This window comes from Paenibacillus sp. cl130 (assembly GCF_900116035.1).
Taxonomy (GTDB): Bacteria; Bacillota; Bacilli; order Paenibacillales; family Paenibacillaceae; genus Paenibacillus; species Paenibacillus polymyxa_B.
Genome location: NZ_FOYG01000004.1, coordinates 288,358 through 346,028 on the forward strand (window position 1 = coordinate 288,358; position 57,671 = coordinate 346,028).

General features: G+C 46.1%; 50 protein-coding genes and 1 riboswitch (2 of these 51 only partly in view). Of the genes, 35 read left to right on the forward strand and 15 right to left on the reverse strand.

Translation table 11 applies throughout. The annotated features are described in order from the left end of the window. Positions 1–1,035, forward strand: partial view of a glycosyltransferase 87 family protein gene (locus BM358_RS13670; RefSeq protein WP_028540838.1) — the 3' portion only. Its footprint begins 726 nt before the window's first position; 1,035 of the gene's 1,761 nt are visible here — the last part of the coding sequence; its start codon lies beyond the left edge, outside the window; its stop codon occupies positions 1,033–1,035. A 131-nt stretch (positions 1,036–1,166) separates the two neighbouring features. On the opposite strand, the gene BM358_RS13675 is transcribed toward BM358_RS13670, so the two are convergent. The 4 genes from BM358_RS13675 to BM358_RS13690 all read right to left on the reverse strand — a co-directional run bounded on the left by BM358_RS13675 (position 1,167) and on the right by BM358_RS13690 (position 4,571). Further along, a complete protein-coding gene (locus BM358_RS13675) occupies positions 1,167–1,871 on the reverse strand; it encodes a Crp/Fnr family transcriptional regulator (protein ID WP_028540837.1) in 705 nt (234 codons plus the stop codon). A gap of 61 nt (positions 1,872–1,932) precedes the next feature. Continuing rightward, the gene (gene rd, locus BM358_RS13680) at positions 1,933–2,103 is read right to left on the reverse strand and encodes a rubredoxin (RefSeq protein ID WP_007432984.1); all 171 of its coding nucleotides are present in this window, start codon (positions 2,101–2,103) and stop codon (positions 1,933–1,935) included. 2 nt (positions 2,104–2,105) lie between these two features. Next, the gene (locus tag BM358_RS13685; RefSeq protein ID WP_028540836.1) at positions 2,106–3,299 is read right to left on the reverse strand and encodes an NAD(P)/FAD-dependent oxidoreductase; all 1,194 of its coding nucleotides are present in this window, start codon (positions 3,297–3,299) and stop codon (positions 2,106–2,108) included. A gap of 36 nt (positions 3,300–3,335) precedes the next feature. Next, positions 3,336–4,571 carry an FprA family A-type flavoprotein gene (locus BM358_RS13690; RefSeq protein ID WP_028540835.1) on the reverse strand — a complete coding sequence of 412 codons (1,236 nt, stop codon included), beginning with the start codon at positions 4,569–4,571 and terminating at the stop codon, positions 3,336–3,338. Positions 4,572–4,795: 224 nt separating this feature from the next. On the opposite strand from BM358_RS13690, the gene BM358_RS13695 reads away from it, so the two are divergent. The 13 genes from BM358_RS13695 to BM358_RS26495 all read left to right on the forward strand — a co-directional run bounded on the left by BM358_RS13695 (position 4,796) and on the right by BM358_RS26495 (position 21,591). Continuing rightward, positions 4,796–5,137, forward strand: a complete 342-nt coding sequence (locus BM358_RS13695; RefSeq protein WP_025721355.1) for a cupin domain-containing protein — start codon at positions 4,796–4,798, stop codon at positions 5,135–5,137. Positions 5,138–5,250: 113 nt separating this feature from the next. Next, a complete protein-coding gene (locus BM358_RS13700; protein WP_028540834.1) occupies positions 5,251–6,024 on the forward strand; it encodes a class I SAM-dependent methyltransferase in 774 nt (257 codons plus the stop codon). A 273-nt stretch (positions 6,025–6,297) separates the two neighbouring features. Then, on the forward strand, positions 6,298–7,929 hold the full coding sequence (locus tag BM358_RS13705) for a response regulator transcription factor (RefSeq protein WP_028540833.1): 1,632 nt from the start codon (positions 6,298–6,300) through the stop codon (positions 7,927–7,929). Continuing rightward, positions 7,926–9,719, forward strand: coding sequence for a sensor histidine kinase (locus BM358_RS13710; RefSeq protein WP_028540832.1), 1,794 nt, complete (start codon positions 7,926–7,928; stop codon positions 9,717–9,719). The genes BM358_RS13705 and BM358_RS13710 overlap by 4 nt, the downstream gene beginning before the upstream one ends. Positions 9,720–9,895: 176 nt before the next feature. Beyond that, positions 9,896–10,303, forward strand: a complete 408-nt coding sequence (locus BM358_RS13715; protein WP_028540831.1) for a hypothetical protein — start codon at positions 9,896–9,898, stop codon at positions 10,301–10,303. 71 nt (positions 10,304–10,374) lie between these two features. Then, positions 10,375–11,433, forward strand: coding sequence for an ABC transporter permease (locus BM358_RS13720; protein WP_028540830.1), 1,059 nt, complete (start codon positions 10,375–10,377; stop codon positions 11,431–11,433). Continuing rightward, complete coding sequence (locus BM358_RS13725) at positions 11,414–12,703, forward strand: ABC transporter permease (protein ID WP_028540829.1); 1,290 nt, start codon at positions 11,414–11,416, stop codon at positions 12,701–12,703. The genes BM358_RS13720 and BM358_RS13725 overlap by 20 nt, the downstream gene beginning before the upstream one ends. A 9-nt stretch (positions 12,704–12,712) precedes the next feature. Continuing rightward, a complete protein-coding gene (locus BM358_RS13730) occupies positions 12,713–13,378 on the forward strand; it encodes an ABC transporter ATP-binding protein (RefSeq protein ID WP_028540828.1) in 666 nt (221 codons plus the stop codon). 230 nt (positions 13,379–13,608) lie between these two features. Continuing rightward, a complete protein-coding gene (locus BM358_RS13735; protein WP_028540827.1) occupies positions 13,609–15,276 on the forward strand; it encodes an ABC transporter substrate-binding protein in 1,668 nt (555 codons plus the stop codon). 14 nt (positions 15,277–15,290) lie between these two features. Next, the gene (locus tag BM358_RS13740) at positions 15,291–16,271 is read left to right on the forward strand and encodes an ABC transporter permease (RefSeq protein ID WP_023990911.1); all 981 of its coding nucleotides are present in this window, start codon (positions 15,291–15,293) and stop codon (positions 16,269–16,271) included. A gap of 459 nt (positions 16,272–16,730) precedes the next feature. Beyond that, positions 16,731–17,654 carry a carbohydrate ABC transporter permease gene (locus tag BM358_RS13745; RefSeq protein WP_028540826.1) on the forward strand — a complete coding sequence of 308 codons (924 nt, stop codon included), beginning with the start codon at positions 16,731–16,733 and terminating at the stop codon, positions 17,652–17,654. Positions 17,655–17,715: 61 nt separating this feature from the next. Continuing rightward, complete coding sequence (locus BM358_RS13750) at positions 17,716–19,848, forward strand: endo-1,4-beta-xylanase (RefSeq protein ID WP_028540825.1); 2,133 nt, start codon at positions 17,716–17,718, stop codon at positions 19,846–19,848. A gap of 51 nt (positions 19,849–19,899) precedes the next feature. Then, positions 19,900–21,591, forward strand: a complete 1,692-nt coding sequence (locus BM358_RS26495; protein WP_028540824.1) for a glycoside hydrolase family 43 protein — start codon at positions 19,900–19,902, stop codon at positions 21,589–21,591. Between the two features lie 121 nt (positions 21,592–21,712). Here BM358_RS26495 and hxlB read toward each other — a convergent pair whose 3' ends face one another. Both hxlB and hxlA read right to left on the reverse strand, forming a co-directional pair. Beyond that, positions 21,713–22,270, reverse strand: a complete 558-nt coding sequence (gene hxlB / locus BM358_RS13760; protein ID WP_023990908.1) for a 6-phospho-3-hexuloisomerase — start codon at positions 22,268–22,270, stop codon at positions 21,713–21,715. Positions 22,271–22,275: 5 nt separating this feature from the next. Next, entirely contained in the window at positions 22,276–22,911 is a 636-nt protein-coding gene (gene hxlA / locus BM358_RS13765; RefSeq protein WP_013312540.1) for a 3-hexulose-6-phosphate synthase, read from the reverse strand. A gap of 561 nt (positions 22,912–23,472) precedes the next feature. Between hxlA and BM358_RS13770 the strand changes: the two genes are divergently transcribed. Continuing rightward, on the forward strand, positions 23,473–24,348 hold the full coding sequence (locus BM358_RS13770) for a hypothetical protein (protein WP_023990907.1): 876 nt from the start codon (positions 23,473–23,475) through the stop codon (positions 24,346–24,348). A 188-nt stretch (positions 24,349–24,536) separates the two neighbouring features. Here the strand turns inward: BM358_RS13770 and BM358_RS13775 are convergent, their stop codons facing one another. Continuing rightward, entirely contained in the window at positions 24,537–25,373 is an 837-nt protein-coding gene (locus BM358_RS13775; protein ID WP_023990905.1) for a methyl-accepting chemotaxis protein, read from the reverse strand. 200 nt (positions 25,374–25,573) lie between these two features. Next, complete coding sequence (pepT, locus tag BM358_RS13780) at positions 25,574–26,809, reverse strand: peptidase T (protein WP_023990904.1); 1,236 nt, start codon at positions 26,807–26,809, stop codon at positions 25,574–25,576. Positions 26,810–26,988: 179 nt separating this feature from the next. Between pepT and BM358_RS13785 the strand changes: the two genes are divergently transcribed. The 5 genes from BM358_RS13785 to gpmA all read left to right on the forward strand — a co-directional run bounded on the left by BM358_RS13785 (position 26,989) and on the right by gpmA (position 32,851). Next, entirely contained in the window at positions 26,989–28,053 is a 1,065-nt protein-coding gene (locus BM358_RS13785) for a LacI family DNA-binding transcriptional regulator (RefSeq protein WP_028540823.1), read from the forward strand. Positions 28,054–28,253: 200 nt separating this feature from the next. Beyond that, positions 28,254–30,548 (forward strand): glycoside hydrolase family 2 protein, encoded by a 2,295-nt coding sequence (locus BM358_RS13790; protein WP_028540822.1) that lies wholly within the window; start codon positions 28,254–28,256, stop codon positions 30,546–30,548. A gap of 243 nt (positions 30,549–30,791) precedes the next feature. Next, positions 30,792–31,079 (forward strand): hypothetical protein, encoded by a 288-nt coding sequence (locus tag BM358_RS13795; protein ID WP_023990901.1) that lies wholly within the window; start codon positions 30,792–30,794, stop codon positions 31,077–31,079. A gap of 147 nt (positions 31,080–31,226) precedes the next feature. Further along, positions 31,227–31,967, forward strand: coding sequence for a Bax inhibitor-1/YccA family protein (locus BM358_RS13800; protein WP_028540821.1), 741 nt, complete (start codon positions 31,227–31,229; stop codon positions 31,965–31,967). 134 nt (positions 31,968–32,101) lie between these two features. After that, entirely contained in the window at positions 32,102–32,851 is a 750-nt protein-coding gene (gene gpmA / locus BM358_RS13805) for a 2,3-diphosphoglycerate-dependent phosphoglycerate mutase (RefSeq protein ID WP_025721385.1), read from the forward strand. 64 nt (positions 32,852–32,915) lie between these two features. Here the strand turns inward: gpmA and BM358_RS13810 are convergent, their stop codons facing one another. Next, on the reverse strand, positions 32,916–34,409 hold the full coding sequence (locus tag BM358_RS13810) for an alpha-amylase (protein WP_023990898.1): 1,494 nt from the start codon (positions 34,407–34,409) through the stop codon (positions 32,916–32,918). A 264-nt stretch (positions 34,410–34,673) separates the two neighbouring features. On the opposite strand from BM358_RS13810, the gene BM358_RS13815 reads away from it, so the two are divergent. From BM358_RS13815 to BM358_RS13825, 3 genes are all read left to right on the forward strand, one after another. Next, positions 34,674–35,507: an HNH endonuclease gene (locus BM358_RS13815; protein WP_028540820.1), complete on the forward strand. Its 834-nt coding sequence runs from the start codon at positions 34,674–34,676 to the stop codon at positions 35,505–35,507. A 541-nt stretch (positions 35,508–36,048) separates the two neighbouring features. Beyond that, positions 36,049–36,480 carry a DUF1641 domain-containing protein gene (locus BM358_RS13820; RefSeq protein ID WP_013312528.1) on the forward strand — a complete coding sequence of 144 codons (432 nt, stop codon included), beginning with the start codon at positions 36,049–36,051 and terminating at the stop codon, positions 36,478–36,480. A 27-nt stretch (positions 36,481–36,507) separates the two neighbouring features. Continuing rightward, on the forward strand, positions 36,508–37,689 hold the full coding sequence (locus tag BM358_RS13825) for an NAD(P)/FAD-dependent oxidoreductase (protein ID WP_023990895.1): 1,182 nt from the start codon (positions 36,508–36,510) through the stop codon (positions 37,687–37,689). A gap of 104 nt (positions 37,690–37,793) precedes the next feature. Here BM358_RS13825 and BM358_RS13830 read toward each other — a convergent pair whose 3' ends face one another. Then, positions 37,794–40,349 carry a LamG-like jellyroll fold domain-containing protein gene (locus BM358_RS13830; protein WP_028540819.1) on the reverse strand — a complete coding sequence of 852 codons (2,556 nt, stop codon included), beginning with the start codon at positions 40,347–40,349 and terminating at the stop codon, positions 37,794–37,796. Positions 40,350–40,632: 283 nt separating this feature from the next. On the opposite strand from BM358_RS13830, the gene BM358_RS13835 reads away from it, so the two are divergent. Both BM358_RS13835 and BM358_RS13840 read left to right on the forward strand, forming a co-directional pair. Beyond that, positions 40,633–41,739 (forward strand): hypothetical protein, encoded by a 1,107-nt coding sequence (locus tag BM358_RS13835; RefSeq protein ID WP_028540818.1) that lies wholly within the window; start codon positions 40,633–40,635, stop codon positions 41,737–41,739. Between the two features lie 185 nt (positions 41,740–41,924). Next, positions 41,925–42,722, forward strand: coding sequence for a copper amine oxidase N-terminal domain-containing protein (locus BM358_RS13840; RefSeq protein ID WP_028540817.1), 798 nt, complete (start codon positions 41,925–41,927; stop codon positions 42,720–42,722). A gap of 78 nt (positions 42,723–42,800) precedes the next feature. Here BM358_RS13840 and BM358_RS13845 read toward each other — a convergent pair whose 3' ends face one another. Continuing rightward, positions 42,801–43,844: a stalk domain-containing protein gene (locus BM358_RS13845; RefSeq protein ID WP_028540816.1), complete on the reverse strand. Its 1,044-nt coding sequence runs from the start codon at positions 43,842–43,844 to the stop codon at positions 42,801–42,803. A gap of 255 nt (positions 43,845–44,099) precedes the next feature. Next, positions 44,100–44,276, reverse strand: coding sequence for a CsbD family protein (locus BM358_RS13850; protein ID WP_068939077.1), 177 nt, complete (start codon positions 44,274–44,276; stop codon positions 44,100–44,102). Between the two features lie 156 nt (positions 44,277–44,432). Between BM358_RS13850 and BM358_RS13855 the strand changes: the two genes are divergently transcribed. Then, positions 44,433–44,948, forward strand: a complete 516-nt coding sequence (locus tag BM358_RS13855) for a DUF2179 domain-containing protein (RefSeq protein WP_023990890.1) — start codon at positions 44,433–44,435, stop codon at positions 44,946–44,948. Positions 44,949–45,067: 119 nt separating this feature from the next. Further along, entirely contained in the window at positions 45,068–45,280 is a 213-nt protein-coding gene (locus BM358_RS13860; RefSeq protein ID WP_023990889.1) for a cold-shock protein, read from the forward strand. Positions 45,281–45,435: 155 nt separating this feature from the next. On the opposite strand, the gene BM358_RS13865 is transcribed toward BM358_RS13860, so the two are convergent. The 3 genes from BM358_RS13865 to BM358_RS13875 all read right to left on the reverse strand — a co-directional run bounded on the left by BM358_RS13865 (position 45,436) and on the right by BM358_RS13875 (position 49,068). Continuing rightward, on the reverse strand, positions 45,436–46,449 hold the full coding sequence (locus tag BM358_RS13865; RefSeq protein ID WP_023990888.1) for a substrate-binding domain-containing protein: 1,014 nt from the start codon (positions 46,447–46,449) through the stop codon (positions 45,436–45,438). 247 nt (positions 46,450–46,696) lie between these two features. After that, on the reverse strand, positions 46,697–47,896 hold the full coding sequence (locus BM358_RS13870) for a glycoside hydrolase family 130 protein (protein WP_028540814.1): 1,200 nt from the start codon (positions 47,894–47,896) through the stop codon (positions 46,697–46,699). Next, positions 47,893–49,068 (reverse strand): AGE family epimerase/isomerase, encoded by a 1,176-nt coding sequence (locus tag BM358_RS13875; RefSeq protein ID WP_028540813.1) that lies wholly within the window; start codon positions 49,066–49,068, stop codon positions 47,893–47,895. The genes BM358_RS13870 and BM358_RS13875 overlap by 4 nt, the downstream gene beginning before the upstream one ends. Positions 49,069–49,303: 235 nt before the next feature. On the opposite strand from BM358_RS13875, the gene BM358_RS13880 reads away from it, so the two are divergent. The 8 genes from BM358_RS13880 to abc-f form a co-directional block, all read left to right on the forward strand. Continuing rightward, the gene (locus BM358_RS13880) at positions 49,304–50,623 is read left to right on the forward strand and encodes an ABC transporter substrate-binding protein (protein ID WP_028540812.1); all 1,320 of its coding nucleotides are present in this window, start codon (positions 49,304–49,306) and stop codon (positions 50,621–50,623) included. 66 nt (positions 50,624–50,689) lie between these two features. Beyond that, complete coding sequence (locus tag BM358_RS13885) at positions 50,690–51,574, forward strand: carbohydrate ABC transporter permease (protein WP_028540811.1); 885 nt, start codon at positions 50,690–50,692, stop codon at positions 51,572–51,574. Between the two features lie 2 nt (positions 51,575–51,576). Continuing rightward, complete coding sequence (locus BM358_RS13890; protein WP_028540810.1) at positions 51,577–52,410, forward strand: carbohydrate ABC transporter permease; 834 nt, start codon at positions 51,577–51,579, stop codon at positions 52,408–52,410. 60 nt (positions 52,411–52,470) lie between these two features. Next, positions 52,471–53,520: a glycoside hydrolase family 130 protein gene (locus tag BM358_RS13895; RefSeq protein ID WP_028540809.1), complete on the forward strand. Its 1,050-nt coding sequence runs from the start codon at positions 52,471–52,473 to the stop codon at positions 53,518–53,520. An 11-nt stretch (positions 53,521–53,531) separates the two neighbouring features. Further along, the gene (locus BM358_RS13900) at positions 53,532–54,491 is read left to right on the forward strand and encodes an acetylxylan esterase (protein WP_023990881.1); all 960 of its coding nucleotides are present in this window, start codon (positions 53,532–53,534) and stop codon (positions 54,489–54,491) included. A 57-nt stretch (positions 54,492–54,548) separates the two neighbouring features. Further along, positions 54,549–54,648, forward strand: a riboswitch (purine riboswitch). A 69-nt stretch (positions 54,649–54,717) separates the two neighbouring features. Continuing rightward, positions 54,718–55,896, forward strand: coding sequence for an MFS transporter (locus BM358_RS13905; protein ID WP_023990880.1), 1,179 nt, complete (start codon positions 54,718–54,720; stop codon positions 55,894–55,896). An 80-nt stretch (positions 55,897–55,976) separates the two neighbouring features. After that, the gene (locus BM358_RS26500) at positions 55,977–56,120 is read left to right on the forward strand and encodes an RAxF-45 family protein (RefSeq protein ID WP_016822706.1); all 144 of its coding nucleotides are present in this window, start codon (positions 55,977–55,979) and stop codon (positions 56,118–56,120) included. A 103-nt stretch (positions 56,121–56,223) separates the two neighbouring features. Beyond that, a protein-coding gene (gene abc-f / locus BM358_RS13910) for a ribosomal protection-like ABC-F family protein (protein ID WP_028540808.1) crosses the window boundary here: on the forward strand, positions 56,224–57,671 show its 5' portion. The gene runs 631 nt beyond the window's last position; only the first 1,448 of its 2,079 coding nucleotides appear in the window; the start codon lies at positions 56,224–56,226; its stop codon lies off the right edge, out of view.

A 57,671-nucleotide genomic window follows, 5' to 3' on the forward strand; every position in this document is an offset into this window, starting at 1 on the left:
TACATGTCCGTACTGCTGCGGCTTCCCAATATATTAGCCGATATCGTGACAGCGTACATGCTGTACCGGTTGGCAAGCAAACGGGTCGGCTATGGAATAAGCCTTGGATTGGCTATATTCTACGTGTTTAACCCAGCTGTATTTATCAATTCGACCTTCTGGGGGCAGGTGGATTCTTTCTTTACTATGCTGATTGTGGGCATGATTGTGCTGCTTGTGGAAAACCGGGTCGGCTGGTCAGCCGTATTGTTTACGGTAGCCGTATTGATGAAGCCGCAGGGAATTATTTATGGGCCTGTTTTGTTCTTTGAGCTGCTGAGACAACGTAAAATACAGCCTTGGCTGTTGTCCATTGGCGGTGCCGTTGTGACGACCATTCTGGTCATATTACCATTTTCGTGGGGGCAGGAGTCGTTATGGCTGCTTGACCTATACAAGGGAACGGTCGGCGAGTATCCGTATGCTTCGGTGAACGCATATAATTTCTTTGCACTGATCGGTGGCAATTATACGCAGGACACTACAACGTTGTTCCTGTTCAGTTACCATACATGGGGTATGATCTGCATTGTGCTGGTGACTCTGTTTACGTGGTGGATGTATATCCGCAGTCGCAAACCACAATTTACAGCGGCAGCTGCACTGGTGCTCATTGCAGGTGTATTTACCTTCGCTTCCAGCATGCATGAACGGTACTTGTTCCCTGCGGCCGCGTTAGCTGTACTGGCGTATCTGTATTTACGAGACCGCAGATTTTTGTGGCTTGCGGGTGGATTTAGTCTTACGATTTTCCTAAACACCTTCGATATTTTCTATAGCTCCAACTCTCGGGATCAATACGGTATTATTTTGTGTGTGACATCATTGTTGAATGTGTTGTTGTTTGGGTATTTGGTCAAAGTAGTGTGGGATTGCTCCAAATCGACCACGATTGAGACTGCCCCTCCCAAGGACATGCTTCCATCGGAGTCACCTTCAGGGAAACTTATATGGGGTGCGTCTTCCCCAAGTGTGAACACAACAATTGATAGTTAGTGGAGTATAAAATATGCTAAAAAACCGCCCTTTAACGAAATGGAAGTGGTTGATAGATCAACTGCAATCCATAAGTTAAAGAAGCGGTTTTTTGTTGTCCTCATGTTAGAGTAACATTGTATCTATGTGTCTCAATCCATATATTCGTTCAGTTTCTGTACATCGCAGATGGTAATCTCTCTTGTACCCTTGCTATGAATAATCCCCAGCTGTTCAAATTTTCCGAATTTGCGACTGATGGTTTCGCGGGTAACACCCACATAATTAGCCATTTCCTCGCGTGAAAGGGGGAGGTTTATTTTAATGTAGGAACCATCCGGCTTGCCGTATTTATGTCCAAGCTCAAGAATCATATAGGCGATGCGGATTTCCGGGTCTTTGGTAGCTAGGCTTTGAGCCAGGTTTTCGGTATGTGCCAAGCGTTTAGTAATGGTTTTGAGCAGCTTCAAAGAGATATCGGGATTGTCGCGGATCAACTGCTCCATATCATCCTTGGTGAGCATACAAATATCAGTATCTTTTAAGGCATACGCACTAAAGTTACTCAGCTCATCGCTGTTAAAAATATTCAACTCGCCAAAAAAATCACCAGTTGTCAGAATGTGCAGAATTTGCTCCTTGCCCTGAGGCGTCATCTTCAGCAGCTTGACATGCCCGCTTTTAATAATGTACAGCGTATCGGAAGCCTGCTCCTCCACAATCAAGGCCTCGCCTTTCTGGTATTTTCGGTGTCGGATCATGGAGCTGACCTTACACAAATCTTCGCAGGACAAAGAGGAAAAGATAGGCACTTTGCGGGCACAGGGCTCCTTTTCGCACTGGCAGGGGCAGGACATCTCATTCACATTCATTCACTCCATTCATAAACCGGAAACTACAGGTTATAGCGCATGGTTGTTATTCTGTATCATCTATTGGGGCAAAATGACTTTGATCCTCACCACAGACTGGACAAACCCAGTCTTCTGGAAGATCCTCAAACGCTGTACCGGGCATAACGTCTTCATCGGGGTCACCGATAGCAGGATCATAAATGTATCCACAGGGCTGACATACATATTTTTTCATCTCTAGTTCTCCTTGTCATTCAAAATTTTTGTAAGCTCTGGTACGTCCGGTTTGAGTCCCTGCATGATGGCTGTTTTGTATGGTAGTGAAGCAAGGGCATCTCCAAAGCCAATCACGCCGCAGATAGAGCCGTTTTGTATGAACATACGTGTATAAGAAGCTTGATTTTTAGTAATCAGGCTGGTGTCGCAGACTTGTTCATCTACTAGCCCGATGGAAAAGAGAGGAGATTCATAGCAGTTCGAAAGGGTTACAGGGAGGGGAGGCTGATAGCTGACGGATGCGCCCGCCATATTAGCGCCTGCTATTTTTCCCTGCTCCATTGCGCTTTCCCATAACCCATCTACTCTACTCTGAAATTCGACTGCATCACCTGCTGCATAGATATTGGCGGAGCTGGTCTCCATCTGCGCATTCACCAGAATGCCTTGTCCAATATCAAGGCCGATTTGGCGAGCAAGCTCCGTATTCGGTACAATTCCGATAGAGTACACGACATGCTCGCAAGGGATAACAGAGCCGTCCTGTAGTTCCACACCTTCTACGTGATCTGTGCCTTTAATACGTTTTACGCCTTGCCCAAGGAGTACCTGAGTACCCCGTTCGGTCATCCGATCGGTCAAAATAGCGGAGGCCTTTTCATCTAGCTGACGGGGCATAAGCCGATGCGAAGCTTCCAGTATGGTTACAGCATACCCGGCTTGCTGGAAGGACCAGGCGGTTTCCACGCCTTGAATACCGCCGCCGATGATACATATCCGGTCTCCCTGTCGCAATTCCGCTTTAAGGCGATCCGCATCTTGTCGAAAACGGATATTGTGAACGTTCCTTAGAGAAGCCCCATCTAGCACAAGCTTACGGTTGTGAGCTCCTGTACACAGCAGTAGCTTGTCATAAGCAACGGTTTGTCCATCTATTGTTTTGATAGTACAATCCTCTGGATGTATCTCGGTTATCTTGATGCCGGAATACACATGAATTCGTTGATTGGCAAACCATTTTTCCTTTTTGATCAGGATTTTGTCGCTGTGCAAATCAGTGAATAGTCCCTTGGAAAGTTTGACTCTGTTATACGGAAAGGATGCTTCCTCCCCGTAAATAGAAATTTCGGCCAGATCATCATGATCTCTAATCGCTTTTGCCGCGTTGACGGCGGCGACACTGCCTCCGATAATAACGTAATGTTGGTTACCCATTCAGTATCTCTCCTATTCGCTATACGCTACTGTGTTTTAAATAACACTAAGCAGTAGATCTGAGACAAATTCAGCGGCATTTTTAATTTTTTTCACTTTTTCAACTTCTGTAGGAGAGAAACGAATACGTACCGGGAATTCCACATGGGTCATACCCGTTGATTTGATTACATCTGAAGTGCTTTGAACCTTCATATTAGTACCATTCAAGTAATCCTGTACAACTTCAATGGCTTCCCCGCTCCAGCCGTAGGAACCAAAGGCAGCAGCCAGCTTGCCTTCCAGATTCATCTTTTGCATTTGTTGCAATAGGTCTTCCAATTTGCCTGTCATGTCGGCATATTTGGTAGAGCTACCGACGAAAACAGCATCTGCTGAGGCAATACTCTTCAATATTTCCGTTCCATCCGCTTTATCCACGTCCCATAGCTCCACCTTGATTTGGTTCTCCAAAAAGCAGTCTTTCAGGATGTTTGCCATTTTTTTAGTGTTATTTTTGAGGGTGGCATAGACAATCGCTACTTTTTTATCCTCCTTGGTTTCGGTACTCATAGAGGCGTACAAATCAATAAACTTGGCAATATCATGCCGGATCGCGAAGCCGTGGGAAGGTGCAATCATCTCAATATCCAGATCGGCAACAGCTTCGATTAATGTGCGCACATATCTGCGATGTGGATGAATAATAGCCTGATAGTATCCGATAAAGTCCTCGGTGATATCAAAACCAGCCTCATCGGCAAATAGATGCTCTACAGCCACGTGTGTACTGAAAATATCGCAAGGGAACAAGATTTTATCTTCTATACAATACGTAATCATGGTTTCTTCCGTATGCAGATAAGGAGTTTCTTTGAACAGCAGCGTTTTGCCTCCAATGTCCAGTTGATCCCCATCCTTGATTACGAGGAAGTTGCGATGCTGAAGCTTGTACATTTGTTGAATTTCCGGAACGGCAATCTCAGTGCAGACAATCGTAGCGTTCGTTGCCTTGGAAGCAAGTGCCGCCAATCCGCCCGAGTGATCTGGTTCCGTGTGATTGACGATGATATATTGAATATCCAATGGATCGATCAATTCGGTTACAGCTTCGGCAAATTCTCTACCGAACGCCATATCTACGGTATCCACAATGGTTGGTTTTCCAGTTTTCAATAGATATGCATTATAGGTTGTACCCTTAGATAATGTAAGACGATGAAAGGGTACCTCACGGTCATCAATTTTTCCTACCCAATAAATATCCTTTGCCAGCTTGAATCCAGGCTTCATATGGAATAACCTCCTGCTTGTTTTGTTTATCTAACACAATTTGATTCTAGTTGGATGTGTCGATGAAAAAGATGATTGAAATCAAATTTTTAAATATTTTAAAAGTATTTTTACTTAAATTTAGTTTTGTGATTGCAATCACAAGGCGAGCGAAATAATCCAATACAATAAAGGTATTAATCCATCTTAAGCAAATTTAATTTCAAACAGGAGCGTGAACTAATATGAAAAAATCAAACCTCATTCAATTTCAGGAATATAAAGAAGCTGCGTTTACAAAACGAATTGTGCATAAGGAAGCCGACAATGTAATTTTTATTCTCAACTTTACTCCTAATGCCGAGCTACCAACACATAATCACCCAGGAGCGAATGTATATTTGCTTGTTCTTGAAGGCAGCGGGACTGTAACTGTGAACGGCGAAGCAACGGAAGTTGTCCAAGGGGATATCATTCATGTTACGGGAGATGAGCACTTTTCCTATCGTGGCGGTGCAGAGGCGAATTCCAGTCTGCATGTAGTGTTGACCCAAACGCCAAGTGAAAGCTATGCGCAGAACATATAAAAGAGGACACAGCAGCAACATGCTCATATAAAAAAAAGAAAATAGTTATTTTTTTTCACTCGTATTGATAATGAATATCATTATCAAATTTTAAGGAGAGGTGTTAATAGCCAATGCAGACAGTAGATTACAAACAGGTGCCAGGGCACTGGATATTAGCAAGTCTCGGTAAGCGCGTGCTTAGGCCCGGAGGGTTAAAAACAACACGTTGGATGATAGAGGGACTTGACGTAACCGGGCAGGATGAGGTTATTGAGTTTGCCCCCGGATTGGGTATAACTGCCCAAATCACACTGCGGCTTAATCCCCGTCGTTATATTGCGATTGAACAGAATGAGAAGGCGGCTTCTATCGTAAAAACGTATGCAAGCGGAGCAAACCGGGAAGTTATTATTGCCGATGCTGAACAGGTTCCGTTGCCGGATGCCTCTGCGACGGTGGTATATGGGGAAGCCATGCTGACGATGCACACAAGAGCCAAGAAAGCGCAGATTATTTCGGAAGCCAGGCGGCTTTTGAAAACGGGCGGAAAGTATGCTATTCATGAGATGTGCCTTGCTTCTAACCATATTGAGCCTGCGCTCAGAAAACAAATTTACAAGGATTTGGCTACAGCCATGAGAGTTAATGCGACACCGTTGACGGTGTCAGAGTGGGAACAGCTGCTGAAAGAGGAAGGCTTTAAGGTCGTTAAAATCTATACGGTTCCCATGCACTTATTGCATCTGCCACGTATCATTCAGGACGAGGGCTGGTTGAGATTTGGAAAAATCGCCTTTAACCTTATGCGTAACCATGCTGCCCGGACAAGGGTTATGGGTATGCGCAAGCAGTTTGTAAAGTACGCCGACCATCTGCAAGCGGTCAGTATCATCGCTGAGCGATAGCCTGAATTCACGAATAAGAGAATAATAAAAGCTTTTTACGCAATAGCAAAAAAGGAGACGAACCCACATTCAGGGATTCATCTCCTTTTTGTATATTTGCTGCTTTGGCTTGGCTGCTGGAGTGCACATGCTTTGCACCCCTCTATTCGTCATATAATAGGTGTAACGAAAATTTCCAATTTCTGATGTTTTACATTACCATATTGACTGAGATCATTGGAATAGTTAACTAAAATAATAAAATAGGCATACTTCAAAAGGAGGAAGCGTGTTATGAAGCTGCATCGAGCCATTGTGGTGGATGATGAAACCTTTACTCGCAAAGGGCTGCTTCAACTCATGGATTGGCAAGCCTGTGGTTTTGAAATCGTAGGAGAAGCTGATAACGGTGAGGATGCGCTGGAGCTAATCAGCCGTATCCACCCGGACCTGGTCATTACCGATATTCGTATGCCTGTGCTGGACGGATTAGAGCTGATCCGGTCTGTGCTCGAACAGAGTACAGAACATCCCGCGTTTATTATCTTAAGCGGTTATAGTGATTTTGCTTATGCGCAGCAGGCAATCCGCTATGGGGTTCATGATTTTATGCTTAAGCCGATTGATGAGGGTGACTTTTCGGCTACACTGCGCAAGCTGAGTGAAAGACTGCATCGTGAACAACAGAATGCACAACGATATCAGAATCACCATGCAGGTGGGCTGTTAGAGACTGTGATGATGAACCCAGTGGATGATGTAGTGGTGACACAGTGGGAGCAGCAGCTGCGGCTTGGGGAAGCCACGTATATGTACTATGTACTCGTCGAGCTGAATGACCAACATCCCTGGCGCTCCGGTGACGATGGTGTCATGCTATCACTTTTTCAGTTCAGGGAGCTTATAGAGCAAGCGCTTCATCGTTTAATGGATGGCAAGTACCCTCTCTATGTTCATGAGCATCGTAACCGGATTGGTCTTATCGTACCGGACTTCTTTTTGGGGTGTTTTGAAGGCAAGGTCGAAGTTTTTATGAAAGCGCTACAACGAGAGATAGAGGGGATGAAAACACTAAAAGATCAGCTGGGAAGTCGGGTTTTCGTTTATGCAGGAAAGCCTGTGAATCGGTTGCAGGATATCCAGCAGTCCTACGCCTGTGCAAAGGAAGCAGTGCTCCATAAATACATTTATGACAATAGCGGTATTGTTGTATATCTACGGGAGGGAATGCCACCACTTCACTATAAGACCATCCCTCAGGACGTACTGGATCGCTTGACGGAACAAGTTGAGGAACTGCGGTTGGATGAGCTGCGTGTGGCCGTGGATTATTTATTTAGTAGTTTTCGGGAGGAGTGTTATGCACCTGAGGCTATGAAAATGAGTCTGCATCAATGCTTACTTAGTATCGTTCGGGTCATTCAAAACATGCAGGGAAATGAGCGCTCACTTCAGTCACTAGAACCGATGATGAACTGGCAGGACATGAACCTGTCCCTGGGTGAACTACAGCGATTGTTTACAGCTTTTGCAGAGGAAAGTGGAAGGTATATTGGGGTTCTGCGCAAGGATTGTCAGCAAGGAGGCATCCAGCATATCCGTGCTTACATTGAGCAGCATGCCGCCGAGAATATAAGCCTGAAAAGTATTGCGGCTCGCTTTTACATGAACCCGGTATACCTCGGTCAATTGTTCAGGAAAACGTATGGTGTGTACTTTAACGAATTTCTGCTGAAATTGCGTGTTCAGGAGGCGAAACGCTTGTTGCGGCAGACGGATCTGCGGATTTATGAAATTGCTGAGCGCGTGGGCTTCGGCAGTTCAGACTATTTTGTTACCCAGTTTGAAAAGATGGCGCACGCCACGCCTAGTGAATACCGCAATAGCCTGAGTATTGGCGACGAGCCAGAGAGGGCCAGCGAATGAAGATGCTGAGAACGACTCTTGATCATGTGCGATTGCGGGATAAAATGCTGCTGCTTTATTTTCTCTGTGTTTTCACGCCTGTAGTGCTGACCAATCTGATTTTTTACCATGTCACCTCGCAAAACGTGAAGGAACAGCGTATGCAGGATATTTCGCGCGCACTGGAACAGATTAAAATTGAATTTTACCGTGAATTTGAAGATGCGATGGAAATCTCGTCTATCTTTTATACTGATCATCAGCTCAATGAGGTATTGGAAGAAACATATCCCCACCCTGCTGACTATATCGCCGCTTATGACTCTTATTTACGTCATATCTTGAACAACACTTACAGTCCTGCATACCATTCCGTAGGTGGAATTACGATCTACACCAATAATTCAACGCTGCTGAATTCCGGGGGAATCAGCTTTATAGATGAGGGAGTCAGAAGTTTGCCCTGGTATACCAAAATCTCGCCTGGACGCCAGTCCAAGCCTATATTTGTACGTACCGATGACAGCACAGGTGAACAGATGTACCCTTTTAGCCTGATTCGGCGGATGAACTACTTTTATTCCCAAAATGGTCGTGAAAAAATACTGAAAATAGAACTGCGAATGTCGTCCATTCGGGAGATTTTCAATAACCTGAATTTGCAGGGAAGTCTCTTTCTGCTGAACGAACGAGGGGGAATCGAATATACAACGGACCCCAAAGTGGATATAAACCACAAACATGTAGCCTATAACACTCTCAAGCTGCCCGAGGACACGATGGAGTTCAAGACGAATTATGTGCTTACGAGCAATCTGAATGGCTGGAGCATTGTGGCTGCGGTATCGAGAGATGCAGTGCTGTATGAAATGCAGGAATCTCGCAATTTTGTGCTCTTGTTAACCTGTGTCAATATGCTGCTGCCTACATTAATCATTATTTGGATTACACGTTCGTTGAACGTGAGGATTCATCGTATTTTAAAGCACATGAAGAAGGTGAAAAACCAGCATTTTGAGCTGATTCGCGGTACAGAGTCGAGAGATGAAATCGGGCAATTAACAGGTGAGTTTAACCGAATGACGTTGAAAATAAAGCGACTGATTAACGATGTTTATATGGCCGATATTCAGCGAAAAAATCTGGAAATTCAGCGCAGACATGCCCAGTTGAATGCACTTCACAGCCAGATCAACCCGCATTTCCTGTTCAATGCGCTGGAGACGATTCGCATGCGGAGCTTGATGAAGCATGAGGATGAGACAGCGCGCATTATTCATAACATGGCACGGATTTTCCGCAATTCGCTGGTGTGGAACAAGGATCGGGTTACTTTGCGGGAGGAGCTGGAGCTGATCCGTTGTTTTCTGGAAATCCAGCAATATCGCTTTGGTGAGCGAATACAGTACGAAGTGCAAGCGCGCTCTGAGGACCTGGACAATCTGCTTCCCAAAATGGTCGCGCTGACACTGGTTGAAAATGCAAGCATCCACGGCATTGAGCCGCTAAAGCATGGGGGACGCATTGAGATACATTTTGAGCATGAGGAAGGACAACTGATTCTAACGGTTCGGGATGACGGGGTGGGCATGTCTGCGGAACAGGTACAACGCTTATATGGTTACATGCAAAGGCAGGAGGAAATGGGTGAGCGTATAGGTCTGCAAAATGTCATCTATCGTCTTAAGCTTTACTACGGGAGCCGCTTTGAGCTTGCCATTCGCAGCGCACCCGGCGAAGGTACGGAGATTCGAATTAGGATTCCTGCGGATCGAGTATGGAACCCTCAAAAGTGTAAAAAAGCTAAATAAATCATTTATCGACAGAATATTTCATTTTTCGCTATATACTTCCTTTCTATTATATGGTAAATATGAATATATACTAAATTAATTATAAGAAATAGTCTTTGGATATCTTAACACCAATGAAGTTTTGAATAGCTGGCCAGCTTTCAAATATAACTAATTTTTTATTGGAGGAAGAGATGAAGTTTACTAAAAAGTTAATTAAGTCCCTAGCGGTTGTTGCTATTATTGGTTCAATTTCCGCCTCTGCTTATGCTTCTAGCACCATTGAAGGAGGTTGGATTGAAGGGGAGGGTAATTTTTCTAATAATATTTCTCATCAAGAGCTTTCCTTACGTGCTGCGAAAAGTGTTCCAGATCACCAAGGTTATACGGAAGCTAAGCCAGGAAATTCAGATTTAGAAAGAGCAGTTGCTATAACAAAGTGGGAGGGTGAATATCACTATTCCAGAGCACAATTAACTTGGGCAGGAAGTGTACGTCTTGATAGCGACAGACAATGGGGGTGGGATCGTACCAGGGCTGTCACTGGTTATGGTGAAGCTATTCTTGTAGCGAGAACTTTTTACGGCGGTAGCCAAGAATAATTAAAAACTAAAGAAGGTGAGATTGTTAGTTTCTTTAACAATTTCACCTTTTATTACGAGAGGTATTTGAAATGAAAAGTAAGCTGAAGGAAATTTCCGGAAATGGACTAATACCAATATTCGTACTGTATTTTTTATTGAGTATGATTATGATCTCTGTGAGTTATTACATGGTACAACAAAAAGAATTAGACTCCTTGTCCAGAGGTCTTTACCAAGAAAATAGTTTATTCTTTATGGTAAATCAAAATACTGCTCACGAATGGGACTGGCGTAAGCTCCGAACAACGTACCCATTTACCATATTCAAGGAGCTTGAAACTGGGGAAATGAATGTGCGAGCTCTTTATTATAAAGAGGATACATATAAGCCACCAATGGTTGCAGGGAGATTCTTTAATGAGGACGATTTTTATAGTGATCATAAGTATGCTGTAATTGGACAACGTATTGCTGAATCAGCACTTACGTCTCTTGACGGCAGACGGTATTATCTGTTCCAAGGAAAAAAATTTGAAGTCATAGGTTCTATGGGGGCGGCCTATCCATCAACTCTGGATACAACGGTGCTACTAAACTTGGATGCCCTTGGTCAACAAACTCACCTAAATAATATCTATGTACTAAATTCTCCCGCAGTGTCCTCTGTTCTCAAAAATGGCTATTTAATTTTTGAAAACTTAAGCGTTAAGGTGAATGTATTTGACCGCGGTGATGCTGGAGCACAGAGATATGTGGGCATAGATATATATCGTAATACGATCATAATTACCGTATTTCTGTTGTTAGTTTGCTCCAGTGTTATATTTACTATGAATTGGTACGATAAAAAGAAAACTGAAATAAATTGGTTATGGATTATGGGAATTAAGTCAGAGAAAGTGATAGCGAAATTCTCCAAACGATATTATGTAGCCGTCTCCCTGTCTTATTTGCTTATGTGTACAATAAGCCTTTTCTTATTTTTGATCGCTCGGGCTTCAACAGCAAATATTGAACTGTACGTACAATATTTGCTTATAGGCTACGTATTAATTCTCTTATCTTCTTATCTTTCCATATCCGTTACTGTCAAAAGGATAGGTAGATCAGGAAAGGACTTAAGTTTAAATGAGAATGGTATACAGTGAAGTTTTAGAAAGCGTACAAAAGAACAAAAGCACAACGATATTTATTCTCCTTCAAATTACTATTTTGTTTTTTTTAGTTACTGTTTTATTTTTGAATTTTAATCATTTAGTTACGAAATCAAGTAAAACAGCCGCCTTAGGGGCACAAGACAGTTTCCAGTTATCAGACACTCTAACGAATAGTGATGAATTAAAAAAACTTATGAATCAACCGATGTTCTTAACCAAAATTAAAAATTTTTATAATTATGTAGAGAAACATATAGGTGAGAAGTATATCTACATTTTTACGCAGCCTGTTGACCTCATTCATTTTGAAGGAGCGGACAAGGCGAAATTTTCACAGGATTATGAACAAGGATTTGAACCGAATGTCTTTACTATCAATAACAAAGGCCCTTATGTTTCTATAAAAGCTTTACAAATTAATAAACAAGGACTAGATCAGTTTTCCATTGAAACAGATGAGGGGGAGAACTTGACCGCACATGATTTTAATCATGTGGGTCATACAAGCATTCCTGTACTCCTAGGAGCAGAATATAAGCAACTATATAAAGCAGGAGATATTTTAAAAGGAAAATATTTGTTTAAAGATTTTGAGTTTTATGTAAAAGGGTTTGTTAAAAAGGATTCACTTGTTTTTAATGCTAATAACCCGGAAATATATCTTGATCGGTATATTATTATGCCCGCACAACAGTTTACAAGTGTCCCAGATACTAAGGAAGACTTTAACTTTCAACAGAAACACTATCTCCAATTGATTAATGGGGACATTTGGAGTTCAGAAACCGAGTACTTTGTAAGGAGCAAGGTAGAAGAAGCCCAAAAAAAGACTGGTTTTTATGATACCCAAGTTCTTGGAGCAAACAGCCCACCATTAAATTTTATTTTTTCAGCGCTACACGAGAACATCATGGTACTCAGTGTTATAGCTATAACTATATTTGTAGTGTGTATTCTTAGCATTTCGATTTTAATGGTAACTAAATTAGAGAAAAATATGAAAAACTTATCTATTCACTTGATCTCTGGAGCAACGATAATGAATATACTTTTCTATTTTATTGCAGAGATAGCATTTTTGGTGATAGTGCCAGGTTTAATTAGTCTATTTCTGTATACTTATTTTATTAACTTTAAAATGGGGAGTTACTTCATTACGATATTGCTGAGCATGCTAATTATATTTGCGTTGTCTACACTTCTACTTTACTACAAGATCAGGAAGTTGCAGGTTAGTATGTTTTTAAAACGAATGGAGTGATTGGTTTTAATGATTACAATAAATAATCTTCACAAAGCTTTTAAGGTGGGAGAGAGGGTTTTGGAAGTATTAAAGGGTGTAGATTTGAGTATTAAAAGGGGCTCTATGACAGCAATTATGGGTAGGAGCGGTTCAGGGAAATCCACTTTGCTAAATATAATTGCTGGATTAGACAAACCGGACAGTGGAACTTACATGTATGAGCAAGAAGATCTGACAACTAAAACTCTAAATCAATTAGCAGATTTCAGAAGAGAAAAAATAGGATTTATTTTACAAAATTATGCTCTGATTGATACCAAAAATGTGTTCGATAATGTGGCTTTACCCCTAAAATATAGTAAATACCCTAAAGCAAAGATAAGTCATATGGTGGAAGATGTTTTAGAAGCATTAGAGTTAGAAAAATTAGGTTTTCATTCTGTTGATATGTTGTCTGGTGGTGAAATGCAGCGGGTGGCGATAGCAAGAGCTCTTGTTCAAGAACCAGAAATTATACTGGCTGACGAACCGACAGGTTCCCTTGACGAACACTCTGAACAGAATATTTTGGGTATTTTCAAGGATTTAAATATACGGGGGAAAACTATTGTAGTCGTAACGCATGACCAGCAAGTCGCCGATGCATGTGATGAAACGATTTATATCAAAGAAGGTAAAATACGTTATTACTAATTTGTTTTTTCATGGACGCCGATGCTGGATTGGCGTCCATTTGCTTTGAAGGACCTTTACCTATAGTTTTCTAAGTAACACCTTTAGATTGACAGGTGAACGAAATGAACAGCATTTTATAAAATGAAAGTGCTTACAATTTAGAGTGTGCGGGATTCTCAGTGCTTGAGGTACGTGCGCACGATATTCACACACAATCGACAAAAGAGGACGAAAGGGGAGGGTCTGGCATGACAAGCAAAAGGTTCGGAATCATCAGTCTGGTAATGGTTATGATGGCGTCTATGATCGCTGCTTGCTCAGGGAGCTCGGGCAAGGAGCCGGCGTCAGGAGATAGCAAGGAGAAGGTCACATTCACGTATTTTAATGCCACTGCGGGGAGGGACATTAATACCAATGAAACGCGGATCGGCAAAATCCTGGAGGATCAGACGGGGGTAAACTGGAAGCTGGAGCATTTGGTGGGTGATTCCAATACGAAGATTGGTACATTTATTGCCAGTAACGATTACCCGGATGTGATAGTACCGGATGGCACGATCGATAAGCTGCTTGATGCCGGGGCTTTTATTCCCCTGAATGATTTGATCGACAAGTATGGACCGAATATTAAGCGTGTATATGGACCGTACTACAACTTGATGAAGGCAGAGGATGGGAACATTTACTTTCTGCCGCTCAGTGCGGTGGTAGGCGATTATTTACCTGCGCCTAACTTAGAGCAAGGAGCCTTTTGGGTGCAACGCAGGGTATTAAAAGAAGCGGGATATCCAAAAATCAAAACACTTGACGAGTATTTAGCCCTGATTCGTAACTATGCGAAAAAGCATGCAGATGAGGGATTGACTGGGTACCTGGCGTTAACCACGCAGGATAGGTTTTATGCTCTTACGAACGCACCGATGCATCTGGCAGGCTATCCGAATGATGGCGGCACGATTATTGATATGAAAACACACCGGGCCACGGATTATGGAGATATGGAAATCACAAAGCGGTATCTGAAAGAGCTAAATCAGCTCAATGTAGAAGGCCTATTTGATAAATCGTCCTTTGTGGACAATTACGATCAATATCTGGCGAAGCTGACTTCGGGTAAGGTGCTGGGCTTTTTCGACTACCGCTGGCAGGCGGGGCAGGCCCTGAATAATCTGCAGGAGGCTTCCAAGCAATCGGGCAATGATGATATGGAGTATATAGGGCTGCCTGTTGTATACGACCAGAATATAAAGGATCAGTACATTGATCCGTCGTCATTCGTTAATAACCGAGGCATAGGAATTACGGTCAGTGCCAAGGACCCGGTACGTATCATCAAATTTTTTGACAACCTGCTGACCGACGAAAACCAGGTGTTATCCAACTGGGGAATCAAGGGAGAAACCTATGATGTAGATAAAAAAGGACGCTTTTACCGGACTGAGGAGCAAATTAAGCAGACTGGTCAGGACGCGTTCCGCGAATCATTCGGGTTCAAATATTTTGAATACAGTTGGCCGCGATACGGTAGCGGTTCTACCCTGCCTGACGGCAACTCCGTTGGTGCCGGACGGCAGCCGGAGGTTGCGCGTATGTCCTACACCGAGGGAGATAAAAAGCTACTAAAAGTCTATGGTGTAGAGTCCTTCTCGCAAATGTTTTCCGCACCAGACGAGCGCCCATGGTATCCGGCCTGGAGTATCCCAATTGCTCAAGGTTCACCTGCGCAGCTCTTCCAGCAAAAGAAGGGGGACCTGCAGCGCAAATATTTCCCGCGTTTGGTGCTGTCTGCACCGGAGCAGTTTGATGCGATTTGGAGTGAATACACTACTGAATTTAACAAGCTGGATGTAAAGGCGTATGAGGAGCTGATCACGAAGGAGGTTGCCAAAAAAATCGAGAATCCCGGTAAAAAATAAAGGAGGAAGCAGCTATGGGCCACTCGTCACCACCAGCAGTCACGATCTCCCCGGATCAGTTGCCGCCCTCGCGGCGAACCGGCTTTAGGGGATTTATGCACAAGCTGAATCAGCAACGGGCACTGGTATGGATGTCCGTCCCTTTTTTAATCTGGCTGTTTATCTTCAAGTATTTGCCCATCTGGGGCTGGACAATTGCCTTTCAGGATTTTAAGCCTGCCCGCAAGTTGCTCGATCAGCAATGGGTCGGATTAAAACATTTCCATTTTCTATTTCAGGATGAACACTTTCTGCGGGTCATGCGCAATACGCTGGCGATGAGCTTTATTAATCTGGTGCTGGGCTTTGTCACCGCTATAACATTAGCGATTTTGCTGAATGAGCTTCGCCAGCTCGTATTTAAGCGGGTGGTACAGACGATCAGCTATCTACCGCATTTTATTTCGTGGGTGGTCGCGGCTAGCATCATCAGTACGGCGCTGTCTGCGGATGGCGGCATCATCAATGAGGTGCTGATGTGGCTGGGGTTGATTAAGGAGCCTATTCTGTGGCTGGGCGAGGGAAGCTATTTTTGGGGCATTCTCGGTGCATCGGAGGTATGGAAAAATGTCGGCTGGAACACCATCATTTATTTGGCCGCGATGACGATGATTGATCCCTCGCAGTATGAAGCGGCCGAGATGGATGGAGCAGGGCGTTTTCAGCGAATTTGGCATGTGACATTACCCGGATTGAAGCCTGTATTTATCATCCTGCTCATTATGAACATCGGCAATCTGCTGGAATCCGGCTTTGAGCCGCAATACTTACTGGGCAACGGCATGAACGTGGATTATTCGGAGAATCTGGATATTTTCGTACTGAAATATGGTATCCAGATGGGTAATTTCTCGCTTTCCATTGCTGCTGGGATGTTCAAAACGGTAGTCAGCTTCATCTTACTGTTTAGTGCCAATCATATTGCGAAGCGGTTAGGGGAGGAGAGATTGTTCTAAAAAATAGTGAGTTATGGGGGGAGAAGGTCGCTTCGCGTGCGGATTGTTCTTCCGATCGCTGTTATCCCCGTATTTTCTTATTGGAATAAAGATCATAGGTTAAAATCCGGGGATAAAGGCGAACGCTCCGCTTCTTCAGAACAATTCCGCCCGCTCCGCTGCTACCCGCCGTAAAGTCACTTTTTTAAGAACTGAGGGTAGGGGCAGGGGAGAGCTTAAGGAAGGCGCGTGACTCGCGCTTCCTTGGGTAAATGCGCCATGATGGTTGGCTCAGCTTCGCTATCGCCATCGCCATTAGAGGCTGTTTTTTAGGAATGTGTTATTCGAAGGAGATAGCAGCGGGTGTGTGCTCTTCATACTACAGGAGAAGATCAGTGGATTTTCAGCAGGCCGCTTCGCTGACCTCATCAAGACCTTATGTGCAGAGCAAGATTACTTTTTTAGAAAGGAGCGGAAGTCATGGGCAAAGGGAAGGCCGTACACGGGCGATTTCGGGCCCCCTCGGATCGAATTTTTGATGCGTGCAATATCGTGTTTATGCTCTGCCTGATGGTGTTCACGCTGTATCCGTTTTTAAATACGCTGGCGGTTTCATTAAATGAAGCGAATGATTCGATTCGAGGCGGGATCTATTTGTGGCCGCGTGAATTCACGTGGAGTAATTATGAATATGTGTTCAAGGAAGCGACGATTTTCCATGCTACGCTGATTTCTGTATTACGTACGGTTGCGGGTACGGTGACCTCTGTGTTTTGCTGCGCGATGGTGGCGTATACGATCAGCCGGCCGGAATATGTGCTGCGCAAATTTGTTTCGATTGCTTTTATTTTAACGATGTATTTTAGCGGTGGATTGATTCCAAACTTTCTCCTGATTCGTGAGCTTGGGATGCTGGGGACTTTCTGGGTGTATGTCGTGCCGGGATTGATCGGGGTGTTTAATGTGATTGTCATTCGCTCCTTTATTGAGGGATTGCCGGAAGGGATTTTGGAGTCGGCGCGTATTGACGGGGCTGGGGAGTTTGCCACTTTTATGCGCATCGTTTTGCCACTGTGTGTTCCCGTACTGGCGACGGTGTCGCTGTTTACAGCGGTCGCTCAATGGAATTCCTGGTTCGATGTGTTTTTGTACAATTCGTCATATGAGCAATGGAGCACTCTTCAATATGAGCTGATGAAAATACTGCAAAATTCCAACACGTCTGTTAACACTCAGGACTATGCGAGCCAATTCGCTGGTTCGGAAAATCTGGCGAAGTCGGTCACGCCTACCTCGATTCGGGCCACGATGACGATTGTCGCTTCAGTGCCTATTATTTTAGTTTATCCTTTTTTGCAAAAATACTTTGTGAAGGGTATGACCTTGGGAGGTGTCAAAGGATAGTAACTGAAATCCAATGGTGCCCAATACGAATTCAAAAAATTTGAGTGCGGGAGGGATTGCTTTGCGGCCATGTTGGGTTAAGCCTTTTTGTCTGGTGCTGGCTGGAGCGCTGTTGTTATCGCCTGTTGGTTGGTGGGGAGCGTCTGTAGCGAAGGCAGCTACGTCTATAGAACATTCCCCGCCCGTTGCGGATACGGTGCTGTCAGCGGGTAATATCCATAAAACCATTGGAACGTATGGATTTGAGCAAGGAAACAGCGATGGCTGGAAGCCTCGGGGAACTTATACCCAAATTGCATCCGTCACGGAAGCAGCATATGGCGGCACGCACAGTCTGAAGGCAACCGCCCGCACAGCGGCTTGGAACGGGGCGGAGCTGGATGTGAAGTCGCTGTTGCAGCCGGATGTAGAGTATGAAATTAGTGGCTATGTGAAGCTAGATGGTCATTCTGCGGTTCCGAGCATGGTTAAACTTACAGTGGAGCAGCAGCCGACAGGTGGGACTACGACATGGAAGACGGTAGCGCAGACGGAGACGGCGGATACATCGTGGATCAAACTTCAGGGGAAATATACTTTTACCGGGGGGATGGATGCATTGAAGCTGTATGTGGAAAGCTCGAATCCCGCTCAGGCCTACTATGTGGATGAGGTAGAAATAACACAGGTATCGAAGACGCCAACGGAGCCGGCCAATGGTATCGTATCCGGGTTTGAAGATGGTACGGCTCAAGGATGGGTGTCCCGTATGGGAGCCGAGACCGTGCAGGTTTCGAATGCCGATGCACGAACCGGCTCATACAGTCTGCTGACAACAGGCAGACAAAAGACATATGCCGGCCCCAAGCTGGATGTGACTGCTACGATGCAAAAGGGCAGCCGATATACGGTCAGTGCCTGGGTGAAGCTGGCGCCGGGTGAGCAGCCTGCCAAGGTGAGGCTCAGCATACAGCGTGATCACCAAGGGGATAGTGCGTATGAAACTGTTGTAGGCGACACGGCTACTACGACAGGGGGATGGATGCATTTGTCTGGTACGTATACGCTTGCGCATGATGCAGACACCGTTTCTATGTATTTGGAAACGGCAGAAGGAACGTCTTCCTTTTATATGGATGATTTCGAGCTGTCACTTGTACCGCCGCTGGCTATTGAAAAGGACATTCCTTCTTTGCATGGATTATATGGGGGACAGTTTAGCATTGGCACGGCGATTGAAGCTTTCCAGACCGAAGGGGCTTACGGAGAGTTGGTACAGAAGCATTTTAACAGCGTCGTTGCAGGGAATGCGATGAAGCCAATCTCCTTACAACCGTCCGAGGGACAGTTCCATTGGGAGGAAGCAGACCAAATTGTGCAATTTGCTAGACAGCATGGACTGGAAATTCGCTTCCATACTTTGGTGTGGCATAACCAAACTGGGGATTGGATGTTCAAGGATAAGAATGGACAGCCGATGACGCCGACTGCTGAGAATAAAAAGCTTTTGCTGGATCGGCTGGAGACGCATATTCGCGCTGTTGCAGCCCGATATAAAAATGTCATCACCGATTGGGATGTGGTGAATGAGGTCATTGATCCTGATCAGCCGGATGGCATGCGCCGCAGCAAGTGGTATCAGATTACTGGTACTGATTATATTGAAAAAGCATTCCGTGTCACGAGGGAAGCGGCGGGCCCGAACGCACGACTATTCATTAACGATTACAACACACATGAGCCGAAGAAACGGGATTTTCTGTACAATTTGGTACGTGATCTGCTCGCTAAAGGTGTACCGATTGACGGGGTAGGCCACCAATCGCATATCCGCCTGGAGTTTCCCGCTATTAGCGAGATTGAGCAGTCCATAGAAAAGTTTGCTTCGCTTGGTCTGGACAATCAGATTACCGAGCTGGATATGGGTCTTTATTCCAATGACACAGATCGCTATGAAACGATTCCAGAATCTATGCTGATCCGGCAGGCTCACCGCTATCGGGCGCTGTTCGATATGTTTTCAAGGCAGCAGAATCATATCAGCAATGTGACGATTTGGGGTACGGATGATGGAAATACGTGGCTCAGCACGTTTCCGATAGCCCGGCTGGATAAGCCGCTACTATTCGACGAACGGTTAAAGGCCAAATATGCCTATTGGGCACTTGCTGATTCGTCCAAAGTCCCGCCGTTGCCAGCGGGGAATAACCAATGAATAGTTTGAATGAAACAGAGGAATAGAGCTGTTCAAAAGGAGAGCTGGAGCATGGCTACCTTACGCTATACGAATCCGGTTGTCCCCGGATTTTATCCTGATCCGAGTGTGATACGCGTCGGAGAAGATTATTACATGGCGGCAAGCTCGTTTGAATACATGCCGGGCTTGCCCATTTTTCATAGCCGAAACCTGACCGATTGGCGGCAGATCGGGCATGCGTTGAACCGGCGCAGTCAGATTGATTTGTCCACTCGCAAAAGCTCGGAAGGCATATATGCGCCCACACTGCGCTATCATCAAGGTGTTTTTTATCTGATTACGACAGATGTGATGGGGATAGGTAATTTTTATATCACATCTGTGAACCCCGCTGGGCCTTGGTCAGACCCGATCTGTATTCCTTACGGGAATATAGATCCGTCTCTGCTATTGGATGACGATGGGAAAGTGTATGTGACCGTACAATCCGGGGCAGATGCCGAGTCGCATATTATCCAGTATGAGATTGATATCACTACAGGTCAGGCATTGACAGAGCCTATAGCGATTGCTCACGGGGATGGCGGCGTATGGACCGAAGGGCCGCATCTGTATCACATCGGCAGCCACTATTATTTGCTCTGCGCATGTGGCGGAACGGGGCGTGATCATCGAACACTCGTGTATCGTGCGGAGGGCCCTTACGGTCCGTTCGAGCGTATGACAGAGCCGATGCTCACGCATAACGCTCTCCCTGCACATCCGATTCAGAACACAGGTCATGCCGAATTGGTTGAGGACACTCGTGGGGACTGGTGGGCTTTTTTTCTCGGTGTCCGTCCGGTGGTGGACATCGAGCCTGTGGCTGACCGCTTGGAGGCTGTCGAGCCTCAGGCTGAGGTACCACCTTCGTATAGCGTGCTCGGACGCGAAACCTTTCTGGCCCCCGTCCGCTGGACAACGGACGGATGGCCTACGGCTGACAACAACGCAGGCACGGTGCAATTGCACATGTCTGTAGACCGTCAGCCATTCAGTCTGGCGGAGCAGGCTCGCCCGCCTGCTTCTGCGCCGCTCGCGCCTGCAAAGCGTCATAGCTGGCGCGATGACTTTGGTGGTCAGCGGCTGGACTTCCGTTGGGCTGCTCCGCGCAGGCTGTGTGAAGCCTGCATCAGCCTGGAAGCGTGCCCCGGATGGCTAACGCTCATCGGCAATCGCCACACGCTGCTGGACGAAGCGCCGAGCGTATTCCTCGGCACCCGGCTGCGGCATCATCAGATCGCCGTCCGTAGCCGGCTTTATTTTCAACCACAGCATGAGGGCGAGGAAGCCGGCCTTGCGGTACGACTTAATGAGCACGGTCACTTTACGCTTGGTATTCGTCGGGATGGAGAAGGCAACATGCTTACTGTAGTGGTCTCGGTCGCAGATCAGGGAAAACGAACCGAATGGGTCTCTGTACCGCTGGCGGCTCCTGATATACCAAGCGGTGAAGGTATGGAGCTTCGCATCCTATCCGATGCGTATCATTTCGCCTTATCTTATGCTGTGCGTCCAGGCAACTGGGTACCGCTCGCTACGGTTCCGGCTTTTGTAGTCTCATCTGAAAGCAATGGCGGTTTCACGGGAGCGCTGATTGGCATGTATGCTGTATCGACCGTCGCTGTAGATGAACCGGTATCTGTCGCCGCGACTCCCGCATACTTTCAATATTTCTCCTACGATGGCTTGGACTATATAAGCCATATAAGCCAAACCTGAAGAATAAACGTCCAAACGGTGTAGATAGGAAAGTCGCCTTATACAAGCATAAAAGCAGGCTGTCCTTCACATGTGACATGTAAAGGACGGCCTGCTTTGTTATCGTAAAGGAATTACATTTTTATTCCAAATTGGCGTGTTGGCCAAACATAGATTTGGAGGTCAGCTTGCGCAGCTCCATCGTTCTGAGTACCAATGCGTCACCGTATAACAGCAGGGTTTGCTCAAACAATGAGCCCATAGGCTGAATCGTTTGGTAGTCCTTGTTGGACGGGTCCTTGGCCGCACCAGGCAGCTTGACGATGATATCGGCCAGTTTGCCAATGGTGGAACCCGGGGAAGTGGTTAGAAGCGCCAGAGAGGCCCCAAGTTTCTTTGCTTTTTCTGCCATGGAGGTCAGGCTTTTGGTTTCACCAGAGCCTGAACCAATAATGAGTAGGTCGCCCTCGCCCAAACCAGGAGTTACGGTTTCCCCGACCACGTAAGCTTGAATCCCCATATGCATCAGCCGCATCGCCAGCGAGCGAATCATGAACCCTGAGCGGCCCGCACCTGCCACGAATACCTTATTCGCAGCGGCGATGGAGTGGATCAGCTGCTCCGATTCTGTATCACTGATCAATTGTGGAACCAATTGCAGCTCCTTGAGTACCTCGGATAAATATTGAGAGGTTTCCATTGGGATTAACCTTGTTTGATGAGCTGTTGCATTTGGGAAGCTACAGCCTTTTTGTCGTCCTCGCCAGTGATACCACCGCCGACGATAACCAGATCCGGTTGAGCCTTCACGACCTCAGCCAAGGTGCTCAGTTTAATACCGCCAGCCACGGCAGTTTTGGAGTTTTTCACGACTTTTTTGACGGTTTGCAGTGCTTCGAACGGGCTCTGTCCTTCAGCTTGCAGATCGTAGCCTGTATGCACACAGATGTAGTCAACGCCCAGAGCGTCGATTTCTTTCGCACGTTGCTCCAGGTTTTTAACACCGATCATGTCCACCAGGATTTTTTTGCCGCCTTGTTTTTTCGCTTCTTCTACTGCACCTTTAATTGTTGCATCTTCAGCTACAGCCAAAATCGTAACGATATCTGCACCAGCCTCGGAAGCTTTTAGCACTTCATAGCCCCCTGCATCCATAACCTTCAGGTCAGCCAGCACTTTCAGATTCGGGAATGCTTCTTTCATTGCTTTTACTGCATGAAGTCCTTCATTGATGACAATCGGTGTACCGATTTCTACGATATCAATATACGACTCTACTTCTTTTACCAATGCAATACCTTGCGGGATATCTACTAAGTCTAAAGCCAATTGAAGTTCCATGTTATTAACTTCACTCCTTAAGTGAATTTATATTTTGATGAACAGGTACATGCTCTGTTGAGTATTACTCTATACTTTGGTTTCATGCACAGGTTTGATTGTAAGGCCCCGATATCCGATTGAAAAGTACGCACTAATTCGTAACGTAGTTACCCCGACGATACTATAGCATCATAAAAACCATTCATGAGAGAGCCTGCATTTTGTCTTCTTTAGCATTATTTCTATAAGGGGAGTCGATTATTCGTAACCAAGGATTTTGCAAAAATCCCATAAGCGACTTCCAATGAACAAGATATAGATCGAAATGGTTTAGTTCGTCTATATCTTGCACTTCGGAGCGACTGGAATCGAATTTTGCAAAATCCATAACCATACACAGCAATGTAAGGTTGCAAAAAAAAGAAGGTAGCGATGATTAAATTGACTTCAAGTTAGGTTTTGACTATATTTGTAATATACTGGTATGCAAAAAATGGAGGCTAAGAGCATAACTACCCTGAAGAGTAGCCGCTGTGCTAAGGGGTAATCGCAATTTTCAGGATAGGGAGGCGGGTTTTAGTGGAAGAGGTCCTGAACCAAAGGGAAGCCATTTATTTGTTGTCGGACAGCCACGAACTCGATAAAGCTTGTGAGTTGTTTAGAATCAGCTACACACATAATGATTGGGATGAAGCGAACAAAGTAGCAGATTATCTGCATACGTTGGCTGAAAGCCTGTATCACACCCAACTGAGAAATGCTGCAGACGGCAAGTATGAGACATTGGACACCAAACACCCGCTAGTGTTTTATTATGCTTACAGTTATCTGGCGAAGTCTATTTACTATCAGAATATGGGAAAGTATGAGGAAGCCAGAAACTATATTATGAAGTATAGCGAAATGGGCTGGTTTATGGGGCTGGATCAGAGCGGTCACGAAGAAGTAGAGAGATTCCGTTTCCTCGCCAAGGCCAATTTATTTACGATTGAATTACTTTCGGGGAGAAGGGAACTTTTGCCTGAGTACGTTCAATTTCTTCACGACAATGAAGAGGAGCTACTTCCAGGATTGGTTGGTATTGCCGAAGCGGCTAACTTGAATAATTGGAATATAGACGACCTGCTGAACGATTTTGCTGATGATATTAAGATATTTGAAGGTTATGAAGATAGAGCAAACCGCGTATATTATTTAAAACTGGTCAACCAGTTGGCCATTTACCATTTCAAGAAGAAGCAATACTCTGTTGCCTTAAATTATGTCCTTGATTCTCTGCAATTCTCTGCCAGTGTAGAAGCGGATGCCGATTTCAGGACATTGGTTGCTCTGTTTGAAACTTATCGAGATTTGGCAACACCATCACAGCAAGAGCAATACCAAACCATTTTATTAAGGGGGCTTCATAATGAAAAAGGCATTAATCTCGGTAACTATGGTCTTGGCGTTTCTTAGTATTGCTCTTCCGGTGGGAAATATTTTGGGAGGGTTAGACCCAGTGTTTCCTTCAAATCATGGTGTTTTTTCTTATACTGCTTGAGTTTCAGATTTAGACCATCAAGCCCGATAGGGCTTTTGTACATAAAGGGAGCACACTTTTACGCATTTTGCGATCAGTGTGCTCCCCTTTTTTATCCCAAGATTTATTTTATGGCATACGAAGTCAGGTCATTGGCCAGATGTTGCATCGTTTCACTCGCCTTTTGCATACGCTCCATCACTTCAGTGAAGGAGCCTACCAGAGTCGCCTGCTCCTGAGAAGAAGAAACAATTTGCTCAATTTCCTGCTCCATTTGACGAATGGAGTTTTGTACATCCTTAAGGGCTCCTTCAATATCGACCGTTGCCTTTTTGGATTCTACGGATAGCTTGCGCACCTCTTGAGCGACGATACCAAAGCCTGCTCCTGCTTCTCCTACACGTGCGGCTTCGATCGCTGCATTCAATCCAAGCAGGTTGGTCTGATCGGAAATTTCCTTGATGAACACAGCTACCTGATTGATTTTACCCGAGTTTTGTACGGCGATTTGAGTGTTTTTCAAAATCTGTTCACTGGTTGCCTGAAGCTCCTCGGAATGAGCCGCTACATGCTGTACCATATCAATGAGCTGCTCGGTGATGGAGCGATTCTCGGATACGATTTGATCCAGTTGATTTTTGTTAGTCAAATTATAAGAGGCCGCAAATGCTGCGATGACTTCACCTTTCTCGTCAAATACAGGGATACTGATCATATCAAGAGGAAACCCTAGAATTTCAGCAGGAATGTGGGTCAGGCTGGCCTCACGTCCATTTTTAAGCATGGCAAAATCTTTATAGTCCTCGAGCAGCTCCGAGCCTGTTTCAAAGCCGAGATCCATACCCTCCGATTGGGTATACATAAGGACATGAGTGCGGTCGAAGAGAGCAAGGGTCACTTTCTCACGCATAATCTGTTGTATGTAGGGAATGGCTGCAATTAATGCATCTATTGTATTCAAATAGATAACCTACCTTTCTTTACTAGATATATTTTTTATAGTCTCGTATATAGTTGTCGGTCTAAAGACGGATAAAAGTTATAAAGATATTGAAAATTTAAAGGGAAATGAAAGCTTCAGAAAAAAAGGCATACCGTTTCCATTACGGAACGATATGCATTCTATTTAATCTTAACGTGTCAGTGCTGTGTATAGGTAGTTCACTTGCCGCGTTGCTCGAACAGTTGTGCGATTTCCACAATAACCTTGGTAGCAAGTACCATGTTGTCCACCGATACATATTCAAACTTACCGTGGTAATTCTCCCCACCTGTGAAAATATTCGGGGTAGGCAGTCCCATGTAGGATAGCTGTGAACCGTCTGTACCGCCACGAATCGGCTTGATAATAGGTTCGATATTCAGCTTTGTCATTGCTTCATAAGCGACATCGACGATATGCTTGACTGGCTCTATTTTCTCTTTCATGTTGTAATACTGATCTCTCAGCTCCAGTGCAATACGGTTTTCTCCATATGCGGCCTGCAGCTCTTTGACTACATTTGTTAAATAAGCTTTCCGGTTTTCAAAGCTCTCGCGGTCAAAATCACGGATAATATAGTACAGTTTAGCTTGTTCTGCCGTACCTGTAGACTCCAAGAGATGATAGAAGCCATCATATCCGTCTGTATATTCCGGGGCTTCGTTTGCAGGTAACCGACTATGCAGCTCCATAGCGATTTTGGCAGCGTGGATCATTTTGTTTTTAGCCGTACCGGGATGCACATTCACACCGTGAATGGTAATATGGGCGGCTGCGGCGTTAAAGCTCTCATACTCCAGTTCTCCGAGCGGTCCGCCGTCTACCGTATAGGCATATTCAGCGCCAAAAGCGGCTACATCAAAGCGTTCCGGTCCTCTTCCAATCTCTTCGTCCGGTGTAAAAGCAACGCGAATTTTGCCATGTTGAATTTCTGGATGGTCAATCAGGTAGTGGATAGCTGTCATGATTTCTGCGATCCCGGCTTTGTTGTCTGCACCGAGCAGGGTGGTACCATCTGTTGTGATCAGGGTGTGGCCTTTATATTGAGTCAGTTCGGGAAACTCACGTGGAGAAAGAACCACACCAAGCGAAGCATTCAGCGTGATATCGCCCCCATCATAGTTTTCCGTCAATTGCGGCTTTACCCCTGCGCCAGTCAGCTCGGTAGCCGTATCGAGGTGAGCGAGGAAACCAATGACGGGAACCTCTTTATCCGTATTGGAGGGAAGGGTTGCCATCACATAACCATGATCATCAATGGTTACGTCTGTCATACCAATGGCTTTCAATTCGCCCACCAAAAGGTTGCCCAATGTGAGCTGTCCGGGTGTAGTGGGGCAAGTGTGGCTGCTTTCATCAGATTGGGTATCTACCTGAACATATGTAGTTAGGCGGTCAATCAGTTCCTGTTTCATGTGTGTATCCTCCTTGGTGTCATTTCTATTATGGTACGTATTTTATCATGATTAGGCTTATAATATGAAAAAAATGGTTGACCCTTTTCGGAATGACGGGTTGTGTTGCACAGGGGAGACGAGTAAGATAATAGTAAAATAAAAGTAAAAATAGAGTAAAACCATTAAAGGAGTCTGCAATGCCTACGTTAAAAGATATCGCCCAGGAGGCAGAGGTTTCGATATCCACGGTCTCCCGAGTGCTGAATTATGATGAAACACTGTCTGTATCAGAGGAAACGCGACGTAAAATTTTTGAGGTTGCCGAGCGCATGAAATATACGACGGTTAAACGTAAAAATGGCGGTATTGGTCGTCAGCCCCGCAAGAAGGCAGAGGGACCCATCCGGTTGGGTATGGTGCACTGGTTTAGCGCGTACGAGGAACTGGAAGACCCTTATTATCTGTCTATCCGGTTTGGCGTGGAAAAAGAGTGCCGCCAAAGCGGGGCGCAGCTGGAGCGTATTTTCAGAAGAGAGGACCTGACTGCGCTGAAGGCGTCATCCGAAGGGCTACATGGGCTGATCGTGCTGGGGCATTTTAGCAGCGAAGAGGTAGAACGTATGCTGGAACTGCCCATTCCTTGCGTCTTTCTGGATCATCCGGTAGAGCGAACAGGGGCAGACTATGTGGTCATTGACCTTGCTCACGCTGCGGCTGATGCACTGGATTATTTGATGGGCGCAGGCCATCGTCACATCGGATATGTAGGTATGGGCAAGGATGAGCAGTCCCATGATTCCGAACGAGTCGAGCTAGATGCCCGCTATGAGACGTTTTTACGGTATCAGGAACAGCACAGGCTGTGCACGTCGGATGATATTCATGTGTGCGGAGGAACGGCGGCAGACGGCTTCCGTGCGATGGAAGCGGCTATTCTGGCAGGAACAGAAAGCCTGCCTACAGCCTTCTTTGTCGCGAGCGATTCGGTGGCTATTGGGGTGTTAAAGGCGCTGGAGCAGCATCACCTTGCGGTGCCGGAACGTATCTCAATTGTTGGCTTCAATGATATTCCGACAGCGGAATATTTGACCCCATCTCTGTCAACGGTCAAAACGCATACCGAACTGATGGGAGAGACGGGCGTTCAACTCTTGCTGCATACGGTACGCAACGGTGCAAACGAGGTGGGGCGCAAGGTCATCATTCCGACCGAGCTAATGATTCGCAACAGCAGTGCGCCGCTACATACCGATACCAAATAAAATCGGCGTTATTGATTTGGACAGCCCCGGCTTACCGGGGTTGTTTTTTTGATATAAAAAGATACAAAAATGGATTGACAATTACCTTGTAAATGCTTACATTGAACATATATTTATTTTACTAAGTTTTACTCGTTATTTTTACTTAAATATTTTACTATGGTATAAGAGTGGAAAATAAAAGGTTGAGGTGACTGCCCATGCGTACCATTTTGCCGTTGAATGACCAATGGTTTTATCTTCCTGAATATGTCGAGAGCGAAGTAAGCGCAGGCATTGATGCAAGTCGGTATGAGCCAATTCAGCTGCCGCACACCAATGTAGAGCTTCCGTATAATTATTTTGACGACAAGGCATTTCAGTTTATTTCTACGTATAAAAGAGAGTTGAACATTCCGGCAGATGCCAAAGGTAAGCGAGTGTATGTTGATTTTGAAGGAGTCATGACCTATGCCCAGGTATTTCTAAACGGGGTAAAAGCGGGGGAGCATAAAGGTGGATATACACCGTTCAGCGTTGAATTGACCGAACTTGCCGAATATGGCGGCCCCAATGTGCTCACGGTCATTGTCGATTCAACGGAACGGGACGACATCCCTCCCTTTGGGGCAGTCATTGACTATCTGACCTACGGCGGTATTTACCGCGAAGTGCAGCTACGAATAGTGGAGCCTGTACACCTCGGAACGGTATTCATTCAGACACCAGAGCCGCTTGCGGCAAGCAAGACGGTGCACGTGGTCGTGGAGCTGGAGGGCATCAGCGATCAGCAGGACGACTTGACGGTCGCGCTGCAATTGCTGGACGGAGCGAGCGTGAAGGCGGAGACCGAGCTGGAAGCGGTGACGGCGGCGGAAGTAACGCTGGAGCTGAAAGAGCTGGGCGGCCTGCAGCTTTGGGATATAGATGATCCCAAGCTATATGAAGCGAAGCTGACGCTGCTACGAGGCGGAGAAGAGTTGGATCAGGTGACCGTGCGCTTTGGCTTCCGCGAGGCCGAATTTCAGCCGGACGGTTTTTACTTGAACGGGCGAAAGATCAAGCTACTTGGCTTGAACCGTCACCAGTCCTATCCGTACGTTGGCTATGCTATGCCTAAAAGAGCGCAGCGTCGTGATGCAGATGTGCTCAAGGAGGAGCTGGGGCTGAATATGGTACGGACATCCCACTACCCTCAGTCCCGTCATTTTCTAGACCGTTGTGATGAGATCGGATTGCTCGTTTTCGAAGAGATTCCGGGTTGGCAGCACATTGGCGGTGAAGCGTGGAAGGAGCAGGCGGTGAGGGACGTAGAGGACATGATTATCCGTGATCGTAATCATCCCTCCATTGTAATCTGGGGGGTACGAATTAATGAGTCGCAGGATGACCATGATCTGTACACGCGTACCAATGAGCTAGCACGAAAGCTAGATCCGACCCGTGCTACGGGTGGTGTGCGTTATATTGTAGGCAGTGAGCTATTGGAAGATGTATATACGATAAATGATTTTGTTCATGATGGTGGGCACAAAAAATATTTGGCGAAGGAAATTCGCAATTTTGATACGTATGACGATACAGAAGGCGTAGATGGCGAAACGACAGGCTTGCGCCAGCCGTCTCTCGTTACAAAGCTGGATCATCCGGTCCCTTATCTGGTAACGGAATATAACGGGCATATGTACCCGACCAAGCGTTTTGACCAGGAGGAACGGGTAATGGAGCATGCACTGCGCCATACGCGGGTCCAAAATGCTTCCTATGCCGATGAGGGCATTGCCGGGGCGATTGGTTGGTGTGCTTTTGACTATAACACGCATGCTGATTTTGGTTCCGGTGATAAAATCTGCTACCACGGTGTCATGGATATGTTCCGCCTGCCTAAATTTGCAGCGAGTGTGTACCGGAGCCAGAAGAACGTCGAACAGGAAATCGTTATGGAGCCGGTCACTTACTGGTCGCGTGGTGAGCGGAATATTGGAGGCATCGTGCCGCTGGTTGTGTTCACCAATTGTGATGAGGTGGAGTTCATCTACGGTCATGAGCGCAAAGGTGTTTATCGTCCGAACCGAGAGAAGTACCCGGCGCTTCCTCATCCCCCTGTCGTGATCGACGAGCTGACAGGCCACTGGGGCATGAAGTGGGAAGACGCTGTATTCATTGGATACGTAGATGGGCAAGAAGTGACCCGCAAATACTATTCACGTAATCCGGTGCCGACAGAGCTGCGGGTAGCTGCAGATGATATGGTGCTGGAAGTTGGCGATTGGGACGTAACCCGAGTAGTAGTGGATGCGCTGGACGAATACGGCAACGTCTTGCCGTTCTATGCAGATCCAGTTTCGGTGGAGGTCGAAGGGGTGGGTGAATTGATCGGTCCTTCAAGCTTATCCCTAATTGGTGGACGCATTGCATTCTGGATTCGTACGAAGGGGGAGGCTGGACAAATTCGTGTGAAGGTTTCTGCGCCTTCCCGTTTCGGTCCGCAGGAATTGAGCATTCACGTGCAATAAGGGAGCAAAGGCAACATATAATCCTACTAGCCGCTTGTATACCGTTTGAGACTTCCATTATTTAAAAAAGGAGTTGTCCGCAGATTCTGAAAGGGATCTGAGAGGGCAACTCCTTTTTGGCATAGCTTAGGGTATGTTAATCTATCAGTCTTTTAAATTGTGTCTTATTACTGAGTCACTTAACGTTACGCTCATAGATTGGAAGCATAGAATACACTATCAAACGCAAGGGAGGTGAGTTTTATGGCGATCCTTTTACCTTCGCAAATCTACAATCTCGCTGCGGGTGTGGGTAAATCCTTTTTTGAAAATTTGAAAGGCGGTAATAATGCTACAATTACCGTGAATAACACGGGTGCCAATCCGGTGGATCTGGTTGTTACACGTGTCAATGCTCCCGTGATCACGTATGTTATCCCGGCAGCCAATAGTCTGACGTTAGAAGTGGCTTTGTTGCTGGTAGCTGCTCTCCAAGCTACTCCAGCTGGAGCTGTGACAGGCACCATCCAAATTGCTACGGCTGATTTTTAACCTGTAACGACCTGACCCTCTAACTCTAGCTTTGCCGTATGGCAAGGTTAGAGTTTTTTTGTTTGAAATTTTCTGAAACTTTTTTCATATTGTGCCGATATATACATATAGCATAGCAAACAACAACATCGAAAAGGAGTACCCTGTATGAGCTTTAGCAATCCGGTTTTACGTGATGACATCTTTTTGCGCGAAGATGAAAGAGAAGCTAGTGAACAACGCATGACCATCGGAGGAACGGTGAACAAAACGTTGCTTCTGCTGGTTCTGCTCATCGTCTCTGGCAGCATTACCTGGTACATGACCTACGAGGGAACCGTAGAGGTGCTATCCTTGCTGACGGCAGGCTTTATTGGTATGGCAGGCGTAGCACTTGCGATATCCTTTTTTCCAAAAACCGCTTCGTTACTCTCTCCTGTATATGCGATTCTGAGTGGTTTTGCTTTGGGTGGCGTTTCAGCCTTTATGGAGTATGAGTACCCTGGAATTGTAGCCAATGCCATTTTGCTGACCGTGGGTATTTTGTTCTTAATGCTCTTTATGTACACACAGCGAATCATCAAGGTGACACGCGGCTTTATCTCATTCGTTGTCCTGTGTACGATGGCGATTTTTCTGGTGACGCTAGTTGATTTTATTTTGAACTTTTTCGGTATGAATGTTCCGTATATCCATGAAACGGGTTGGCTGGGTATTGGTATTAGTTTATTTATCGTGATCATTGCGGCTTTGAATCTGCTGGTTGATTTCAATTTTATTGAAGAGCAAGCAGATCAAGGTGCACCCAAATATATGGAATGGTATGGTGCTTTTGCATTGCTGGTGACTCTAGTGTGGCTGTATGTACGGATTTTGGATCTGTTGGCCAAGTTCAGTAAGAGAGACTAAGTGCAGGGTGAGAAGAAAAGGATGGCTGAATGCCGTCCTTTTTTGTATTAAATAGACGGTTTAAAAATTGCATTTTACGTTAAATACATAGAAGTTGGGTAAAACATAAAGACAGACAGGAGAGGAGTGAGTGTATGTATCAAGTGGTGCTGGTTAGGCATGGAGAAAGCGTGTATAACCGACAAAACCTGTTTACGGGCTGGACGGACGTGGACCTGACTGAACAAGGGACTCATGAGGCCATTGAGGCAGGACGTATTCTCAAGGAGGCAGGATATACGTTTGATTTGGCATTTGCCTCTGTGCTAAAACGATCTATCCGCACGCTGTATCACATCTTGGATGAGCTGGATCATCTGTGGATACCTGTGCAGAAGTCATGGAAGCTGAATGAACGCCATTACGGTGCTCTTCAAGGGCTTAGCAAGCTGGATTCCGCCGTGCAATACGGCGAGGAGCAGGTTCATATCTGGCGGCGTAGCCTAACAGTGCGGCCACCCATGCTGGATGAGAAGGACGAGCGGAGTCCGCATCGGGAAGAGCGTTATCGCAATATTAAGCCAGAAGAGCTGCCGCTTGGGGAAAGTCTGGAGGACACAGTGCATCGGGTCGGTGAGTTTTGGAAGCAGCGGATTGTACCTTTGATTCTCAAAAAGGATCGAGTTATCATTTCTGCACATGGTAACACTTTGCGGGCCTTAATCAAGTATATGGAGAATCTGGACGAAACCGCATTGCTGGATTTGAATATTCCCACAGGCATTCCCCTGGTGTACGAGCTGGATGAGCATATAGATCCCATCCGGCGCTTTTATCTCGGTGATCCGAGTCATGTAGAGGCTAAGAAGCAGGCTGTGGCCAACCAAAGCAAGGTAACGGAGTGACTTTCCATACACAAAGAGGACAGGGCGCTTCCTCGCATCCTGTCCTCTTTGTGTTGGGTATAGATTAAGCGTTCGCTTCTTCTTCTGTTTCCTGGCTGTCTTCCTCTGCGGGAAGTGCCCACACCGATACACTGCCGGCACGAACGGGAAATATGCCGTAGCCATCCTGCTCAATCTTTACGGTATGATCGTGACGCCCGGTCAAATCTATCCATTCTTCCGCTGCATGTTGTTTGCCTACGAACATGCGCTTTTCTCCGTCATTTGCGTTGGTGATCACCACAGCACATCCGGAGCCTTCCAGCTCAGGCACGCCTTGACGAACCCATCCAATCGTATGGGGATCATCGAAATAATCTTTTTGCTCACCATAAGCTTTATGGTATCGGGCATATAGAAGCGGGTCTAGCTCAGCCTGCTTGCCTTTGACGGGCGTTTGTCCCTGGATGCCGTAGTAATCGCCATAGAATACGCAGGGATAACCGTCCTTGCGCAGCAAGATAAGTGCATAGGCGCTGGGCTTGAACCAGTCCTCCACCCAGGATTCAAGCGCTTCATGCGGCTGGGAATCATGATTATCGACAAAAGTAACCGAGTTCAGGGGATGGGTATGAACAAGCGTATCCTCGAAAATGGTGCTTAAATCGAAATCCTTGCCACCCAAGGAAGCGCTATGTAGTTTGTAGTGGAGGGATACGTCAAATAGGTCGATTTTATAATCAATGGTATCCAGGAACTTTTGACACGATTCCAGATCCGGTTTCCAAAACTCGCCTACCATATAAAAATCCTGCCCGCGTTTTTTAATCATTTCTGTAGCAAACTCTCGTACAAATTCATGATTAATATGCTTGATTGCATCCAGACGGAATCCGTTGCATTGCAGAGTATCTACCAGCCATTTGCCCCAGCGGATCATCTCTTTGCGCACATCCTGATGATTATAATCAATATTGGCGAACATTAAATAATCATAATTGCCGAATTCATCATCTACATTTTCGCTCCAGCTTTTATTTTTACCTAAAATACGATAGATTCCTGTCCGGTCCTGGCTTGCATCGTAATCGGTTCCGTTAAAATGTTCAAAGTTCCATTGAAATGTGGAATACTGACCTTGACGGCCGGGGAACGTAAATTTAGTCCAGCCCTCGATATCAAAGGGCTCGGAAATGACCTCATTGCGGTTATCCGGATTGACCTCGACGACCTTGAACACTTCGGTTTCATCCGCGCCAGCCTTATGGTTCATAACCAGATCGACATAGACGGCCACACCGTGGCGAACGCAGGCGGCAACAGCCTCCAGCAGGTCTTCCCTGGTTCCGTATTTGGTGCGCACCGCACCTTTTTGGTCAAATTCGCCCAGATCATAAAGGTCATAGACGCCGTATCCCGTATCCTCGGGCGATTGGCCTTTGGTGACAGGTGGAATCCATATCGCGTCAATTCCTTTGGCCTTCAGTTCCGGCGCCAGGCGGGTAAGCTTCTTCCAGTGAGAACCGTCAGCTTCGACATTCCACTCGAAAAATTGCATCATCGTATGGTTCCTTTTCATGTGCGTCCCTCCTTCATATATAACAAGTTACCCACCAAGTGAGGGGGGCTAAACGTCAGACGGTCAATATGATGCTGAATGAAGAACAAGGATCGCTGTATAACGTATGCTAAATCATTAAAATTTGTTATACCTAAGTGTTCCCAACGACTCGGGTAGCTAGAAAAGGGAACGTGAAAACGGTAAAATGAATCTAACTTAACAATAGTTCGGGTTTTGGTGAAAACCGTAAAGCACGAGCAACAGAGGAAAGGAGGGGTGGACGTGACAGAACCGCAGCAGAACAAGGATGAAGAGAGCAAACCGCTGATTAAAAAATGTACGTATTGTCAGGAAATGAAACCTTTAACGGACTTTCAGCGCAGAACGGGTCGCCGGGCTGGTCCTTATTCACGGCGTGGTCCTTGCCGTTCCTGCCGAGGGTTGGCCCCGGCCCCGCAAGAACGTGCGGCTACGTCCGCTCCTTCCGGCGAGGAAACGAACCCCTCGGCTGCTCCCGTGACGCAGCATAGCCTTGAAGCAAATACGGCTGCGCACAGCCTGGAGGCGCCACTACCTATGGAGGCACAACGCCCCCGCAGGAAGCTGGTCACGGATAAAGCGCGTGAGCGCCACCGGCAACGGGTTCGGCATCTGCTTAGCAGGCTGAAGCCTGCGGATACCCGGGCATTGCGGCTCAATCGCAATGGCATGATTCGGCTAAGAGGCAAAACCGACCAGGGGAGACGCTGGCATCAAGAGATTGAGCTTGATCTGGCCATGACCCTGGTCAGAGAGCGTATGGCGGTGATTGTTAATCCATACACCGTGCGCAGACTGTATAGCAACAAGGAATTTCGTCAATATGTGCTTAAGCGTGACCGCTATACTTGCTTTTTTTGCGGAGACTACGGTGACACGATTGATCATTTACTGCCTCGGGCAAAAGGGGGGCACACGACGCCGGTCAATTGTGTATGTGCTTGCAATGAATGCAATCAAGTTAAGGCTGCCCGCGATGTAGATGAGTTCATTGAATCTGGTGTGCCGCAGCCGTCTCCTGATGATTTCGAAGCACCTGATAATCCTGATACTTCTGAAGACACCCTACGTAGGTAGGGCGATTCTGCCAATGCAGTTTGTTGCCCCACAAGTGGTGATGATCGGGCCTCCGTATGAATATATTTTGTGTTATTTTCATATTATCGAACTGAAACGTACGCTCTCTATTACCCTCCTCTAGCATAAAATGACCCTTTTTTTAAGGGAAACTTGGACAAAAATCGAGCTTATTCTAATTTTTATCTAAAATAACAATAAAAATTTTGCAGAAATTTGTGCAAATTTAAAATTTCTTCGACGATTGTGTTGTGAAAGGTGTAATATAGAGGTATAGGGTTCCGTTTCGGCCTGTTGTAGTCACGAAGGAGCGCTTCGTGGGATATTCCGCAGCAGTAACAACAGAATACCGTCTGAGCAATATACAATTGGCATCTGCGATAAATCAGTCTTGCCCTTTAGGGTATAGGCCGGTTTTAGCTGTGCTTCTTGCATGTTTAAGGGCGTGAATTCAATGCACGTTTTATTGCTAGAGTTTATGGATACAGGTTACGAGAAAGGAATGGACTTCTATTTTCACAGTAAAGGAGGACGTTCACGCATGTCTGAAAACCAACAAGAGGTGGCAGTAACACAAGAAGCTACCAAAGAGTCTCGGGATGTATTGGACCAATTGATGAAACCGGAGGTTCAGCAATCGCTGACCGTGCTGGTAGAAAATCTGCCCAAGTTGACTGAGATGGTTACTTTGATGACCGATGCTTATGATGTAGCTCGTAGTCTGGCGACTGACCCTGTCTTTATCGGAGATATGAAAAGCTCCATGGGAGAGTTTGTGAAGCCTGTTACAGATTCGGCTAAAGGATTGGCTTCTGCTGCAATTGAAGCAAATGACCGTGTACAAACTACGGACGGCAGCGTAGGTCTGTTTGGCCTGCTCAAAATGCTTAAAGATCCGAATGTACAAAAAACGCTGCGTTTCAGCCAGGCTTTCCTGGATATTCTGAATGAGCGCCAACGCGAAAGCAAATAATTACCTGATCAAGAACGGAGGATGGACATGTCGAAGCAAATTTTGATCTTGGGCGGCGGATACGGCGGATTGCTGGCCGCTCTTACAGCACGCCAGCATATGGACGCTAGCCAAGCAACCATTACAGTGGTTAACCGCTTTGCGTCGCACCAAATTATTACGGAACTGCACCGTTTGGCGGCAGGTACAATTGCTGAAAAAGCTGTTGCGCTTCCTTTGGAAAAACTGCTGCGTAACAAGGAAATTATCCTGAAAGTGGATACTGTTTCCGAAATCAAGCCTGACGATAAAAAAGTAACCTTGGCCAGTGGCGCTACGTTGAGCTATGACGCTCTCGTTATTTCCCTGGGCAGTGAAACGGCTTACTTCGGTATTCCAGGACTGCAAGAGCATAGCTTCACGCTGAAATCAGTGGCAGAAGCCAATCGCATTCGCGCACATGTGGAAGCTCGTCTGGATGCTTACAAGCAATCCGGTAACCAAGCGGACGCTACAATCGTTATCGGTGGTGGCGGTCTGACTGGCGTTGAGCTGGTGGGCGAATATGCTGACAAATTGCCTGCAATTTGTCGCGAAAAAGGTATTAACTACGAAGATATCAACTTGTATTGCGTAGAAGCTGGACCATCTATTTTGGCAGGCTTCCCTCAACCACTGGTTGATCGTGCAGTAACAAGCCTTGAAAAACGTGGCGTTCAAATCGTAGCGGGTGTTCCGATTACAGAAATGAAAGCTGACGAAGTTCTCTTGAAAGACGGACGTTCGATCAAAACGAACACACTGATCTGGACAGGCGGCGTACAAGGTAATGCACTGGTTGGCGCATCTGGTATTGAAGTAAACCGTGGTCGCGCAACTGTGAATGGTGCGCTGCAATCGACTTCTCACGAAGACATCTTCCTCGCTGGCGACAGTGCAGTGGTGTTCCCGAGTGAAGGCGAGCGTCCATACCCACCAACTGCACAGTTGGCTTGGCAAATGGGCGAATTAGTTGGTTACAACATCTTCGCTTATTTCAACGGAGCGAAAATGGAACGCTTTACACCAGTATTCTCCGGTACACTGGGCAGCTTGGGCAGAACAGACGCGATTGGTACTGTAGGCGCGAATGGCACCCAACTGAAAGGCGCTGTAGCCACTTTGATGAAGGAAGGCAGTAACATCCGTTACTTGTCCCACATCAAAGGACTTTTTGCATTGGCCTATTAATATTTCTTACATTTTATATGGTTCATTGGAAGAGAGCGCTATTCAGCGCTCTCTTTTTTGTAGCTTTTCTTTTCGACACTAGCGATACTCACGATTCATTAGTCTTAATTCACTTTCATCTTCGCTAACTCCGCCACCTGTGCAGGGGGGAGCGCACCTTCAAATATACTCAGCTCATCAATAGATCCTTTGAACGCAGGGTCCCACCAGTTGACACCTAAGCTGAATGATCCAGATTTAGAGGTAAAGACATCTGGAAATCCTGAGCCGGTAAATTGAATCTTTCCATTCACATACACGGCTAACATTCCACGATCTACAGTGAAGGCGAGATGTGTCCATTCATTTGTTTTGATCTTTAGGCCGGTACTGCCAGTATACCAAGATGAGCTGCCGGACCAGACCATTGTGTTATCCTTCTCAGGTCCTCTGGGCAAAAGGCTAATCCAGTGATTACTATCCATAGCTCCAAAGAAAGTTGGTGTATGCAGAGTCAATTCGCTTGGTTTTACCCACAGTGACACGGAATATGCTGAGCTGGATATGAGTCCTTCAGGCAGAGCAATGCCCGACTTTCCATCAAGGACTACAGCTTGGCCTCTTACGCCTTCAGCGTAGGACACACTCCCTCCCTGGCGATCGATTCGGTCACCGATAACTTCGCCATTAGCAAAAGCATCTTGCTGATCCTCCAGATTATTTTCAAACGTGTATGACGCAGTCAATGTTGCCTTCTCATAAGGGGATACCGTGATGTTAAAAATTTTGTCCCGACTACGTTCTCCCTTGGTAATGGTAGCTGTCAAAGTGGCAGATGCAGCCTTTTCTCCGATTCCTGGACGCTTGATTTCACCTGTATCCGTAATGACGCTTTGGTCTGAAGTTTTCCAGGTAATCCGGGATTGCCGACTGCCTTCCTTCGGAAGATTCAGGCTAGCCGTCACCCGACTTGTATCGCCAAGATCTAATTCACGATACACACTGTTCACTACTGTCGTATCGGTCATATCAGGGAGCTTGCTGCCCCAAGCCATCTCACCTTTATTCGATAAAACTGTAAACGCCAGGATGTATTGATTCGTAACCTGATCCCATTGTCTTAAGAACACCCCATCCAATACAGCACCATCCAGTGTTAATTGGATATTCGAATCCCCCGACTTGCGCCATGTTCCTTGCACATCGCCTTCAATGGTATGATCTGCTTTAAGCTGAATGAATTGCGTATTCTTGATCGTAGCCGAAGAATCACTGCCATGATTAATATATTGATAATCGCCAATGAATTGTTTTTCATCCAGCTTTGTAAGCGTCTCGCCACCATAACGATAAGGAGCTACGACAGGCCAGTCCTCCTGATTCATGAACATTTGGTGTACACGCAGCTCATGTGTCTCCCCCTGATGAGGGAATCGGGTATGAAAGACGACAAACATTTGTCCAGTAGCAGGATCGGTGTATACAGAATTGTGTCCAGGGGAAACATAGCCGTAGCCAGTGCCTGTACCGGGGTCACCTATTTTACTATCGAACAAGAAATTACCTATTAACTTGTTGCCATAAGTTATATTTTTGGTGTTTGCCGGCAGAACAGCATTCTGCCCTTTGGCATCTTTATAAGGTCCTGTCGGACTCTTGGAACGGAATAACCTCATGTTATACCCTCCGTCCGCTGCAAGGCCACCGTAGGTTACATACAAATAGTAATAACCCGTCTCCTGGTTGTATTCAATATACGGACCTTCCCCTGACTCACCGTATCCACCTGCGATCTTGGTGCCAAAATAACGATCAATGAGCCGACCGTCTTCTGTAGTTCCATCTTTACCTGGGTACATGGGTTTGCCAGTTGCTTTATCCAGCTCCAGTAAAAATATTCCCCCGGACCATGATCCATACGTCATCCACAAGCGACCGTTTGCATCGTAAAAAACGCTTGCATCGATTGCATTTGGGAGCATCCGATTCGCATAAGAACCATCGGTATTAAACCATCCCGGTCTGGGCCCCTCAAGCTTGCCTTCCTTAATAAGTTGTTGAATCGGCGTATTTGTCCATTTTTTATCTACCTTGCTATCTTTATCGAAAGCAGTATCCTTCGTAAAACCAGTGTGTATAATGGTATCCACATATTGATATGGACCCTCGATTTTGGGTGCAACTGCAATGCCGATCGCGGAACGAATGTAGGTGGAAGATGCACTATAATAAATCATATATGCCCCTTTTGTCCCATCCTCATTGACATAATGCTCATTCCAAAATACATCGGGCGCCCATACCGAGAATCCTCCCTTACTATCCGCATCATTCTCACCCGCCCAAGCGAAAGATCCGGCCAGATTCTTCGATAAATCCCCGTAAAGTGTGTTTCCAGGCGTGGTGTAACCGTTTGCAAAAGAAGTCCAGTTTGTAAGATCTTTTGACTTCGCCGCAGAGATATGTGACCCAAATACATAATAAGTGTCACCCTCTTTGACAATGGAAGGGTCATGAACCGATACATTAGAGAAGGTTGGCGCATCCTGCTTATTGTTCTGGTCTGGCACCGTTGCCGCCGCGTCTTTTGCACCTAATGGTGCGCTTGCGATTGCTAATAATAATGTTAGTGTTATTGCAATACTTTTCCTGACTTTACGTTTAACAAAACTTCTCATCATACACATTTGCCCCTTTCTAAATTGGAATACAGAGATATATTCTGCTTTCATTGCTAAATACCTTTCTATTTATAAATATTATTAATGTATTTATGAATTATATGGCTATAAGGAAGGTTTTAGCATCCAACACCGAGATATACCTGTAAGGTGAATCCTCATTATTTTAGAGTGAGCCAACTGGATGGTATGGTCTTTATTTAGGTAAAAATTATAAATTATGGTTGACGTTATATATTTGTGGAGGTATGCTAGTTTCGAAAAATAACTAGGAGGTTTGTGTATGTTTAGGAAAAATAAGTTTATTGGCATGGGATTAGCAACTATCCTCATGTGTTCTGCATTCTCGGGAAGCTTCGCTTATGCGGAAGCTAAGTCCACTACGTACGATGCTGCATTTTTTCAAAATCTCAAACAGCGGGCCATTGTCCATGAACTTCAAGAACACCAGATTGCCGTTAATCCGAAAGCATCTATTACTGAACTACTGAATACAGCCGATAGTACATCACTAAAAAGTAAAAATAATAGTGATCTAAAACAAAATCTGGAGAAGCTCAATAAATCGGAATACATATTTCTTACGCTCGATGGAGAAGTATACAGCTCAGAAAAAGGTTATGTAGGCATGGCAGATAAAGTTGAATCAAAAGAGGATAGTGTAACGGATGCTACTTATATGAAAACAAACTCTTTGAGTGAACCAAGCAACAATCATGATGTTTCCATATCAAGTAAAAATAATCCCACTCCATCGCAAGTGAGTGGAGGAACAACTGGAGCTTTTTCAAGGGTTCAATTGGATTATGATGGTTTTGATGGGGTTAATGCACGTGTGATTCTGCCAAGAGCTGAGGACCTAGGAGCAAACGAACAGCCATGGGCGTATTACGGTTTTGATGCGAAGAATGGACGGAAAATCGAGGGGGGATTTTCCTTTCAAACGGGCCAAAAAAGATACTTAGGATACATTAAAAATGGAGATTATAGATATTCTACAGAGTCGTGGGTAAATTACGAGGGATTTAATTCAGTTAAATTTTATATTGATAATAGTACCTATAACGCTTATCTGTTAGCCTACTACAATCAAATCGTCGTTATGCAAACCTCTTTTGACTCTTCAGACCTATCATCCATGTCTGTTAAGAGAGTGACAGCAATAGCGAAAAAAAACTTTGATGGCAGCAATATCTATGGAAGTGCTATCAATGGGGAGTTTTCAGAATTGGTAGTCTCTAAATTCAATTCAGATTATTATTATCCATGGGATGACTATCGGGATTACTCGTTTTGGGATGGAAGTCAGTGGTTCGGTACGATTGATTGGCCCACCGATTATATTACTCATTTTGGTCCAAGTGTATGGATCAGAAATCCAAACCGATAAGAACAATTAGTTAAACAATGGCTCAAGCTAAAATATACTGAGTAGCATCTGTCATTTCCTTTGTTGTTGGGTGGGACTTACAACAATGTGGCTTGGCAGATGTTTTTCCATGTTAAGCATACTCAACTGGACTCCTCCACCGTAATTTTGGTTTTGAGCCTAAACAAAATAATTAGGAGGGCATTATGAAAATCAGGTTATTAATCAGTATTATGATTGTACTAAGTTTTGCTACTGCACACTCGAATTCGACATCAGCTCAAGCTCATACCCCCATACACTTGAAGGTCAATGATCATTACGTTTTATACACCTACCCTGCATCCCCCTTTGTGGATACGAAGGGAAGGCTGCTTATACCGCTCCAAGTGGCTGAGGATATACTGGGTGGCAAAGTAACTTATAATGCAGCGAACAAGACGGCTGCTGTCGATCTGTTGGGGCGTAATGTAACGGCAACGATTGGATCACCCGAAATATCAGTTAACGGTGAGCCGATGACAATGGACACAGTCCCCATCATGAAAAGCAACGCAATGTTTTTGCCGGTATCCATTTTGTTGAAGGATACAGATGCGAAGATGGAATGGGATCCCAAACGTGGCTTATTGAAACTAAGACATGATAGCTTTACGGAAAGTCCAGTTCTTATGAGGTTTAAGGGACAAGACTTGGCCCAAGTCATTGATGCGAATGCGTTTGATCTTATTTCCTTTGACTGGGATCAAAAAAAAGAGTTATTAAATATTTATGCTACGTATAAGAGCGACTTATCGCCCGCCTTCAAGCAAATTGACTTTAATCCTATGATTGTTTATAGCAAAGGGACCTATAGTGTATATCCTTATTCTAAACCCAATATGTTTTACAAAGTTAAAATAACCAGTCCTGGTAATTTGGTTTATACAATGAATATCGATACAACCAATGCGGATGAAGATTATATAAAATATATTACTTCTGTTGGCAGATTAATTAAGTAGTGGAATGTATGTTGCTTGTACATCATAAAAAAGCGACAAAGGCTTAAGGGCCTTTGTCGCTTTTTTTGAAAGATTATCTTAGAAGGTAATGATTTGATTGCCGTTCCCTTTATTGCGGATATATCCCACGACCTTGGATACAGACTCTTTGTCTTTAAGATAATCAACAACGCCGTCTGTTAGGTTGTTTCTTTGAGTATTTGACATTTTATTCCAATCATCCGAATTTACATAAACTTCAACGATAGCTTCACTGCTGTCGCCTCTTACGGTGAAATCAAAGCCGACTCCGGCATAGGTGCCATATCTATCGGACAAACTACGTTGGATACTGCTTTTATCCAAAGATGAAGCTACATCCTTCAAGGTAACATCGCCTCTACTGTTGGTTGTAAAGGTCGCCATTTTATCCCTATTGCTGGAGTTTTTAACCGTACCCTCTACATCGGCATCTTTGTACTCTTTCAAAATATCATCCACGATGTCCTCCAAGTAGCTTCTCTTTCTACTGTCGGATAGTTCAGTCCATCTGGATTTTGTCATTTCGATGGTCACCGTAATATCGCTTTTGTTACCATCCAACGTGATATCCGAGTTGGTGCTGTAATCATCGCTGTGATCATCGTTCAGTTTCTTTTGGAGATCCTTCAAGGAGCTAGAGCTGTTTTTACTCGCTTCATCTTTTAGCGTCTGGTTGTCTTTTTGCAATTGAGCGATGGTAGCGTCTTTCGTCGTGTTTGCTGCTTTTGCTGTGTTGAGCTCTTGAGTCAGCGTCGTAATCTGGTTGTTCAACGCCGTAACTGTAGACTGATCAATCGGAACGCCGTTGTCGGCAATGACTACGCGTTTGTTTGTACCATCCCATGTTACCTTTTTATCCAAAGCTGTACCTGCCAGCTTCAGTGGGATATACGTTACGCCATCCAGCAGGAACGGTTCTGTTTTGGCATCATAAGGAACCTCGGTTCCGTTGTAGATGATTTTGATATTGTTATATACTGCTTGGATCGGCTTAGTCACTTGTGCGGCATATGTGGATTGGCTGAAAAGAGCCCCGGATATGGCCAAGGCGGATACGGCAGTGATGATGACAGGTTTTTTGATAGATTTCAGTGATTTCATTCGTTGGTCTACCCCTTTATTTAAGAATTATAGCCTGGTTCATAGACTAGAGTAACATTAATGCCTACAAAATCCAACAGGTTGGAGAGTCATTATGGGTCGTGCTTATATTGGTTAGACGCAACAGCAACCGTAAAAGTTGCCCTGTTTGCGCAAAAGTTTTTCCAAAAGTATCCGAACAACACAAAACAAGCCCGCTGCACAAGACAGCGTGACTTGTTGGTAAAATAGTGCGTCGAGGTTATCCATTCAGGATTATTTGCCGTCCTTCAGTTTGCCTGCTGTTTCCTGAAGATGGCCTTTGGCCTTATCCAGTTTACCTTCGGCTTGAAGGGACTTATTATCGGTAGCGTTCCCGATTTGGTCCTTGATTTCACCTTTGGCTTTGTTCACATTACCTTTGATTTTATCGCTAATTCCGTTATCCTTCATGTTGTAGCCCTCCTTATGTGATCGAACTTTCATTCAGCATGCTGTAGTTAGTCATTACCCGAGTGAGGGTAATACGAAACCAGAGGCTGTATATCACAGACGGGGGTATAATGTTGGATACGGGTTAAATCAGAACGTGAAGTGGGGAGTGAGCGCATGCTCAAAATTTTATTGTTTATTCTCGTTATTCAAATTATTTACGTATCGGCGTATACACTACGCATGATTCTGACGCTGAAAGGACAGAAGTACATTGCTGCGCTCATTAGCACCGTGGAAGTTACGGTCTATGTGTTGGGCTTGAATGTTGTGCTTAAGTACCTGGATCAAGTGGCAAGTCTTGCAGTATACGCCATTGGCTATGCATTGGGCATTCTTATTGGAGCATGGATTGAGGAAAAAATAGCGCTTGGTTATGTCACTGTTAAGGTGATCAGTAATGAGATCAATGGAGGAATTGCCAATGCGCTGCGGGACAAAGGATACGGTGTTACAGCCTGGCTGGGCAGTGGACGTGATGGAGAGCGCCTGGTGATGGAAATTTTGGCTAAACGTAAAAACCAGAATAAGCTGTATCAGTCCATTCTGGAGCTGGATCCTAAGGCTTTTGTCATTACGGTAGAGCCGAAGCAATTTCATGGCGGCTTCTGGACCAAGGCTATCCGTAAATAAACATTTTGGTAAATTGCGCATATTTTTTGGACGTTAGAGCATATTAATACCCGGACAGGTGGAAATTAACAGTAAGCCGACAGGGGATATTACCCTATAAAAACCGAGGGGGAATATAGATGTACAGACGCCAGGCCCCGGAAATCATTCCAGAGGAAAATACGGCTATTTGGTCGTGTACAAACGAGGGTTGCAACGGTTGGATGCGAACGGATTTCACCTTTTTGAACGAGCCTGCTTGTCCGCTTTGCCAAGCCTCGATGGGGCAAGAAATGCGGATGCTGCCGATTCTCAATCGGGCGGGCAATTCCTTTGTCGCCCAGCGCTCCTAATCCAGGATTTTGCAAAATCTACAATTGAATGTGAGTACGATGATCACACTGCAGAATTTATGAACGTCAAAAGCCGCTCCAGCGACATGCTGAGCGGCTTTTGGTTGTGGAAATTAGAGTAGGGGTGACCTGTCCCCAAGTAAGGTATGCATTGATCATGGTCTCTGGATGGGCTGCACGGAATCACGATATACAATATGTCCCTGCACCAGGACTCGACCAAAGCGGCTACCGGGATGGCTTATTTTTTTCATCATCGAATCAATCGCGGTACGTGCCATCTGCTCGATGTCTACTCCGACCGTGGTCAGTTGCGGAACAATAAGAGTGGCGTATACATCGTTGTCAAAGCCGACCACAGAGCAGTCTTCAGGTACGCGGTATCCCAGACCAATGAGCTTATGCACCAGATTGTGAGCGACCTGATCGCAGTTACATACAAAGGCAGTTGGTAGCGGCTGAGGAAGCTCCATTTCAACATAAGTACCTTCGTCGTCCCGGTCACTGAGCACCCACTCGTTACGGAGGGGCAACCTGTGCTCCAGCAAGGATTTATAGTAGCCGAGGAAACGATCCTGAATACTACTGGTGGAATAGATATTACCCACATATGCAATATCCCGGTGTCCCTGGGCGATCAAATAGTTGGTCAGCTCGTAGGCTCCGTAAAAATTATCCGTCACCACGGAGTCGATATCGGCATGCTCATCATAAAAATCGAGAAACATTTTGGGTAGGTCCATGGTTTGTACAAGCTCAATATATGGCTTGCTCACTTGGCCCAGGAGAATGAAGCCGTCCACCTTGCGGTCGTAATAGATACGTGGCAGATTAAGCTGTTCTTCGTCTTCGCGATGGAGGATGTGAAGGATGCCGTAGTAGCCGTATGGCTCCAGTGCCCGTGAAATTTGCTGGTAGATGTGCAGATAAAACGATTGGCCAGGGCCGGTAAAACGTTCAGGGATGACAACACCAATGTTATAGGTGAGGCCCTCCTTCATGGACTTGGCAACGGTATTGAAACGATAACCCATTTCTCCTGCGAGCGTCTTAATACGCTCTTTTAGCTCCTCGCTAACCCCATCCTTGTCATTGAGCGCCTTCGACACGGTCACGCTGCTTACTCCCAGCTTATCTGCAATATCCCGCATCGTTACGTTGCTCTTCATTCCTGTTCCGCCTTCCAATTTTAAAAAGATAAGCATTTTGCCTAATCCAGAGAATGGATGCAAAATGCTGGGGAATATATCAGTAGCTTAGCCGCCTGTAAAAATCCAAAAGACTTAGCAGGGTTGCTGTCCTGTAAAGATACAAAGACTGGCAGCATGGCTGCCCATAGAACAACTATTAGCCTGCGGGTAACAGTTGTTCTATGGATAGTATACATGGTTCCGCAAGCAGGATAAAGCCTGCGGCTTATGTCCGCTGGGAAGGACGGGAGTGTGCTTGCAATAGCGCTTCATTGTGATGAATTAGCTCACGACGAACAGCGGCGCTGCTGAGAGAGCGCAACGGGTCGGATGGTGTATTGAAGGTGTAGTCCTCCAGTCGAGCGATGGTGGTCGTCGCTACGTGGATACGGGTATCACTGGATGCGTAGTAAATAAAGACTTCATCTTGTTCGTTAACGACTGCCCCATTGCAAAAAATAACATTCGAAACGTCACCCACGCGTTCCTCATCATAAGGAGCCAGAAAGTGCCCGCCGGGCTTAGCGATGACGCGCGTAGGGTCTTCCAGACTGGTGGCAAAGGTATACAGCACATACCGCAGCCCAGCGGCCGTATTGCGTACCCCGTGAGCGATATGAATCCAGCCGCGACTGGTTTTGATCGGGGCAGGGCCCTGACCATTCTTGGCTTCGTACACCGTATGATAACAACGCTCATCAATGACGGTTTCGTGTTCAATCACGGGTTGTGTAATATCTTTGCACAGGCCGAAGGCGATGCCTCCGCCCGAGCCGGTGGAAATAAATCCGTCCTGGGGACGAGTATAGAAGGCGTATTGACCGTCCACAAATTCAGGGTGCAGGACAACGTTGCGTTGCTGTGGGGACTGGGTAGTGATGTTGGGAAGCCGGGTCCATGTACGAAGATCACGAGTACGGACCAGTCCGGCCTGAGCGACAGCACTGGAGGTATCGTGAGGTGGTGCGTCAGGGTCTTTTTTCTCTGAGCAATAAATACCGTAAATCCAGCCGTCCTCATGCTTCACCAGCCGCATATCGTACATATTTGTTTCTTCTGGGTCGATATCCTCCCATACTAGGGGGGCGTCAATGAATCGAAATTGATCAATGCCGTTATCGCTCTCTGCTAAAGCGAAAAATGATTTTCGATCCAGTCCCTCGGTACGCGAAACAAGAATGTATTTTCCTTCATGATAGATTGCCCCTGGATTCAATGCCGCATTTACACCCAGCCGCTCCATGAAAAAGGGATTAGTTTGCGCATCCAGATCAAACCGCCAGTGAAGTGGAACATGATGGCGTGTGAGCACTGGATAGAGGTAGCGTTCGTAGATACCATTATAAAAGGTAGTTTTAACCTCATTGGGGCGTGTAATCAGTTCCTCTTGCTGCAACCGCAGCTCATTGTATTTGCTATGGATCATTGGTTTTCCATCCTTTCTAGCATTTCTATGCAAAATCGGCTGTTGTGATAAGGGCACTTCCAGGGTCCTGCAATCTCTCTCGCATCAGGCTTACCATCCGCTTGAACTGACCAGAACCATTCGCCTCCGGGGCGCGGATCGATGATATATTGCCGGGTATAGGACCATAGATTTTTCACAATTTGCAAAAAACGTTCGTCTTTTGTACGTTGAAACGCATTGTAAAAACCAACCATCCCCTCGGCCTGTACCCACCAGATACGTGAGGTGTCTACTCGCTCTCCTTCCCGCTCATTGATGAGCGATCCGTCTGGCTGAACAGCGCGCTCTGCTACCGCATTGGCAATATCCATCACCATATCCACGTATTCTGACGGGTAATAACCCAGCACATTCATAGCGTCTTCAATCAACCAGCTGGCTTCGATGTCGTGACCATATGAGGTCAGGTCAAGCAGAGAGCGCCATTCACGGTCGAAGAATACCCCCAATCGCCGGGCAGAAGCATCGTAAACACGATGATATAAAATATCCAGTACGTTCGTCAGCGCATTTCGAACCTCTTCATTTGGCCAGACGCGCAGCAATTGGGTATACGCCTCCAAAACATGAATATGCGTATTCATGGTGATATGCGCGGTAACCCCATTTTCGCTGAGTAGCTCATTAGGCTGCGTGTTCCACAAGCGGTCATATTGTTCGCCGTATGCCTGTCGGGTGCGATCATATCCTTTTTGCTCCAGCAGATGGAACAGCTCCATAGCTAGTGGTAATGCATTCGGGTCGTCTGTGGCACGTGCATACTCTGCTATCGCATAGATCGCAAATGCCTGCGCGTATACATGCTTGCACGTGTCCACGGGTTGCCCGGTGTAGTCCACCATCCAGTACATTCCTCCATGTAATGGATCAAGCAGGTGATTCCGCAGGAATGTGAATGCATGTCGTGCGGCTTCTGCATAGGTATTTTCCCTTGTTACACGGGCAGCCGCCGAGAATGACCAGAGTAGCCGTGCAGTGGCAATCCCGCCTTTGTCGGCTTGGTTATGAGTGTGCAGATCCACGTCCACCTCGCCGTAAAACCCACCGTGTGTCTCATCCTTCAGTCCAAGCCAGAATGGGAGTATGTGCTCCTTCCATTCCTGTCTAATTTCGTCCAGTAATGTTTCCAAGAGACAAAGCCTCCTTCGGAAAATGAATTATTAGGTTATCGTTAACTTTACAGGATTATCATATCTAGCTGTTTGTAAACTGTCAACCATGCTAAATTGGTGTTTTTTTATAAGATGTGACCCATTCCACTTTACAAAAAGAATATTGCAATTGACATAGTAAGCGCTAACATAATAAAATGATTTTGTTACTTTAACGATAACCTTATTCGAAAACAACAGGAGGAGTCGTCTCATGAAGTTGTCCAAGGTTTTGATGTCATTACTATCCGTGGTTTTGTTAGCGGGGCTGTTTACTGGCTGTACCTCAAAGAAGGATGAGCCAGCTGCCAGCTCTGATCCGAAGGGTGTGGAAGGTGAAATTACGGTTATCACACAGCGGACTGATATTGTGGATACCGTATTTCAGGATTACGCCAAGGAATTTAACAAACTTTATCCGAACGTGAAGGTCAATTTTCAGGCATTGGCCGATTATGAGGGTCAAATTAAAATCCGTATGGGGACCAGGGATTATGGAGATGTTTTGCTGATTCCTGGCAGTATTCCAGTTGAAGAGCTGCCCAACTTTTTCGAGCCGCTGGGTACTTATGAGGAGATGAAAAACAAGTATACCGGCCTTGAAGAACGTACGGTGGATCATAACAGCTACGGTATTCCGATTGCGATGGTTTACTCTGGTGTGATTTATAACAAAAAGGTGTTCAAGGACGCAGGAATCACGCAGCTTCCCAAAACACCGGACCAATTCTTAACAGCGTTACAGCAGATTAAGGACAAAACCAAGGCAGTGCCGCTGTTTACGAACTATGCCTCTGGTTGGGCACTGACCCAGTGGGAGTCTAGTCTGGCAACATTGGCGGGTACGAAGGAATACGTGAATATCACACAGCCGAATACAGATGACAATTTCACGAAAGGCCAGCCCCACTATGAACTGTATAAGGTCCTGTACGATGCAGCTAAAAAAGGCCTGATTGAAAAAGATCCAACGACTACGGATTGGGAGACCTCCAAGGCGGATCTCGCTCAAGGCAAAATCGGTGCGATGGTACTTGGCTCTTGGGCGATTGACCAGATCAAAAGCACAGCTCCTAACAAGGATGATATCGGTTTTATGCCTTTCCCGACGAATGCCTCGAAGGTACTTGTACCGCTAGCGGGTGATTTTAATCTCGGTATTAACGTAAACAGTGAAAATAAAGCGGCGGCCCGTGCTTGGGTGGACTGGTTTACCGAAAAGTCCAACTATGCTGTAGAGCAGGCGGGCAGTATTAGTCCGCTGAAGGGTGCCCCAATGCCTAGCATTTTGAAGCAATACGAAGATCAGGGAGTCGTTTTTGAAACGCTTACTCCGTCTCAAAAAGGACAGGAAGGAATTGTTGATAAAATAGACAAAATGGGCGAAATTGGTTTGTGGCAGCCTGATTTTAAGAAACGCATTATTGAGGCAGCGGTTGGTAACCGCCCGGAATCGTATGACGCCATTATGAAAGACCTGAACGATGCATGGGTGAAGGCGCGTGCTGAAGTGGCTGCAAAGGAAGCAAAATAGCCATCTGAACTGACGAAAAAAAGGATCGACGTAGCAGTCGATGGACGGATAGCCAGGAGGTGCAGCATGTTAAAATTTTCGAATCTCAGCTACTCCAAACAAAGATTGGCGATTATTGTTGCCTTTTCATTTATTCCGCTAGCGCTGCTGATCACTTTTGCGTACTTGCCGGTGATCAATATGTTTAAATACAGCTTTTCGGACTGGAACGGCTATAGTAAGCGTCTGGAATATGTGGGTTTTGAAAACTATATCAAAATCTTTACCGACCCCGAGTATTTCTCGGTGTTTAAGGTCAGTCTGTATTACTTTGTAGCTACGTTTGTACAGATGGGTCTGGCCCTTTATTTTGCAACCATTCTCAGCTTTCAGACCTGGTTTAAAAATTTCTTTAAAGGCGTTTTGTTTTTTCCTTCCCTGATGAATGGGGTGGCCATTGGTTTTATTTTTCTTTTCTTTTTTAAGCCAGACGGCACGCTCGATACACTGCTTCAGGCGATGGGGCTGGGTTCGTATGTCAAGCTGTGGCTGGGCAACCCGGAGATTATCAATATTTCGCTGGCTGGTACGTCGATCTGGAGATACATGGGCTTTAACTTTATTGTGTTTCTGGGTGCGATTTCTTCCATATCCAGTGATTTGTATGAAGCAGCCGATATCGATGGAGCCAACCGCTGGCATCAGTTCCGCTCAATTATTTTGCCGAGCATCAAGCGGATTTTGCAGTTGAATCTCATCTTGGCAATTAGCGGTGCGGTCAGTGCATTCGATATTCCGTATATTATGACCGGTGGCTCCAACGGTAGCGAAACATTCGTCATTCAAACGCTTGATGTGGCATTCAAATACAGCAAGGTCGGTTTGGCCTCGGCGATGGCGGTTGTTCTGCTGCTGATCGTAATCGCTGTTACGCTGCTTCAACGGTTGCTAATTCGGGGAGAGGAGGACTAATCATGTATAAGCTGAAAATAATACTGGCTAGCAGCATCAAGTATGCGGCGCTACTACTAGGTGCGTTCATTGCACTGCTGCCGATTGTCGTCATTTTGTTTGCATCTTTGAAGACGAAGACTGAATATGCGGCAACCAGTCCTCTGACTCCCCCCGTGAACTGGCTGAATTGGGCTAACTATACCAAAGCCTTTATTAACGGAAATATGCTGACCGGATTTGTGAACACAGCTTTTATCCTGTTGATTTCGATCATCGGAGCCACATTAACGGGTTCCATGATCGCGTATATTTTGAACCGTTTTAAATTTAAGGGCAAAAGTCTTATGCTCGGAGCGTTCCTGCTCGCGACCCTCATTCCGGGGGTAACGACTCAGGTATCGACATTTCAAATTATCAACAAGCTGGAGCTGTTTAACACGCCTTGGGCGGCAATCTTGCTGTATTTGGGAACGGATATTATTGCGGTGTATATTTTTCTGCAATTTCTGGATTCCATTGCGGTGGCGCTAGATGAATCAGCCATGCTGGATGGGGCCTCCTATCTGACGATCTACTGGCGCATTATCTTGCCCCTGCTGAAGCCTGCCATTGTGACGGTGATCATTATCAAAGGCGTTAATATTTACAACGACTTTTACACCCCGTTCCTGTATATGCCCAAAACAAGCCTTCAGGTTATATCGACGGCGCTGTTCAAGTTTAAAGGGCCATATGGCTCGCAATGGGAAGTTATTAGCGCGGGCATTATCATTGCCATTATTCCGACGCTGATTGCGTTTTTATCATTACAAAAATATATCTATAACGGATTCGCGCAGGGTTCAGTGAAATAGAATAACGGCGAAATAGAAAAATGATGAGATCAAGTATCTCGGTGAGAGGAGAATATACGTATGAGTAAATTGAATGTGGATTTGGATGTAGGTGACGTACGAATTTTGGGAGAAAGTCTGTCGAAAATGCCGTGGCAGGATAAGCCGGAAGGTAGCGAGGCTCCGGTGTGGAGGCATACTGAAAACCCAGTCATTGGACGCAATCCGGTGCCGGGTATTGCCCGTATTTTCAACAGTGCAGTAGCTCCGTATGAGGGACGGTTTGTAGGGGTATTCCGGGCTGAAACGATTAATGGACGTCCGCATTTGCATCTAGGCTGGAGTGACGACGGGTTGGCTTGGGACATTGAGACAGAACGTCTGCATTTGGTCGATGAGGAAGGAAGCGATTACCAGCCTAATTATGCTTACGATCCGCGTCTGGTCCGCGTGGAGGATACGTATTATATCATCTGGTGTACAGATTTTTACGGTGCAGCGTTGGGGATAGCACAAACAAAGGATTTTAAAAGCTTTGTACGATTGGAAAATCCGTTCCTGCCGTTTAATCGCAATGGTGTGCTGTTGCCCCGCAAGCTAAACGGAAACTTTATGTTGCTATCCCGTCCGAGCGACAGCGGACATACACCGTTTGGCGACATTTTTCTAAGTGAAAGTCCTGACTTGGTCTATTGGGGCAAGCACCGTCATGTCATGAGCAAGGGCGGACAGGGCTGGTGGCAATCGGTAAAGATTGGCGGCGGACCGGCCCCGATTGAGACGACCGAGGGTTGGCTGATGTTCTACCACGGGGTGACGGGCACGTGCAATGGGCTGGTATACAGTATGGGCGTAGCCGTTCTTGACCTGGATGATCCGTCTAAAGTTAAATATCGTTCCTCGAATTTCGTGCTGACCCCAGAGGAATGGTACGAAGAACGGGGCTTTGTGCCGAATGTGGTTTTCCCGTGTGCTACGCTGCATGATGCGGACACTGGGCGGATTGCGATTTATTATGGAGCCGCTGACACGTATGTAGGTATCGCATACACGACAGTAACTGACATTATGAAGTATGTTATCGCAACGGATGAAGTGGTCGCAGACGACCGTGAGTCGGGCCGGATGTAGGAGGAACTTGAATGCCAGAGGATATGTCTTTACAGCAATTGCAGTCATATATGGGGAGTAACCCGAAGCCGCCGGACTTTGACGCATACTGGGAACGGGCATTACAGGAGCTGGAGCGGCAGCCGCTTGATTATACACTGGAGCCTGCTGATTTTGTCTCTCCGATGGTGGAGTGTTACCATCTATATTTTACTGGAGTGGGCGGAGCGAAGGTTCATGGGAAGCTGGCTCGTCCTAAGCACCTTACGGAACAAGGTCCAGCGTTGGCCATGTTTCATGGATATTCCTGCGACAGTGGTGACTGGTTCGACAAGGTGAGCTATGCGGCACACGGATTCACCGTGCTGGCTATGGATTGCCGGGGGCAAGGAGGGCTATCAGAGGACAATTTGCAGGTTCAAGGAACGACGGTTCGCGGCCATATCATCCGGGGGATTGACGACCCGGACCCGGATCGGATGTATTACCGCAATGTATTTTTGGATACCGTGCAGACGGTACGCATTCTGATGTCTATGGAGCAGGTCGACCCTGAACGGATCGGCGCATTTGGCTGCTCCCAGGGAGGGGCCTTAACGGTTGCCTGCGCTGCATTGGAGCCACGTGTCCGTATGGCAGTTCCGGTATATCCATTTCTGTCGGACTATAAAAGAGCTTGGGCGCTGGATGCCACTACATCTGCATATGAAGAACTGGTTTATTATTTTCGTTGGTTTGATCCGAATCATATGCGCGAGGAGGAGCTCTTTCACCGACTAGGCTACATTGATATTCAACATTTGGCAGATCGTATTCGTGGTCGTGTGTTGTTTGTGACAGGGCTGTCGGACACCATCTGTCCACCCTCCACGCAGTTTGCGGTGTACAATAAAATCGTATCAGACAAGGAAATACTCCTGTATCACGAATACGGTCATGAGTATCTACCCTATCTGTCGGATCGTGCCATGAGCGAATTTTTGCGGCTGTAGGGGGTTGAACTTAGCCACAGGCTCCTTTATAGTAATAGCTATAACCTTCGTGAATGCGTAATAAATGAATGCCCCATTTGTATAACCTCAATAATATGGTTTGAGGGTCTCTACCAGGAACCGATAAATCCTGATTACAAAAAGTGTACGTCTTGTACATTTCTTGTGGTCAGGATTTTTTTGCGTAATACGAGGGAATTTACATGACAGCAAAGGAGCTAATGTAATGAACTTCAAAGTAGTTATTTTAACGATTGCGACCTTTACGGTGGGGCTGGTGGAGCTGATTATCGGTGGCGTGCTACCCCAAATTGCACAGGATTTGAATGTCTCCGTAAGCACGGCAGGACAGCTTATCATGATCTATGCGCTCGTGTATGCTATTGCTGGGCCAACTTTATTGGCGTTGACCGCCAAAATTGAACGAAAACGACTGTACCTGTGGTCGATGTTTATCTTTATTTTGGGAAGTCTACTGGCCTTCTGGAGTCCGAATTATGCGGTCTTATTTGTATCCCGTATCGTTACCGCTGCAAGCGGGTCGCTGATCGTGACATTGTCACTGACCATTGCAGTCAAAGTGGTGTCCAAGGCTTATCAGGCCCGTGTCCTTGGTGTCATCTCCATGGGGGTTAGCTCCTCCATCGTTCTAGGTATTCCAGCCGGGGTGCTGATTGGAAATGCGTTTGGCTGGCGGGTGCTTTTCCTGATCATTGCCTTGTTGACGGTCGTTGCTATGATCGTTATCAACTTGTTTATGGAGCGGATTCCGACGGAACATGTTGTGCCTATGCGCGATCAGCTGAAATCCTTAAAAAATGTTAAAGTCATCAGTGCTCATCTGGTGACCACGCTGACACTGGCGGGCCATTACACGTTATATGCGTATTTCACTCCATTTTTAGAAAATATGATGGGTTTAAACGCTTCGTGGATTAGTGTGGCCTATTTTGTCTTTGGGCTGGCGGCAGTGAGCGGCGGATTTATTGGCGGCTCTTTGGCAGATCGGTTCGGCACAGCGAAAAGTATTCTAGTCGTCGTAGGCGTGTTTATCGCCGTGATGTTCTTGCTGCCATTCTCAATCCACTCGATTTATGTATTTGCGCCACTACTGATCATCTGGGGCATACTGAGTTGGGCCTTGTCGCCCCCGATGCAAAGTTATCTTATTGAAAATGCACCCGAATCGGGTAGTATTCAGCAAAGCTTTAATTTCTCCGCACTCCAGGTCGGGATCGCTTTAGGTTCTGCCTTGGGAGGAGTAGTGATTGAAAATAGTGAATCTGTTGCCACGAACGCTTGGGTGGGTGGGGCATTTGTGATTGTTGCTTTTGTCTGCGGCGTATTTTCGATTACCAGAGCGGGGACATCACAGGCTGTCAGAGGGCACCACTCTGTTTCATAATTCGCTGAACCATCGCCCTCTTTTATAATGCGAGCAAACATGTTATACTACACACAATTATGAAGAAGGAGGTGAGGTAGGTGAATCACGAGATGCTGAACAACCGTATTAGCCAGCTGCCGATTGCTATGGCTGGCATTGTTCATGCTTTTCCATACAACGGGAGAAGTCTGTCCAATTTTAATCATACGGTTGTAAACATCGCGAGAAGACGCCTACCTTAACTCGAACGGATTGCTGTATCTTCCGAAGAGTCGCGGGGTTGCTCCTGCGGCTCTTTTTGTGTTACGCAGGTAAGGGTCTTCCTAAATAAAGGAGAGCCTGAACATGTATATAGTAAACGGTCAACAATTGAAAAAATACCACGCTGCCAATCTGATTTTGGATGGTGCATCGTTTGATATCCATACAGGAGAAAAGGTGGGACTCATCGGCCGCAACGGAAGCGGTAAAACCACCCTATTACGCCTAATCGCACGTTTGTCCCGCCCGGATGAAGGGCAGCTCGTCATCGCCAAGGATACGAAAATCGGCTATTTACCGCAAATTCCGGCGGAGTTTGAGAGTTTTACTGTGTACGAAACGCTGGCTTACGCCTATCGTGAGCTGAAGGATTGCCGCAATCAGATGAGCACACTGGAACGGGAAATGTCAGATCCGGTTGTGGCAGCAGACGTAGGCCTTCTGGAGAAGCTGCTGCAATCGTATGCTGCCTTGCAGGAACGGTTTGAGCGCAACGGCGGCTATGAAATGGATGCAAATATTGATCAGGTAGCGGATGGTCTGCGTATTCCCAAAGGAATGTATACGCGCAGCTTCGGCTCGCTGTCAGGTGGAGAGAAAACAAAAATAGCGCTGGCATCACAGCTCATCGGGCGGCCGGATTTGTTGCTGCTGGATGAGCCGACCAACCATCTGGATTTGAAGGGACTGGAATGGCTGGAGCAATTTTTGCAGGGCTACACAGGTGCGTGTGTGGTTGTATCTCATGATCGTTATTTTCTGGATCGGGTCGCCGTTAAAATGATTGAGCTTGAGGATGGCGAGGCGTTTACGTATTATACGAACTACAGCGGCTATGTTAAGGAAAAGGAAGAACGATTGCTACTGCAATTTGAAGATTATAAGGAACAGCAAAAGCGGATCAAAAAGATGAAAGAGGCCATTCGGCGTTTTGAAGAGTGGGGGCGCAATGGCGACAACGAAAAGTTTTTCAAAAAAGCAGCCTCCATTCGTAAGGCGTTGGAGCGTATGGAGCTGGTGAAGCGGCCTGTATTGGACCCGCAGGGGGCGGAATTTCACTTAAAGCTGGAGGATCGTTCCGGTCGCCGGGTGCTACAGTTTGAAGAAATCGTTAAAGCCTATGGAGAGCATCAAATATTAAACGGGGCAACGGGCAGCCTGGAATTCGGTGAAAAGGTGGCCTTGCTGGGCGATAACGGTTCAGGCAAAACGACGCTGCTCAAGCTGCTGCTTGGTCAGGAAAGCGCGGATGCAGGCTCGGTCCAGTGGGGTGCGCGCGTGGAGTATGGATATTTGGCGCAGCAAGAGAGAGAGCGGAATAGCCGAGCGACTGTGCTTGCTTACTTCAAGGAGGAAGCAGGGGTGGAAGAAGGCGAGGCGCGCGGGTTGCTAGCGAAGTATTTGTTTTACGGTGCCGATGTGTTTAAGCCCGTGAGCATGCTGTCCGGTGGCGAATGGTCCCGCTTGCGGCTGGCGTTGCTGGTCATGAAAAAGCCAAATTTGTTGGTGCTGGATGAGCCGACGAACCATCT

Bases quoted from the DNA above. Each gene is read 5' to 3' on its own strand.
- BM358_RS13675 (WP_028540837.1), bottom strand. From the start codon at position 1,871: ATGTCCTGCCCCTGCCAGTGCGAAAAGGAGCCCTGTGCCCGCAAAGTG.
- rd (WP_007432984.1), bottom strand. From the start codon at position 2,103: ATGAAAAAATATGTATGTCAGCCCTGTGGATACATTTATGATCCTGCT.
- BM358_RS13685 (WP_028540836.1), bottom strand. From the start codon at position 3,299: ATGGGTAACCAACATTACGTTATTATCGGAGGCAGTGTCGCCGCCGTC.
- BM358_RS13690 (WP_028540835.1), bottom strand. From the start codon at position 4,571: ATGAAGCCTGGATTCAAGCTGGCAAAGGATATTTATTGGGTAGGAAAA.
- BM358_RS13695 (WP_025721355.1), top strand. From the start codon at position 4,796: ATGAAAAAATCAAACCTCATTCAATTTCAGGAATATAAAGAAGCTGCG.
- BM358_RS13700 (WP_028540834.1), top strand. From the start codon at position 5,251: ATGCAGACAGTAGATTACAAACAGGTGCCAGGGCACTGGATATTAGCA.
- BM358_RS13705 (WP_028540833.1), top strand. From the start codon at position 6,298: ATGAAGCTGCATCGAGCCATTGTGGTGGATGATGAAACCTTTACTCGC.
- BM358_RS13710 (WP_028540832.1), top strand. From the start codon at position 7,926: ATGAAGATGCTGAGAACGACTCTTGATCATGTGCGATTGCGGGATAAA.
- BM358_RS13715 (WP_028540831.1), top strand. From the start codon at position 9,896: ATGAAGTTTACTAAAAAGTTAATTAAGTCCCTAGCGGTTGTTGCTATT.
- BM358_RS13720 (WP_028540830.1), top strand. From the start codon at position 10,375: ATGAAAAGTAAGCTGAAGGAAATTTCCGGAAATGGACTAATACCAATA.
- BM358_RS13725 (WP_028540829.1), top strand. From the start codon at position 11,414: ATGAGAATGGTATACAGTGAAGTTTTAGAAAGCGTACAAAAGAACAAA.
- BM358_RS13730 (WP_028540828.1), top strand. From the start codon at position 12,713: ATGATTACAATAAATAATCTTCACAAAGCTTTTAAGGTGGGAGAGAGG.
- BM358_RS13735 (WP_028540827.1), top strand. From the start codon at position 13,609: ATGACAAGCAAAAGGTTCGGAATCATCAGTCTGGTAATGGTTATGATG.
- BM358_RS13740 (WP_023990911.1), top strand. From the start codon at position 15,291: ATGGGCCACTCGTCACCACCAGCAGTCACGATCTCCCCGGATCAGTTG.
- BM358_RS13745 (WP_028540826.1), top strand. From the start codon at position 16,731: ATGGGCAAAGGGAAGGCCGTACACGGGCGATTTCGGGCCCCCTCGGAT.
- BM358_RS26495 (WP_028540824.1), top strand. From the start codon at position 19,900: ATGGCTACCTTACGCTATACGAATCCGGTTGTCCCCGGATTTTATCCT.
- hxlB (WP_023990908.1), bottom strand. From the start codon at position 22,270: ATGGAAACCTCTCAATATTTATCCGAGGTACTCAAGGAGCTGCAATTG.
- hxlA (WP_013312540.1), bottom strand. From the start codon at position 22,911: ATGGAACTTCAATTGGCTTTAGACTTAGTAGATATCCCGCAAGGTATT.
- pepT (WP_023990904.1), bottom strand. From the start codon at position 26,809: ATGAAACAGGAACTGATTGACCGCCTAACTACATATGTTCAGGTAGAT.
- BM358_RS13785 (WP_028540823.1), top strand. From the start codon at position 26,989: ATGCCTACGTTAAAAGATATCGCCCAGGAGGCAGAGGTTTCGATATCC.
- BM358_RS13790 (WP_028540822.1), top strand. From the start codon at position 28,254: ATGCGTACCATTTTGCCGTTGAATGACCAATGGTTTTATCTTCCTGAA.
- BM358_RS13795 (WP_023990901.1), top strand. From the start codon at position 30,792: ATGGCGATCCTTTTACCTTCGCAAATCTACAATCTCGCTGCGGGTGTG.
- BM358_RS13800 (WP_028540821.1), top strand. From the start codon at position 31,227: ATGAGCTTTAGCAATCCGGTTTTACGTGATGACATCTTTTTGCGCGAA.
- gpmA (WP_025721385.1), top strand. From the start codon at position 32,102: ATGTATCAAGTGGTGCTGGTTAGGCATGGAGAAAGCGTGTATAACCGA.
- BM358_RS13810 (WP_023990898.1), bottom strand. From the start codon at position 34,409: ATGAAAAGGAACCATACGATGATGCAATTTTTCGAGTGGAATGTCGAA.
- BM358_RS13820 (WP_013312528.1), top strand. From the start codon at position 36,049: ATGTCTGAAAACCAACAAGAGGTGGCAGTAACACAAGAAGCTACCAAA.
- BM358_RS13825 (WP_023990895.1), top strand. From the start codon at position 36,508: ATGTCGAAGCAAATTTTGATCTTGGGCGGCGGATACGGCGGATTGCTG.
- BM358_RS13830 (WP_028540819.1), bottom strand. From the start codon at position 40,349: ATGATGAGAAGTTTTGTTAAACGTAAAGTCAGGAAAAGTATTGCAATA.
- BM358_RS13835 (WP_028540818.1), top strand. From the start codon at position 40,633: ATGTTTAGGAAAAATAAGTTTATTGGCATGGGATTAGCAACTATCCTC.
- BM358_RS13840 (WP_028540817.1), top strand. From the start codon at position 41,925: ATGAAAATCAGGTTATTAATCAGTATTATGATTGTACTAAGTTTTGCT.
- BM358_RS13845 (WP_028540816.1), bottom strand. From the start codon at position 43,844: ATGAAATCACTGAAATCTATCAAAAAACCTGTCATCATCACTGCCGTA.
- BM358_RS13850 (WP_068939077.1), bottom strand. From the start codon at position 44,276: ATGAAGGATAACGGAATTAGCGATAAAATCAAAGGTAATGTGAACAAA.
- BM358_RS13855 (WP_023990890.1), top strand. From the start codon at position 44,433: ATGCTCAAAATTTTATTGTTTATTCTCGTTATTCAAATTATTTACGTA.
- BM358_RS13860 (WP_023990889.1), top strand. From the start codon at position 45,068: ATGTACAGACGCCAGGCCCCGGAAATCATTCCAGAGGAAAATACGGCT.
- BM358_RS13865 (WP_023990888.1), bottom strand. From the start codon at position 46,449: ATGAAGAGCAACGTAACGATGCGGGATATTGCAGATAAGCTGGGAGTA.
- BM358_RS13870 (WP_028540814.1), bottom strand. From the start codon at position 47,896: ATGATCCATAGCAAATACAATGAGCTGCGGTTGCAGCAAGAGGAACTG.
- BM358_RS13880 (WP_028540812.1), top strand. From the start codon at position 49,304: ATGAAGTTGTCCAAGGTTTTGATGTCATTACTATCCGTGGTTTTGTTA.
- BM358_RS13885 (WP_028540811.1), top strand. From the start codon at position 50,690: ATGTTAAAATTTTCGAATCTCAGCTACTCCAAACAAAGATTGGCGATT.
- BM358_RS13890 (WP_028540810.1), top strand. From the start codon at position 51,577: ATGTATAAGCTGAAAATAATACTGGCTAGCAGCATCAAGTATGCGGCG.
- BM358_RS13895 (WP_028540809.1), top strand. From the start codon at position 52,471: ATGAGTAAATTGAATGTGGATTTGGATGTAGGTGACGTACGAATTTTG.
- BM358_RS13900 (WP_023990881.1), top strand. From the start codon at position 53,532: ATGCCAGAGGATATGTCTTTACAGCAATTGCAGTCATATATGGGGAGT.
- BM358_RS13905 (WP_023990880.1), top strand. From the start codon at position 54,718: ATGAACTTCAAAGTAGTTATTTTAACGATTGCGACCTTTACGGTGGGG.